Origin of the sequence: Pseudomonas sp. B329, assembly GCF_023127835.1 — a bacterium.
GTDB lineage: Bacteria > Pseudomonadota > Gammaproteobacteria > Pseudomonadales > Pseudomonadaceae > Aquipseudomonas > Aquipseudomonas synxantha_A.
Window position 1 is genome coordinate 1 of record NZ_SPKP01000009.1, and the last position, 57,671, is coordinate 57,671.

The 57,671-nt window shown below is 59.7% G+C and carries 53 protein-coding genes (1 of these 53 running past the window's edge); 19 read left to right on the plus strand and 34 right to left on the minus strand.

Going from position 1 to position 57,671, the window contains the following annotated elements; genetic code table 11:
- Positions 1–94 precede the first annotated feature (94 nt).
- Positions 95–853, minus strand: coding sequence for a collagen-like protein (locus E4P00_RS05750; protein ID WP_078820485.1), 759 nt, complete (start codon positions 851–853; stop codon positions 95–97).
- A gap of 188 nt (positions 854–1,041) precedes the next feature.
- Between E4P00_RS05750 and E4P00_RS05755 the strand changes: the two genes are divergently transcribed.
- The 14 genes from E4P00_RS05755 (at position 1,042) to pdeM (ending at position 15,767) form a co-directional block, all read left to right on the plus strand.
- Entirely contained in the window at positions 1,042–1,539 is a 498-nt protein-coding gene (locus tag E4P00_RS05755; protein ID WP_248130893.1) for a DUF6231 family protein, read from the plus strand.
- A gap of 4 nt (positions 1,540–1,543) precedes the next feature.
- Entirely contained in the window at positions 1,544–2,014 is a 471-nt protein-coding gene (locus tag E4P00_RS05760; protein ID WP_248130895.1) for a YchJ family protein, read from the plus strand.
- Positions 2,015–2,035: 21 nt separating this feature from the next.
- Positions 2,036–2,518, plus strand: coding sequence for an LEA type 2 family protein (locus E4P00_RS05765; RefSeq protein WP_005785795.1), 483 nt, complete (start codon positions 2,036–2,038; stop codon positions 2,516–2,518).
- Positions 2,515–2,715 (plus strand): SEC-C metal-binding domain-containing protein, encoded by a 201-nt coding sequence (locus tag E4P00_RS05770; RefSeq protein WP_003189235.1) that lies wholly within the window; start codon positions 2,515–2,517, stop codon positions 2,713–2,715. Before E4P00_RS05765 ends, E4P00_RS05770 begins: the two co-directional genes overlap by 4 nt.
- A 162-nt stretch (positions 2,716–2,877) precedes the next feature.
- Entirely contained in the window at positions 2,878–5,319 is a 2,442-nt protein-coding gene (locus tag E4P00_RS05775) for a penicillin acylase family protein (RefSeq protein WP_248130897.1), read from the plus strand.
- Between the two features lie 200 nt (positions 5,320–5,519).
- A complete protein-coding gene (locus E4P00_RS05780) occupies positions 5,520–6,524 on the plus strand; it encodes a ligase-associated DNA damage response exonuclease (protein WP_248130899.1) in 1,005 nt (334 codons plus the stop codon).
- Positions 6,521–8,155, plus strand: coding sequence for an ATP-dependent DNA ligase (locus E4P00_RS05785; RefSeq protein WP_032877353.1), 1,635 nt, complete (start codon positions 6,521–6,523; stop codon positions 8,153–8,155). The genes E4P00_RS05780 and E4P00_RS05785 overlap by 4 nt, the downstream gene beginning before the upstream one ends.
- Positions 8,156–8,401: 246 nt before the next feature.
- Complete coding sequence (locus E4P00_RS05790) at positions 8,402–9,181, plus strand: transporter substrate-binding domain-containing protein (protein ID WP_005785784.1); 780 nt, start codon at positions 8,402–8,404, stop codon at positions 9,179–9,181.
- Between the two features lie 56 nt (positions 9,182–9,237).
- Positions 9,238–9,966 (plus strand): ABC transporter permease, encoded by a 729-nt coding sequence (locus E4P00_RS05795; RefSeq protein WP_005785781.1) that lies wholly within the window; start codon positions 9,238–9,240, stop codon positions 9,964–9,966.
- Entirely contained in the window at positions 9,963–10,673 is a 711-nt protein-coding gene (locus E4P00_RS05800; protein ID WP_005785779.1) for an ABC transporter permease, read from the plus strand. The genes E4P00_RS05795 and E4P00_RS05800 overlap by 4 nt, the downstream gene beginning before the upstream one ends.
- 9 nt (positions 10,674–10,682) lie before the next feature.
- Entirely contained in the window at positions 10,683–11,801 is a 1,119-nt protein-coding gene (locus E4P00_RS05805) for a succinylglutamate desuccinylase/aspartoacylase family protein (protein ID WP_248130901.1), read from the plus strand.
- Between the two features lie 13 nt (positions 11,802–11,814).
- Positions 11,815–12,579 carry an ATP-binding cassette domain-containing protein gene (locus E4P00_RS05810; RefSeq protein WP_005785775.1) on the plus strand — a complete coding sequence of 255 codons (765 nt, stop codon included), beginning with the start codon at positions 11,815–11,817 and terminating at the stop codon, positions 12,577–12,579.
- A 57-nt stretch (positions 12,580–12,636) separates the two neighbouring features.
- Positions 12,637–15,117 carry a ligase-associated DNA damage response DEXH box helicase gene (locus E4P00_RS05815; RefSeq protein ID WP_248130903.1) on the plus strand — a complete coding sequence of 827 codons (2,481 nt, stop codon included), beginning with the start codon at positions 12,637–12,639 and terminating at the stop codon, positions 15,115–15,117.
- On the plus strand, positions 15,117–15,767 hold the full coding sequence (gene pdeM, locus E4P00_RS05820; RefSeq protein WP_078820477.1) for a ligase-associated DNA damage response endonuclease PdeM: 651 nt from the start codon (positions 15,117–15,119) through the stop codon (positions 15,765–15,767). The genes E4P00_RS05815 and pdeM overlap by 1 nt, the downstream gene beginning before the upstream one ends.
- A 23-nt stretch (positions 15,768–15,790) precedes the next feature.
- On the opposite strand, the gene E4P00_RS05825 is transcribed toward pdeM, so the two are convergent.
- The gene (locus E4P00_RS05825) at positions 15,791–15,991 is read right to left on the minus strand and encodes a hypothetical protein (protein WP_032877358.1); all 201 of its coding nucleotides are present in this window, start codon (positions 15,989–15,991) and stop codon (positions 15,791–15,793) included.
- Positions 15,992–16,099: 108 nt separating this feature from the next.
- Positions 16,100–16,666: a dCTP deaminase gene (gene dcd / locus E4P00_RS05830; protein WP_003189215.1), complete on the minus strand. Its 567-nt coding sequence runs from the start codon at positions 16,664–16,666 to the stop codon at positions 16,100–16,102.
- A gap of 387 nt (positions 16,667–17,053) precedes the next feature.
- On the opposite strand from dcd, the gene E4P00_RS05835 reads away from it, so the two are divergent.
- Positions 17,054–17,263 carry a cold-shock protein gene (locus E4P00_RS05835; RefSeq protein WP_002554837.1) on the plus strand — a complete coding sequence of 70 codons (210 nt, stop codon included), beginning with the start codon at positions 17,054–17,056 and terminating at the stop codon, positions 17,261–17,263.
- A gap of 148 nt (positions 17,264–17,411) precedes the next feature.
- Here E4P00_RS05835 and rpoS read toward each other — a convergent pair whose 3' ends face one another.
- The 8 genes from rpoS to E4P00_RS05875 form a co-directional block, all read right to left on the minus strand.
- Positions 17,412–18,419, minus strand: a complete 1,008-nt coding sequence (gene rpoS / locus E4P00_RS05840; protein ID WP_078820476.1) for an RNA polymerase sigma factor RpoS — start codon at positions 18,417–18,419, stop codon at positions 17,412–17,414.
- 106 nt (positions 18,420–18,525) lie between these two features.
- Positions 18,526–19,362, minus strand: a complete 837-nt coding sequence (locus tag E4P00_RS05845) for a peptidoglycan DD-metalloendopeptidase family protein (protein WP_032877360.1) — start codon at positions 19,360–19,362, stop codon at positions 18,526–18,528.
- A gap of 209 nt (positions 19,363–19,571) precedes the next feature.
- Positions 19,572–20,207: a protein-L-isoaspartate(D-aspartate) O-methyltransferase gene (locus E4P00_RS05850; RefSeq protein ID WP_010176736.1), complete on the minus strand. Its 636-nt coding sequence runs from the start codon at positions 20,205–20,207 to the stop codon at positions 19,572–19,574.
- Positions 20,208–20,248: 41 nt separating this feature from the next.
- Positions 20,249–20,998 carry a 5'/3'-nucleotidase SurE gene (surE, locus tag E4P00_RS05855; RefSeq protein ID WP_005785760.1) on the minus strand — a complete coding sequence of 250 codons (750 nt, stop codon included), beginning with the start codon at positions 20,996–20,998 and terminating at the stop codon, positions 20,249–20,251.
- Entirely contained in the window at positions 20,986–22,044 is a 1,059-nt protein-coding gene (truD, locus tag E4P00_RS05860) for a tRNA pseudouridine(13) synthase TruD (protein ID WP_032877362.1), read from the minus strand. The genes surE and truD overlap by 13 nt, the downstream gene beginning before the upstream one ends.
- Positions 22,041–22,514, minus strand: coding sequence for a 2-C-methyl-D-erythritol 2,4-cyclodiphosphate synthase (gene ispF / locus E4P00_RS05865; RefSeq protein ID WP_032877363.1), 474 nt, complete (start codon positions 22,512–22,514; stop codon positions 22,041–22,043). The genes truD and ispF overlap by 4 nt, the downstream gene beginning before the upstream one ends.
- A 54-nt stretch (positions 22,515–22,568) precedes the next feature.
- A complete protein-coding gene (gene fghA / locus E4P00_RS05870; RefSeq protein ID WP_032877364.1) occupies positions 22,569–23,414 on the minus strand; it encodes an S-formylglutathione hydrolase in 846 nt (281 codons plus the stop codon).
- A gap of 8 nt (positions 23,415–23,422) precedes the next feature.
- Positions 23,423–24,535, minus strand: coding sequence for an S-(hydroxymethyl)glutathione dehydrogenase/class III alcohol dehydrogenase (locus E4P00_RS05875; protein ID WP_005785751.1), 1,113 nt, complete (start codon positions 24,533–24,535; stop codon positions 23,423–23,425).
- A gap of 109 nt (positions 24,536–24,644) precedes the next feature.
- Here E4P00_RS05875 and E4P00_RS05880 point away from each other — a divergent pair, with 109 nt between their 5' ends.
- On the plus strand, positions 24,645–25,541 hold the full coding sequence (locus tag E4P00_RS05880) for a LysR substrate-binding domain-containing protein (protein ID WP_005785749.1): 897 nt from the start codon (positions 24,645–24,647) through the stop codon (positions 25,539–25,541).
- Positions 25,542–25,610: 69 nt separating this feature from the next.
- Positions 25,611–28,631: a membrane-targeted effector domain-containing toxin gene (locus E4P00_RS05885; RefSeq protein WP_248130906.1), complete on the plus strand. Its 3,021-nt coding sequence runs from the start codon at positions 25,611–25,613 to the stop codon at positions 28,629–28,631.
- Positions 28,632–28,634: 3 nt separating this feature from the next.
- Here the strand turns inward: E4P00_RS05885 and ispD are convergent, their stop codons facing one another.
- From ispD to rpsB, 23 genes are all read right to left on the minus strand, one after another.
- Complete coding sequence (gene ispD, locus E4P00_RS05890; RefSeq protein ID WP_248130908.1) at positions 28,635–29,345, minus strand: 2-C-methyl-D-erythritol 4-phosphate cytidylyltransferase; 711 nt, start codon at positions 29,343–29,345, stop codon at positions 28,635–28,637.
- Positions 29,342–29,620, minus strand: a complete 279-nt coding sequence (gene ftsB / locus E4P00_RS05895; protein WP_003189195.1) for a cell division protein FtsB — start codon at positions 29,618–29,620, stop codon at positions 29,342–29,344. The genes ispD and ftsB overlap by 4 nt, the downstream gene beginning before the upstream one ends.
- Positions 29,621–29,791: 171 nt before the next feature.
- Positions 29,792–31,081, minus strand: a complete 1,290-nt coding sequence (gene eno / locus E4P00_RS05900; RefSeq protein WP_032877366.1) for a phosphopyruvate hydratase — start codon at positions 31,079–31,081, stop codon at positions 29,792–29,794.
- A gap of 157 nt (positions 31,082–31,238) precedes the next feature.
- Positions 31,239–32,084 (minus strand): 3-deoxy-8-phosphooctulonate synthase, encoded by an 846-nt coding sequence (gene kdsA / locus E4P00_RS05905; RefSeq protein WP_003189190.1) that lies wholly within the window; start codon positions 32,082–32,084, stop codon positions 31,239–31,241.
- Positions 32,085–32,089: 5 nt separating this feature from the next.
- Positions 32,090–33,721, minus strand: a complete 1,632-nt coding sequence (locus tag E4P00_RS05910) for a CTP synthase (RefSeq protein WP_005785740.1) — start codon at positions 33,719–33,721, stop codon at positions 32,090–32,092.
- A 273-nt stretch (positions 33,722–33,994) separates the two neighbouring features.
- On the minus strand, positions 33,995–35,314 hold the full coding sequence (tilS, locus tag E4P00_RS05915; RefSeq protein ID WP_248130910.1) for a tRNA lysidine(34) synthetase TilS: 1,320 nt from the start codon (positions 35,312–35,314) through the stop codon (positions 33,995–33,997).
- Between the two features lie 163 nt (positions 35,315–35,477).
- On the minus strand, positions 35,478–36,425 hold the full coding sequence (locus E4P00_RS05920; protein WP_003189182.1) for an acetyl-CoA carboxylase carboxyltransferase subunit alpha: 948 nt from the start codon (positions 36,423–36,425) through the stop codon (positions 35,478–35,480).
- A 128-nt stretch (positions 36,426–36,553) separates the two neighbouring features.
- Positions 36,554–40,075, minus strand: coding sequence for a DNA polymerase III subunit alpha (dnaE, locus tag E4P00_RS05925; RefSeq protein ID WP_032877369.1), 3,522 nt, complete (start codon positions 40,073–40,075; stop codon positions 36,554–36,556).
- Positions 40,076–40,151: 76 nt separating this feature from the next.
- The gene (rnhB, locus tag E4P00_RS05930) at positions 40,152–40,784 is read right to left on the minus strand and encodes a ribonuclease HII (protein ID WP_248130913.1); all 633 of its coding nucleotides are present in this window, start codon (positions 40,782–40,784) and stop codon (positions 40,152–40,154) included.
- Complete coding sequence (gene lpxB, locus E4P00_RS05935) at positions 40,781–41,920, minus strand: lipid-A-disaccharide synthase (RefSeq protein WP_032877371.1); 1,140 nt, start codon at positions 41,918–41,920, stop codon at positions 40,781–40,783. Before lpxB ends, rnhB begins: the two co-directional genes overlap by 4 nt.
- Before the next feature lie 2 nt (positions 41,921–41,922).
- On the minus strand, positions 41,923–42,699 hold the full coding sequence (lpxA, locus tag E4P00_RS05940; protein WP_005785728.1) for an acyl-ACP--UDP-N-acetylglucosamine O-acyltransferase: 777 nt from the start codon (positions 42,697–42,699) through the stop codon (positions 41,923–41,925).
- Entirely contained in the window at positions 42,696–43,136 is a 441-nt protein-coding gene (gene fabZ, locus E4P00_RS05945) for a 3-hydroxyacyl-ACP dehydratase FabZ (protein WP_005785726.1), read from the minus strand. The genes lpxA and fabZ overlap by 4 nt, the downstream gene beginning before the upstream one ends.
- Before the next feature lie 111 nt (positions 43,137–43,247).
- Positions 43,248–44,303 (minus strand): UDP-3-O-(3-hydroxymyristoyl)glucosamine N-acyltransferase, encoded by a 1,056-nt coding sequence (gene lpxD / locus E4P00_RS05950; RefSeq protein WP_005785724.1) that lies wholly within the window; start codon positions 44,301–44,303, stop codon positions 43,248–43,250.
- A gap of 3 nt (positions 44,304–44,306) precedes the next feature.
- Complete coding sequence (locus E4P00_RS05955; RefSeq protein ID WP_003172279.1) at positions 44,307–44,810, minus strand: OmpH family outer membrane protein; 504 nt, start codon at positions 44,808–44,810, stop codon at positions 44,307–44,309.
- A 45-nt stretch (positions 44,811–44,855) separates the two neighbouring features.
- Entirely contained in the window at positions 44,856–47,243 is a 2,388-nt protein-coding gene (gene bamA, locus E4P00_RS05960; protein ID WP_032877372.1) for an outer membrane protein assembly factor BamA, read from the minus strand.
- A 74-nt stretch (positions 47,244–47,317) separates the two neighbouring features.
- Entirely contained in the window at positions 47,318–48,670 is a 1,353-nt protein-coding gene (gene rseP, locus E4P00_RS05965) for a sigma E protease regulator RseP (RefSeq protein WP_248130915.1), read from the minus strand.
- A 51-nt stretch (positions 48,671–48,721) separates the two neighbouring features.
- Positions 48,722–49,912 (minus strand): 1-deoxy-D-xylulose-5-phosphate reductoisomerase, encoded by a 1,191-nt coding sequence (gene ispC / locus E4P00_RS05970; RefSeq protein ID WP_216092227.1) that lies wholly within the window; start codon positions 49,910–49,912, stop codon positions 48,722–48,724.
- Positions 49,909–50,715: a phosphatidate cytidylyltransferase gene (locus tag E4P00_RS05975; protein WP_032877374.1), complete on the minus strand. Its 807-nt coding sequence runs from the start codon at positions 50,713–50,715 to the stop codon at positions 49,909–49,911. The genes ispC and E4P00_RS05975 overlap by 4 nt, the downstream gene beginning before the upstream one ends.
- Complete coding sequence (uppS, locus tag E4P00_RS05980; protein WP_032877375.1) at positions 50,716–51,471, minus strand: polyprenyl diphosphate synthase; 756 nt, start codon at positions 51,469–51,471, stop codon at positions 50,716–50,718.
- 17 nt (positions 51,472–51,488) lie between these two features.
- The gene (frr, locus tag E4P00_RS05985) at positions 51,489–52,046 is read right to left on the minus strand and encodes a ribosome recycling factor (protein ID WP_032877376.1); all 558 of its coding nucleotides are present in this window, start codon (positions 52,044–52,046) and stop codon (positions 51,489–51,491) included.
- Positions 52,043–52,786, minus strand: a complete 744-nt coding sequence (gene pyrH / locus E4P00_RS05990; RefSeq protein ID WP_003189161.1) for a UMP kinase — start codon at positions 52,784–52,786, stop codon at positions 52,043–52,045. The genes frr and pyrH overlap by 4 nt, the downstream gene beginning before the upstream one ends.
- A 210-nt stretch (positions 52,787–52,996) precedes the next feature.
- Complete coding sequence (tsf, locus tag E4P00_RS05995; RefSeq protein ID WP_005785711.1) at positions 52,997–53,860, minus strand: translation elongation factor Ts; 864 nt, start codon at positions 53,858–53,860, stop codon at positions 52,997–52,999.
- A gap of 191 nt (positions 53,861–54,051) precedes the next feature.
- Positions 54,052–54,789 (minus strand): 30S ribosomal protein S2, encoded by a 738-nt coding sequence (gene rpsB, locus E4P00_RS06000; protein ID WP_003189158.1) that lies wholly within the window; start codon positions 54,787–54,789, stop codon positions 54,052–54,054.
- Between the two features lie 387 nt (positions 54,790–55,176).
- Here rpsB and map point away from each other — a divergent pair, with 387 nt between their 5' ends.
- Complete coding sequence (gene map, locus E4P00_RS06005; RefSeq protein ID WP_032877377.1) at positions 55,177–55,959, plus strand: type I methionyl aminopeptidase; 783 nt, start codon at positions 55,177–55,179, stop codon at positions 55,957–55,959.
- Between the two features lie 66 nt (positions 55,960–56,025).
- Positions 56,026–57,671, plus strand: the 5' portion of a protein-coding gene (locus E4P00_RS06010) for a [protein-PII] uridylyltransferase (RefSeq protein WP_032877378.1). It continues 1,057 nt past the right edge of the window; 1,646 of the gene's 2,703 nt are visible here — the first part of the coding sequence; the start codon lies at positions 56,026–56,028; its stop codon lies beyond the right edge, outside the window.

The following is a 57,671-nucleotide window of genomic DNA, read 5'->3' on the forward strand; positions in this document are numbered from 1 at the left end:
CAGCCGTTACCCAAATAACGGATATGTACTCGGTCTGATCCAGCATCCTGGTCGGCCCTAAGGCCGCCATCGGGGGCAAGTCGGAACAGTCGACTCAGAGCCGCTGAATAGTCACCGCCCCCGCAGGCCCAGCCGGCCCCGGCTGCCCTTCAAGCCCCGGCCGACCCTTGTCGCCACCATCGGCGCGGTACACCAGGCAGCCCTTGGACTGCCCACCCTTGCCAGGTTTACCCGCCACGCCAGGCAACCCACCGGCACCGCCGTCCACCCAGACCTTGATTTGCTCAATCGGGAAGTCCTGCGGCAATTCCAGGCGTACCTGTGCGCCCGCCGCACCCGGCAGGCCGTCACCGCCGTTGTCACCGTTAAACCCGCGCCCGGCCGAACCCCAGGTGCAGCCTGGGTCCACGCCGTTGGCGCCATCCAGGCCCGCGTACCCTTGGGCACCGGCACCGCCGCGGGCGTCTACCGACAACGCTTCAGCAGTGAGGGAATTGATCCGCAAGGTCAGGTCACGCCCAGCCTTGGCAGGTTTTTCATGGGTGCCGGGGGCGCCGCGGGACGTGATCTGGCTACCCTGCTCCAGTTGCGCCTGGCGCACTTGCATTTGCAGCGCGCTAGCGCCGGGAACAATGGTGATGCGTGCGTCACGCCCCAGGTGCAACTCATCCACAGTGACCTGACTGATAGTGGCCGGAATCAGCAAAGTGCCATAGTCCGCCACGTCCAGGCGCTCAAGCTGCAACACGCTGGTACTGCTGGGCAAGCGCATCAACGAGTTGGTTTCGACACTGACGCTCTGGGCCAGGGCAATGGGGCTGACCAACAGGGCCAACAGAAAAACCTTACGCATCATGGGGCTCCTGAGTACTTTCAAATTTTTCTTTGAGCGCACAGTAACGACTTCTACCGGCGATTTGCCAGTGAAGGATCAAAAAACTTCCGCAGGTACGGTACAAGCCGCCGTGGCCCTGACCGCAATGTCCTAGGCTCGCACGCCCAGCCGCGCTAGTCTCTACCGTCCTGATGTGAGGATCTGCAATGACCGCTGGAATTTCTTCCCGTACACCCCAGCAAGCCCTGGCTGCCCTGCTTGAATTGCACCAGCCCAAACGCCTGCTGTTATTGGGCGCCAGCCAGTTTCCGGCGCTGGAGGCGTTTAAAACCGCGCACCCGGATGTGAACGTCTGTGTCGCCGCACCTGGGGCACTGCCTGCCGAACTGGCAGCGCAGCGTTTTGATTTGGCGCTGGTAGTCGATTGCCTTGAACACTTGCCCAAGCCTCAAGGTCTGACGCTTCTGGGCGGCATTCGAAACCTCAATGCCAGCCGGATCGCGGTGCTGGTCGACCTGCGCGCCTGCGAATGGAAGGACACCGACTTCTTTTCCCTGGCCCTGCAAGCCGGCGAGCGATTCCAGCGCGATGAGCAAGTTCTGACGCTGTTTACCTATGATCTGCTTGACTATAAACAAGTGCCCGACTGGCTCAACGCACGCTTCTGGGCCAACCCGGAGAATTTTGGAAAGTATTGGTGGTAACCCGATGAGTACATCCATTTGCCCGTGCGGCAGCGGCAATCTGCTGGATGCCTGCTGCGGCCATTATCACGCCGGCCACCCGGCGCCCTGTGCCAGTGCGTTGATGCGCTCGCGCTACAGCGCCTATGTGCTGGGCCTGGTCGATTACCTGGTGACCACCACCCTGCCCGCGCAACAGGCCGGTCTGGACCGCGACGCCATCGCCGCCTGGAGTGCGCAGAGCACCTGGCTGGGCCTCGAGGTGGAAAGCTCCGAGGTCTTCGGCGGCCAGCCGGAACACGCATTCGTCACCTTTACTGCGCGCTGGCATGACAGCACCGGCGAACATAGCCACCGCGAGCAGTCTTCTTTCGTACAGAATGAGGGGCGCTGGTACTTCATAGACCCGACGGTGGAACTGAAGGCCGGGCGTAATGACCCGTGCCTGTGCGGCAGTGGGCAGAAGTTCAAGAAGTGCTGTTCCAGCTACCTTTAATTCACTCACAGGGATAACGCCATGCTTCGGATTTATAGCTTGATGCTGGCGTTAACCCTGGGCCTGACCGGCTGCGCCTCGTGGTTCGAAGATGACTCGCCGCCGCCTCACGTATCGCTGGTGAAGGTCGAAGTCGTGCGCGCCAAGCTGCTGGAGCAGAAATTCAAACTCTACTTTCGCGTGGACAACCGCGACGATGCCGACCTGACCGTGCGCGGCCTGATCTACAAGGTCACCCTTGGCGATCTGGTGTTGACCGAAGGCGAATCCAATGAATGGCTGACCGTGCCGCCGCGCGGTCATAAAGTCTTCCGGGTCTCGGTACGTACCAACCTCTGGCCACGCGTACGCGATGTGGTGCAGATGCTGAAAAATCCCGAGCGCCCCGTGCCCTATCGCCTGGAGGGCGAGCTGAAAACCGGATTATTCATCGGTAATGACGTGCAGGTGGCTCACAATGGCGAGATAATCCCCGGCGATTTTATTCCGGAGCAACATCGATGACTCAGCAACCCCATGTCCATGGTCCTGACTGCAACCACGATCACGATCACCATGATCACGACCACGGCCATGTCCACGGGCCGAACTGCGGCCACGCTCACCAGGAACCGGTGCGCAACGCCTTGAAGGATGTTGGCCGCAACGATCCGTGCCCGTGCGGCAGCGAGAAGAAATTCAAGAAGTGCCATGGCGCATAAGCCGCACTGATGATCAAAATGTGGGAGGGGGCTTTCTCCCTCCTACATTGATTTGCACATAGCTTGAGCACTCACGCAATTACACAACTCCCGCTTGCGTCGTTTCGCCGCGCTCACTAACGTAGCGCCTTTACTGACGCTACCCCCCGCAGGAGCTTTGCCATGGCCTCGCCAGCCCTCTTACACTTTCTTCCCCGGTTCGGCGTTGCCGCGGCAGTGGCCAGTGCCTTGGGCCTGGCGGGTTGCCAGCTCCAGAACACCCAGGACACCCTGCCACCCGTGGCTGGCGTACAGCCAATCAAGGGCCTGGCACAGAATGTATCGATACGCCGTAATGCCCAAGGCATGCCGCTGATCGAAAGCAACACCTTCCACGACGCGCTGTTCAGCCTTGGTTATGTGCACGCCAGCGACCGCATTACCCAGATGGTCACTTTGCGCCTGCTGGCACAGGGCCGCCTGGCGGAAATGTCCGGGCCGCAAGTGCTGGATGTCGACCGTTTCATGCGTGCGGTCAACCTCAAGAAAAGCGCGGGCGAGCTGTACAACGCCTCGTCGCCGCGCCTCAAGCGCTTCTTTGAAGTGTATGCCCGGGGCGTCAATGCCTACCTGTTCCGCTATCGCGACAAGCTGCCGGCGGACCTGGCCCAAAGCGGTTACACACCCGAATACTGGAAGCCGGAAGACTCGGCGCTGCTGTTCTGCCTGCTCAATTTCAGCGAGTCGAGCAACCTGCAGGAAGAGATTTCGTCCTTGGTGCTGGCGCAAAAGGTCGGCGTCGACAAACTCGCCTGGCTCATCCCAAGCGCGCCGGACGAAGCCGTGCCGCTGGCCGAGGCCGACAAGCTCAAGGGCGTGAACCTGGGGCAGATCAGCGGCCTCGCCGCCCTGGACACGGTAAGCCAGCAGTTGAGCGGCCTCAACACGCTCGGGGTCACCACCTCAAGCAACTGGGCCATCGCCCCGCAACGCAGCCGCAGCGGCAAAAGCCTGCTGGCCAACGATATCGCCGCCACGCCACAAGCCCCGTCGCCATGGAGCTACGTGCAGATTCGCGCGCCTAAATATCAGGCCGTGGGTGCTTCGATCGCTGGCCTGCCGACCCTGCTATCCGGTTTCAACGGCAAGGTGGCGTGGAGCATGAGCGCGGTCAAGGGCGACACCCAGGACCTGTTCCTGGAGAAGGTCAAGCGCCAGGGCAACGCGTTGTACTACGAGAACAACGGCAAATGGCTGCCGGCTGGCGTGCGCAACGAAACCTTCTTTATCAAGGGCCAGCGCTCGATTCGCGAAACGGTGTACGAAACCCGTCACGGCGCGCTGCTCAATAGCAGCCAGGCCCTCACCAGCAGTCTTGGCCTGGCCCTGCAGACTGCCGACTTCAAGGAAGACAAGAGCCTGGACGCGTTCTTCGACCTGTCCCGTGCGCAAAACGCCGGCAAGGCCTCGGACGCCACTCGCGAGATTCGCGCCATCGCGTTGAACATGATCTTTGCCGACGCCAGCAATATCGGCTGGCAAGTCACCGGTCGCTTCCCCAACCGCCGCGAGGGCGAGGGCCTGTTGCCATCGCCGGGTTGGGACACGCGCTTTGACTGGGACGGTTATGCCGATGCGATGCTGCACCCCTACGACCAGGACCCGGCCCAGGGCTGGATCGGCACGGCCAACCAGCGCACCGCACCGCGTGGCTACGGGATGCAGTTGTCCAACTCCTGGGACGCACCGGAGCGCAGCGAACGTCTGGCGCAATTGGCCGGTGCCGGCAAGCATGACAGCCGCAGCCTGATTGCCATGCAATACGACCAGACCACGACCTTCGCCGCCAAGCTCAAGAGCATGTTCCAGGCCCCGGGCATGGCCCAGCCGCTCAAACAGGCAATCGACGCCCTGCCGCCAGCGGAGCGCGCCAAGGCTCGCGAAGCACTGGAGCGCCTGATGGCATTCGATGGTCGCCTTGCGCCAACCTCGGCTGACGCGGCGATCTACGAGCTGTTCCTGCAGGAAAGCGCCAGGCAGATTTTCCTCGACAAACTCGGCCCGCAAGGCAGCGCCAGCTGGAAAGCCTTTGTCAGCAACGCCAGCCTGTCCTACTCAGCCATCGCCGACCACCTGCTGGGCCGCGAAGACAGCCCGTTCTGGGATGACACGCGGACCGCGCAAAAAGAAGACAAACCGGCGATCCTGGCCCGCACGCTTGCCGCCGCTATCACTGCCGGTGACAGCCAACTGGGTGCCGATCACAAAGCCTGGCAGTGGGGCAAGCTGCACAGCACCACCTGGAAAAACACCAGTGGCCAGGTGATTCGCGGCCCCTTCGCCAGTGGTGGCGACCACAACACCTTGAACCCGGCGCCGTATAACTGGGGCGAGGATTTCAACACCACCCAGGTGTCGGCGCTGCGCATGATCATCGACTTCGGCCTGGCCGAACCCATGCTGGGCCAGGGCGGTATCGGCCAGTCCGGCAACCCGGCCAGCCCGAACTATGCCAACGGCATTGACCCGTCGCTCAAGGCGCAATACCTGAGTTTCCCGATGCAGCCGCAGAACTTTGAAAAGGTGTACGGCAAGGCCAGGTTGACCCTCACGCCCGGCAAGTAACCCGGTTTCCCAGCAGAAACCGAATCCAAATGTGGGAGGGGGCTTGCTCCCGATAGCGGTGTGACAGTCAACACATTCATTGACTGAACTACTGCTATCGGGAGCACGCCCCCTCCCACATTTGGATCCCATGCATTCAGATAGAACTTCTACACCCAGCCCCGCCTCATAACTAACAAGCCCATCTCCCCGGTCACCCCATGGACCTCGTCATCGCCCGCCCCGAAGGCCTCTATTGCCCTGCGGGTGATTTTTATATCGACCCCTGGCACCCGGTGGAGCGCGCCGTGATCACCCACGCCCACGGCGATCATGCGCGCACCGGCAACCAACATTACCTGGCCGCGGCCCCCGGCGAAGGTATCCTGCGCTGGCGCCTGGGCCAGGACATCAACCTGCAAACCCTGGCCTATGGCGAGCAGTTGCTGCATCACGGCGTGACCTTGAGTTTCCATCCGGCCGGGCACGTGCTCGGTTCGGCTCAGGTGCGCCTGGAATATCAGGGTGAAGTCTGGGTCGCGTCCGGCGACTATAAAGTCGAACCCGATGGCACCTGTGCGCCTTTCGAACCGGTGCGTTGCCACACCTTTATCACCGAATCCACTTTTGGCCTGCCGATCTACCGATGGCAGCCCCAAGCGCAGATCTTTGCCGGGATCAATGACTGGTGGCAGGCCAATATCGCCACTGGCAAGGCCAGCGTGCTGTTCTGCTATTCCTTCGGCAAGACCCAGCGCATTCTGCATGGCCTCGACGCCAGCATCGGTCCGATCCTCAGCCATGGCGCCGTCGAGCCGTTGAACCGGGTCTACCGCGAGGCCGGCATCTACATTCCCGAAACCCTGTATGCCGGGGATTTCAAGAAGACCGACCCGTTGCTGCGCCAAGCCTTGATCATCGCCCCGCCCTCCGCCGGCGGCAGCACCTGGATGCGCCGTTTTGGCGACTACAGCGACGCCTTCGCCAGCGGCTGGATGCGCCTGCGCGGTACACGGCGCCGGCGTGGGGTGGATCGCGGCTTTGTACTGTCAGACCATGCCGATTGGCCCGGGCTGCTGTGGGCCATCGAACAAACCGGCGCCGAACGGGTGATGGTTACCCACGGTTCGGTCGGCGTGCTGGTACGCCACCTGCGAGAAAAGGGCCTGGACGCCCAGGGCTTCAGCACCGAATACGGTGATGACGAAGAAGAGGCCACGGCATGAAAGCCTTCGCCGAGCTGTACGCCAACCTTGACGCCACCACCTCCAGCAATGCCAAGCTCGCAGCCCTGCAAGCCTACTTTCTGCAAGCGCCGCCGGAAGATGCGGCATGGGCGGTGTACTTCCTCTCCGGAGGGCGACCACGGCAACTGGTGCCCACACGCTTGCTCAGGGATATGGCGACTGAGGCGGCGAGCATCGAGCCGTGGTTGTTCGAAGAGAGCTACCAGTCCGTAGGCGACCTGGCCGAAACCATCTCCCTGCTGCTCCCCGAATCGACCTACAGCTCTGAAGACGGGCTTGCCGTGTGGCTGGAAGAAAAACTGCTGCCGCTGCGCGGTCTATCGCCCATGGACCTTGCCGCGCGCCTGCCGGCGCTATGGGCGCAACTGGATCAACCGAGCCTGATGGTGTGCATCAAGTTGATCACCGGCAGCTTTCGCGTCGGCGTCTCCAAGCTGCTGGTTACCCGCGCCCTTGCCGCCATGGCCAATCTGGATAGCAAGCGCGTGGCGCAGCGGTTGGTGGGCTATACCGACCTGTCCAACCGTCCTACAGCCGAGGGTTATCTCAAGCTGATCGCTGCCGAATCATCCGACGAACATGCACAACGTGGCGGGCAGCCGTATCCGTTTTTTCTCGCCCACGGGCTGGCGCAACCCGTCGAGCAATTCGACAGCCTGCTCGGCCCCCCCGCCGACTGGCAGGTGGAATGGAAGTTCGATGGCATCCGTGCGCAGTTGGTCAAGCGCGAGGGGCGCCTGTGGATCTGGTCACGAGGCGAAGAGTTGGTGACCGAGCGTTTCCCCGAGCTTCACAGCCTGGTCAGTGGCCTGCCCGACGGCACGGTGATCGATGGCGAAATCGTGGTGTGGAAAGACGCGGTGCAACCCTTTGCGCTGCTGCAACAGCGGATCGGTCGCAAAACCCTGAGTAAAAAGGTGCTTGAGGATGCGCCCGTCGCCGTGCTCGCTTACGACCTGCTGGAGTATCAGGGCGACGACTGGCGCAACCACATCCAGGCCGAGCGCCGCACGCAATTGGAACAGGTGATCGCTGTGTGCAACCAACCGGTGCTGTTGCCTTCGCCGCTGATCGAGGGGCCAACCTGGGCAGCGCTGGCGACCCAACGCGAAGCCTCTCGCAGCCTTGGTGTTGAAGGCATGATGCTCAAGGATCGCAAGGGCCTGTACGGTGTGGGCCGCACCAAGGACATGGGCCTGTGGTTCAAATGGAAGGTCGACCCCTTCAGCGTCGACGCCGTGTTGATCTACGCCCAGCGCGGCCATGGCCGGCGCGCCAGCCTGTACAGCGACTACACCTTCGCGGTATGGGACGGCCCGCCGGGCAGCGAGCGCACGTTGGTGCCGTTCGCCAAGGCCTATTCCGGGCTGACCGACGAGGAAATGCGCAAGGTCGATGCGATTGTGCGCAAAACCACCGTGGAGAAGTTCGGCCCGGTCAGCAGCGTGACGCCAAGCATGGTGTTTGAATTGGGGTTTGAGGGTATCGCCCTGTCCAAGCGGCATAAGAGCGGGATTGCGGTGCGGTTTCCGCGCATGTTGCGCTGGCGTCAGGACAAGACGGTGGAAGAGGCTGACAACCTCGCCACACTGCAAGACCTACTGACTTGACATAAATCCCTGTGGGAGGGGCTTGCTCCCTCCCACATTGGGATCCCCACAGACCTGCAATGGTGCACTAACTTTCAGATGCCCATTTTCGGGCATCTCCTACACTCAGCCTTGCCTTATCCCACCTTTTAAAAAGCCCGTCCGGAACTATGGTGCAGAAATTGCTACTTGTGCTGCGTCTGACACCGTTCAGTAACAGTCCTAAACGCGCCACAAGCGCTTATCTTGGTTTCCAGGGAATACATAATGAAAAAAGCATTGCTGACCCTTTCTGCACTGGCTCTGTGCATGGCCGCTGGTGTCGCTACCGCCAAGGAATACAAGGAATTGCGTTTTGGTGTCGACCCGTCCTACGCACCGTTCGAATCCAAAGCCGCCGACGGCAGCCTGGTGGGCTTCGATATCGACCTGGGCAATGCGATCTGCGCGGAGCTGAAGGTCAAGTGCAAGTGGGTTGAAAGTGACTTCGACGGCATGATCCCAGGCCTTAAGGCCAACAAGTTCGATGGCGTGATTTCGTCCATGACCGTAACGCCGGTGCGCGAAAAGGCAATCGACTTCTCCACCGAGCTGTTCTCCGGCCCTACGTCGCTGGTGTTCAAGAAAGGGGCTGGCTACTCGACACCTGAGTCCCTCAAGGGCAAGTCCGTGGGCTACGAGCAAGGCACCATCCAGGAAGCCTACGCCAAGGCCGTGCTGGACAAAGCCGGGGTAACCACCAAGGCCTACGCCAACCAGGATCAGGTGTATGCCGACCTGACCTCCGGCCGCCTCGACGCGTCGGTGCAGGACATGCTGCAAGCCGAACTGGGCTTTCTCAAGTCGCCGGCTGGCGCCGGTTATGAAGTCAGCGCCGCCATCGACGACCCGTTGCTGCCGTCGAAAACTGCTGTCGGTATCAAAAAAGGTAACACTGAACTGAAGGCGCTTTTGGATAAAGGTATCAAAGCGTTACACGATGATGGCACCTACGCCACCATCCAGAAGAAACACTTTGGCGATTTGAACCTGTACAGCGGCAAATAATGCCTGGAGCGCCCCTCCCTGCAGGGGCGCTTTTCTATCGCCATAGGTCCTGATTTATGTTCGAAGAACTGTTGCAAACCCTCGGGTTGAGCGCGCTCAGCTTGAAGGGTTTCGGCCCGCTGTTGCTGCAAGGCACCTGGATGACCATCAAGTTGTCGGTGCTGTCCCTGGCCGTCAGCGTACTGCTGGGCCTGCTCGGCGCCAGCGCCAAACTGTCCAGCCTGCCGTTCCTGCGCATTCCCGCCCAGCTCTACACCACGCTGATTCGCGGGGTGCCCGACTTGGTGCTGATGCTGCTGATTTTCTACAGCCTGCAAACCTGGCTCAGCAGCTTTACCGACTTCATGGAATGGGAATATATCGAGATCGACCCGTTCAGCGCCGGGGTGATCACCCTGGGCTTTATCTACGGCGCCTATTTCACCGAAACGTTTCGCGGCGCTATCCTCGCCGTGCCCCGCGGCCAACTGGAAGCCGCCACTGCTTACGGGCTCAAGCGCGGGCAGCGGTTTCGCTACGTGACCTTCCCGCAGATGATGCGCTTCGCCCTGCCGGGCATAGGCAATAACTGGATGGTGATGCTCAAGGCCACCGCGCTGGTATCGATCATCGGCCTGGCAGACCTGGTGAAAGCCGCCCAGGATGCGGGCAAAAGTACCTATCAACTGTTCTACTTCCTGGTACTCGCCGCGCTGATCTACCTGTTGATCACCAGCGCCTCCAACTTTGTCTTGCGCCGTCTGGAACGTCGCTACTCCGCCGGCGCCCGGGAGGCAGTGCGATGATCGAGCTATTGCAGGAATACTGGCGCCCCTTCCTTTATAGCGACGGCCAGCACGTCACCGGCCTTGCCATGACGATGTGGTTGCTGACGGCTGCACTGGTCATCGGCTTTCTGGTGTCGATCCCGCTGTCCATCGCCCGCGTCTCGCGCAAGCGCCTGGTACGTTGGCCGGTGCAGTTCTACACCTACCTGTTTCGCGGTACGCCGCTCTATATCCAGTTGCTGATCTGCTACACCGGTATCTACAGCATTGCCGCCGTACGCGAACAACCGCTGCTGGATGCGTTTTTTCGCGACGCGATGAACTGCACCATCCTGGCCTTCGCGCTCAACACTTGCGCCTACACCACGGAGATTTTCGCCGGGGCGATCCGCAGCATGGCGCATGGCGAAGTCGAGGCGGCCAAGGCTTACGGCCTCAGCGGCTGGAAGTTGTACGCCTACGTGATCATGCCGTCAGCGCTGCGCCGTGCGTTGCCCTATTACAGCAACGAAGTGATCCTGATGCTGCACTCGACCACGGTGGCGTTTACCGCAACGATCCCGGACATCCTGAAAGTGGCACGGGACGCCAACTCCGCCACCTTCATGACCTTTCAATCATTTGGCATCGCCGCGTTGATCTACCTGGCGGTGACCTTTGCCCTGGTCGGCCTGTTCCGCCTGGCGGAGCGCCGCTGGCTGGCCTTTCTCGGGCCGAGCCACTAAGGAGCCTTCATGCGCCATCAGCGACATGACCTGATCGCGCCGGTGCCCGGCACGGCGCGGCAGATCCACAGTTTTCACTTCGGCCCGCAGCAGGCCGCAGGCAAGGTCTACATCCAGTCGTCGCTGCACGCCGATGAATTGCCGGGCATGTTGGTGGCCTGGCATTTGAAAGTACGCCTGGCCGAGTTGGCCGCGGCCGGGCGCTTGCGTAGCGAAATCGTGCTGGTGCCGGTCGCCAACCCGGTGGGCCTCGAACAAGTGTTGATGGACATCCCCTTGGGCCGCTATGAACTGGAAAGCGGGCAGAACTTCAATCGCCTGTTCGTCGACCTTGGCGAAGAGGTCGGCAACCAGGTCGAAGAGCTGCTAGGCGATGATCCCCAGCACAATGCCCGCTTGATCCGCAGCGCATTGTCCAGCGCCCTCGCCGCGCACACCGCCCAGACCCAACTGCAATCCCAACGCCTGGTACTGCAACGCCTGGCCTGTGATGCCGACATGGTGCTCGACCTGCATTGCGACTTCGAAGCCGTGGCGCACCTGTACACCACACCTGAAGCCTGGCCACAGGTAGAGCCATTGGCGCGGTACCTCGGCTCCGAGGCCAACCTGCTGGCCACCGACTCCGGCGGGCAGTCCTTTGATGAGTGTTTCACCCTGGTGTGGTGGCAGTTGCAGCAACGTTTTGGCGAGCGCTTCCCGATTCCCATGGGCAGTTTTTCGGTGACCGTCGAACTGCGCGGCCAGGGCGATGTAAACCATGGTCTTGCCGCGCTGGACTGCCAGGCCATCATCGATTACCTGATCCACTTCGGCGCCATTACCGGCGATGTGACGCCCCTGCCCGCCCTGGCTTACCCGGCCACGCCATTGGCGGGTGTGGAGCCCGTCACCAGCCCAGTCGGCGGCTTGCTGGTGTTCAGTGCCTTGCCGGGTCAATACCTGGAGGCCGGGCAACTGCTCGCCGAAATCATCGATCCCATTACCGACCGCGTAACGCCGGTGCGCTGCGAGCACACCGGCCTGCTGTACGCCCGTTCGCTGCGACGCATGGCCACTGCCGGGATGGTCATCGGCCATATCGCCGGCACGCAGGCCTACCGCAGCGGCTATCTACTTTCGACTTGAGGATGCACGCCCCATGTACAAACTGACCGTTGAAGGCCTGCATAAAAGCTATGGCGACAATGAAGTGCTCAAAGGTGTTTCGCTCAAGGCCAGGACCGGTGACGTGATCAGCCTGATCGGCGCCAGCGGCTCCGGCAAGAGCACGTTCCTGCGCTGTATCAACTTCCTGGAAACCCCCAACGATGGCGCCATGACCCTGGACGGCCAGGCGATCCGCATGGTCAGCGACCGCCACGGTATGCGCGTGGCCGACGACGCCGAGCTGCAACGCTTGCGCACACGGCTGGCGATGGTGTTCCAGCACTTCAACCTGTGGAGCCATATGAGCGTGCTGGAAAACATCACCATGGCCCCGCGCCGCGTGCTGGGGTGCAGCAAGAAAGACGCCGAAGACCGCGCCCGCCGCTATCTGGACAAGGTCGGGCTGCCGGCACGTGTAGCCGATCAGTACCCGGCGTTCCTGTCTGGCGGCCAGCAACAGCGGGTAGCCATCGCCCGCGCCCTGGCGATGGAGCCTGAGGTGATGCTGTTCGATGAACCCACCTCGGCCCTCGACCCGGAACTGGTGGGTGAAGTGTTGAAGGTGATCCAGGGCCTGGCCGAGGAAGGCCGCACCATGATCATGGTGACTCACGAGATGAGCTTTGCGCGCAAGGTCTCAAGCCAGGTGCTGTTCCTGCACAAGGGCCTGGTGGAAGAGCAAGGCACCCCCGAGGATGTGCTGGGCAATCCGAAAAGCGAGCGCCTGCAGCAGTTTCTAAGTGGCAATTTGAAGTAAACCTTTGTGACGCCTGGAGGGTCTCTGCAATAGAGCCTCCAGAGCGTCCGCTGCCGCATGGCAAAAAACCCCGATTTCGCCAAACAATGGTTTGCCGCCAAAGGTTGGAAACCGTTCGCCTTTCAGAAACATGTATGGGCAGCGGTCAAGGCTGGCCAGTCAGGGCTGCTGCATGCCAGTACCGGTGCAGGTAAAACCTATGCCTTGTGGTTCGCCGCCCTCAACCGTTTCGCCATCACCCGCCCGCCCGCTACCGGCAAGCGCAAGCCACCCGCTGAACCATTGACGGTGCTGTGGATCACGCCGATGCGTGCCTTGGCTGCCGATTCCGCACGTGCACTGCAGGCACCCTTGGACGCCCTGCAAATTCCCTGGAGCGTGGGCCTGCGTACCGGCGACACCAGCAGCAGCGAGCGCGCACGCCAGACCCGCCGCCAACCCACCGCTCTGGTCACCACCCCGGAAAGCCTGACGCTGATGCTCGCACGGGCCGACAGTGAGACGAGCCTGGCGCACCTGCGCATGGTGATCGTGGATGAATGGCACGAGCTGATCGGCAATAAGCGCGGCGTGCAGTTGCAACTGGCGCTGGCGCGCTTGCGGCGCTGGCACCCTGAGTTGATGGTGTGGGGCATTTCCGCGACGCTGGGTAATCAGGCCCACGCTTTGGAGGTTCTGGTCCCACAGGGCGGTGGGATCAATGTACAGGGGCAGACGGCCAAGGCACTGCAGGTCGACACCTTGCTGCCGCCCGTCACCGAGCGCTTTCCCTGGGCCGGGCATATCGGCTTGAAGATGTTGCCGCAAGTGGTCGCAGAGGTAGAGGCCAGCAGCAGTTGCCTGGTCTTTACCAACACCCGGGCGCAATCGGAGATCTGGTATCAGGCGATTCTCGATGCCCGCCCGGACTGGGCCGGATTGATTGCCCTGCACCACGGCTCGTTATCGCGGGAGACCCGGGATTGGGTGGAGCGAGCATTGAAAGATGGGCAGCTCAAGGCGGTGGTGTGCACCTCCAGCCTCGACTTGGGTGTGGACTTCCTGCCGGTGGAGCGAGTGTTGCAGATCGGCTCCGCGAAAGGTGTGGCGCGGCTGATGCAACGCGCCGGGCGCTCCGGCCATGCACCGGGTCGGCCGTCACGGGTGACGCTGGTGCCGACCCATAGCCTGGAGCTGGTGGAGGCGGCTGCCGCCCAGGATGCAATTGCGCAGCGGCGCATCGAAGCGCGGGAATCGCCACACAAGCCGCTGGATGTGCTCGTGCAACACTTGGTCAGCATGGCCCTGGGGGGTGGGTTTACCCCGGATGCGCTGCTGGCGGAAGTGCGCGGCGCCTGGGCCTATCGCGATCTCACCGAAGCGGATTGGGCCTGGGCCCTGGGGTTTGTACGCCATGGTGGCCTGTCACTTACCGCCTATCCGGATTACCGCCGTGTTGAGCCCGATGAGCATGGCATCTGGCGTGTCCCGGATGCCCGCCTGGCACGCCGTCACCGCATGAGCGTCGGTACCATCGTCAGCGATGCCAGTATCCAGTTGAAATTCTGGAGCAAGGGTGGCGGCGGCAAGAACCTGGGCAGTGTCGAAGAGGGCTTTATTGCGCGGCTCAAGCCGGGGGATGGGTTTCTGTTCGCCGGGCGTTTGCTGGAATTGGTGCGCGTGGAAAACATGACCGCCTACGTGCGCCGCAGCAGAGCGAAAAAAGCCGCGGTGCCACGCTGGAATGGCGGGCGTATGCCGCTTTCCAATGAACTGGCCCAGGCGGTGGTCGAACGTTTTGATGCGGCGGCGCATGGGCACTTCGACGGCCCGGAGATGCAGGCGGTACAACCGTTGTTGCACACCCAACTGCGCTGGTCTGGCCTGCCGACGCGCGACAACCTGCTCGCCGAAACCCTGCAATCGCGAGAAGGCTGGCACCTGTTTCTGTACCCCTTCGCCGGCCGTCAGGTACACCTGGGCTTGGCGAGCTTATTGGCGTGGCGGGTCAGTCAGCAGCAGCCGATGACCTTCTCCATAGCCGTGAATGATTATGGCCTGGAACTGTTGAGCGCCACGCCAGTGAACTGGTCGTTGTTGTTGAATACGGCGTTGCTGAGCCCACAGCGCTTGCTGGAGGATGTGGCCGCCAGCCTTAACGCAGGAGAACTGGCCCTGCGCCGCTTTCGCGAAATCGCGCGGATCGCCGGGCTGGTGTTCGCCGGGTATCCCGGTTCGCCGAAAAGCACGCGGCAGGTGCAGGCTTCCAGCGGATTATTCTTTGAAGTGTTCAAGCAATATGACCCGCAGAACCTGCTGCTGGCCCAGGCAGGGGAAGAAGTCTTGCGCGATGAGTTGGATATTCGTCGGCTGGAAGAGACATTAAGTCATCTATCGGCACTGAAACTGGACGTGCATACGATTCAGCGGCCCACGCCCCTGGCCTTCCCGCTGTTGGTGGAACGGATGCGCGAAAGCATGAGTTCGGAGAAGTTGTCGGAGCGCATCGCACGGATGGTCAAGGACCTGGAAAAAGTCGCCGACAAAGGAAAAGCTTGATGCATTGTGCACTGACGCTTGCAGGCGAAGAACTGTGGTTATTGGCGGACAAGGCCGTGTACTGGCCCGCTCGTCAGTGCCTGCTTATTGCCGATGCGCACTTTGGCAAAGCATCGGCCTATCGCAGCCTGGGACAACCTGTGCCCCAGGGCACCACCACGACGAATCTGGAACGCCTGGACAGGCTGTTGTCGGCACTGCCGTGCGCGCAGTTGATCTTTCTCGGTGACTTCCTGCATGGCCCAGGTTCTCACGCCAGCGGCACCCTCAGCGCGATCCGGGCCTGGCGTGCACGCAATGGCGAACTGGCCTTGACCTTGATTCGCGGCAATCACGATAAACGCGCCGGCGATCCCCCGGACGACTTGAGAATTGAGGTGGTCCCGGAGCCGCTATTGATGGGCCCTTTCGCCTTGCAACACGAACCCGACGTTCACCCCAGCCACCACGTATTGGCGGGGCACGTGCATCCGGTGTATCGCTTGCGCGGCAAAGGCCGTCAGCGCTTGCGCCTGCCGTGCTTCCAGATCGGTGAGCGGGTCAGCCTGCTGCCGGCGTTTGGCGCATTTACGGGAGGTTATGCCGTGGAGCAGGGTGATGACCGCCGAATCTTTGTGATCGGCGATCAAACCGTTTGGCCGATTCAGTGAAGTGCTGACCGGCCGTCCGAATATCAGGCGACGGGGGCCGGTGGTGGCTCGTCAGGCAGGGTAGGCTCACCTGGTTCGGTGGGCTGTGGGTAATCGGGCTCTGGTTGGCCGGGGGGAATGCCGCCCGCGTGAGCGGGGTTAGCCATCAGGGACCAGGCCAGAACACCAATCTGGTTGGGTTCAAGCCGGGCGAGTTCTGCGCTGATTCGCGGGTCGATCTTCATAAGGTACTCCTCAAGCGTGGCCCGACGCGTTTTGCACGCGCCGAGGCAGTACACCTGAATAGAGTCACTTTGTGCAGACTAATTCCCTTTAACCGTAGGAGCTTTCGATCAAGCGCGTGGGAGAGTGACGCCACGTTGGCCCTGGTACTTGCCGGCGCGGTCTTTGTAGGACACTTCACAAGCCTCGTCGGACTGCAGGAACAGCATCTGTGCCACGCCCTCATTGGCATAGATCTTTGCTGGCAAGGTGGTGGTGTTGGAGAACTCCAGGGTCACATGACCTTCCCACTCCGGCTCAAGCGGGGTGACGTTGACGATAATGCCGCAACGAGCGTAAGTGCTTTTACCCAGGCAGATGGTCAATACGTCGCGGGGAATGCGGAAGAATTCCACGGTACGCGCCAGGGCGAAGGAGTTGGGCGGGATGATGCACACGTCGCTCTTGACGTCGACGAAGCTTTTTTCATCGAAGTTCTTCGGATCGACAATCGCCGAATTGATGTTGGTGAACACCTTGAATTCATCGGCGCAACGCACGTCATAGCCATAGCTGGAGACCCCGTACGAAATCACCCGCTCATCACCTTCGCCACGAATCTGGCGCTCGACGAACGGCTCGATCATGCCGTGTTCCTGCGCCATGCGGCGAATCCACTTGTCCGATTTGATGCTCATGGCGGTGTCCTGAATAGCGAGGTGGAAAAATCTGTGGGCCATCTTACCGGGGCCAGCCTTGGGGTTCAAAGGCCGCAAGGGTTTTCTTGATCAAAGCCCTGCCCGCTATAAGCCTCAGCCAACGCGGCCGGGGCCGGGATTGCCGTCAGGGATGGCTGTAAATACCACCGCCAGTCACGAAAATAGAGAAACCTTCGGAAATACCATTGGCACGTTCCGGAAAAAGGGTTAAGGTGGCGCCACTGTGCTGCTTGTGTCACTGAGAATCTCTACACGATATGTTGAATTTCGATCCAACCATCTCCAAGAATTTTTCCTGCTCTTTGCACTCAGTCTCGGCCAGGGCTTTTCCTGAGTCGCAGTTAACTTTGTCCAAGGAGTTACACCATGTCTAATCGCCAAACTGGTACCGTTAAGTGGTTCAACGATGAAAAAGGCTTCGGCTTCATCACTCCACAATCCGGTGACGACCTGTTCGTTCACTTCAAAGCTATCCAATCCGACGGCTTCAAAAGCCTGAAAGAAGGCCAACAGGTTTCTTTCATCGCTACCCGCGGTCAGAAAGGCATGCAAGCTGAAGAAGTTCAAGTTATCTAACTTGTACTGACTCAGTCGAAAAAACCCCGCCCTTAAAAGCGGGGTTTTTTTTGCCTGGATTTTGAGAGAGGCCTGAACAAAAGCCGGGCATAAAAAATGTGGGAGGGGGCGTGCCCCCTCCCACATCCAAGCTTTCAAGCTGCGTCGCTTACTGGAACAACGACTCACTCGACAAGCCATTCTTCTCAAGGATCTCACGCAAGCGCTTGAGGCCCTCCACCTGGATCTGCCGCACCCGCTCACGGGTCAGGCCAATCTCCAGGCCTACATCTTCCAGGGTGCTGCTCTCGTGACCACGCAGGCCGAAGCGGCGAATCACCACCTCACGCTGCTTGTCCGTAAGCTCTGACAGCCACTGGTCAATACTTTGGGAAAGATCATCGTCCTGCAACAGCTCGCAGGGATCGGTCGGGCGATCATCCGTCAGGGTGTCCAGCAGGGTTTTATCCGAATCCGGCCCCAGCGAGACATCGACCGACGATACACGCTCGTTAAGGCCCAGCATGCGCTTGACCTCCCCTACCGGTTTTTCCAGCAGGTTGGCGATCTCTTCAGGCGAAGGTTCATGATCGAGTTTTTGCGTCAGCTCACGCGCCGCCCGCAGGTAGACGTTGAGCTCCTTGACCACATGGATCGGCAGCCGGATCGTGCGGGTCTGATTCATGATCGCCCGTTCGATGGTCTGGCGAATCCACCAGGTGGCATACGTCGAGAAGCGGAAGCCCCGCTCGGGGTCGAACTTCTCCACCGCCCGAATCAAGCCCAGGTTGCCCTCTTCGATCAAGTCCAGCAGCGACAGCCCACGATTGACGTAGCGTCGGGCGATTTTCACCACCAGGCGCAGATTGCTTTCAATCATGCGTTTGCGCCCAGCCGGATCGCCCTTCTGCGACAAGCGCGCAAAATGGACTTCTTCTTCGGGAGTGAGCAGAGGGGAAAAGCCGATTTCATTGAGGTACAACTGAGTCGCATCGAGCGCCCGGGTGTAGTCAATGTACTTGTGTTGCTTTAACGCGGAGGCGTTCCTGGATTTGGTACGAACTGAAGGTGGTGCCGCTCCTTCATTATCTGACATCGGATCCGTATCGATGCCGGTCTCCATAAGGAGAACCTCATCGTCGATGTCAAACTCCGGCGCTTCTTTACTGAGAGCCATTGTTATAGTCCTTTGGTGAGTTCGACCTCAAGCTCAAGCGACGCCTTTATCCTTGGCAACGCTGGAGCCTGTTCCTTCTACGTGAGGGAACAGGCTGTGCAACACATCAACGACGGGGCAGGAATTGCAGCGGATCTACAGGCTTCCCTTGGCGGCGAATCTCAAAGTGCAGTTTCACCCGGTCTGTGCCCGTTGAACCCATTTCGGCAATTGTCTGTCCGACTTTGACCTGCTGCCCCTCCCGAACCAACAGCCTGCGGTTATGACCGTAGGCACTGACGTAGGTATCGCTGTGTTTGATGATGACCAGCTCGCCGTAGCCCCGTAGACCACTCCCGGCGTACACCACTGTCCCATCAGACGCAGCTAAAACAGGCTGTCCCAAATCCCCGGCGATATCAATGCCTTTATTCAAACTACCGTTTGAAGAGAATTTTCCAATCAGTACGCCATTTGAAGGCCATCCCCAGCCGGTCGGCGCCGGCCCTGCAGGTGGCAACGGCGCGGGTGCGGGCTTGCTTGCAACGCTAGGCGAAGCACTGCCTGCAGGCCGGGTGATGACGGTGGTTTTGCTCGAAGACGATGGCGAAGATCCCGACTTTGTCACAACTGCCGTAGCCGCCGAACCTGTGCGGCCATCGAAACGAATGGTCTGCCCTGGATGAATGGTGTAGGGCACGGGAATGTTGTTACGAGCGGCCAGCGCCTTGTAGTCCCAGCCATAACGGAAGGCAATGGAGAACAGTGTGTCGCCTTTGCGCACCACATACTGGCCCGTGGTCACCGTGGGCCGCTGCGGTGCTGCGTTGGTGCGGTCAACGACACGCGCACCGCCCGATGGCGTGCTCGAGCAGGCGGCCAATAAGGAACTCAAGACAAGGCCAAGCACCAGTCGCTGAAAGCTTGTTTTACTCATTCGCTGCGCAGGACCTGTGAGACTCACCCGCCGCTCCCTTTGTGGTGGCTGAACGTTAACGCCTGGATCAGGCTTGAAATATGACGCAAGTATAACTGGGCATTGGCTTTTTACTGGCACCCGACTGAAACGAAAAATTCATCTTGTTCAATTGCGGCTGCCAAGCCTGTTGATTCAATAGACCCCGGCGTAAGACACATCCTCGCCAGCAGAATTCACTGCCAGGGAATAAATGCTCAGGCCAAGGGGCCATTCAACAGCGGCACGAAGCGCACCGCGCCCAGCACGTGCCGGGAAAAACCTTCTTCCTCGCGGATAATAAGCATCAACTGTTGCACTTCGCCGGAGCCCACCGGGATGACCAGCCGCCCGCCCGGCGCCAACTGATCCAACAGAGCTTGAGGCACATCGGTGGCCACGGCGGTGACAATAATGCCGTTGTACGGCGCCAGCGCCGGCCAGCCTTCCCAGCCATCGCCCCAGCGAAACACCACGTTGCGCAGGTTCAGTTCTACCAGGCGCTCCTTGGCACGGTCCTGCAGCACCTTGATGCGCTCTACCGAAAACACTCGCTCTACCAACTGTGACAGCACAGCTGTCTGGTAACCGGAGCCGGTGCCGATCTCCAGCACCTTGTCCAGGGGCCCGGCCGCCAGCAACAGCTCGCTCATGCGCGCAACCATGTAGGGCTGGGAGATGGTCTGGTTGTGGCCGATAGGCAACGCCGTGTCTTCATAGGCGCGGTGCGCCAGGGCCTCATCGACAAACAGGTGCCGCGGCGTACGCCGAATCACTTCCAGCACCTGGGCGTTGGACAAGCCTTCTTCGTACAGACGCTGGATCAACCGCTCCCGGGTGCGCTGGGAAGTCATCCCGATGCCACGGCGCAACAAGTCGTCTTGTTCACGAGCCATCAACGCAGTCCCTCCAGCCAGCCATCGAGGCCACTGAAGGCATCACTGAAGGTGCGATCCAATTGCAACGGGGTAATTGACACATAGCCTTGCATCACCGCATGAAAATCCGTGCCTTCCCCGCCATCCTCGGCATCACCGGCCGCGGCGATCCAATAGCCTTCCTTGCCACGCGGGTCGACCACCTTCAGGGGCGCCGCCGCTCGCGCGCGATGGCCCAGGCGCGTCAGCTGGATACCGCGGATACGGTCGAGGGGCAGATTGGGAATATTCACGTTGAGTACCGTACGCGGCGGCAGGTCCAGAGACTCATGGGCCTGCACCAGCTTGCGCGCGAAATACGCCGCGGTCGCCAGGTTATCCAGTTGCCGCGAAGCAAAGGAAAAGGCGAACGCGGTGCGCCCCAGGAAGCGCCCTTCAAGGGCCGCCGCCACGGTGCCGGAATACAGCACGTCATCACCCAGGTTGGCGCCCAGGTTGATTCCCGACACCACCAAGTCCGGCTCATGCTCCAGCAAACTGTTGATTGCCAGGTGCACGCAGTCGGTGGGGGTGCCGTTTACGCTGATAAAGCCATTGGCCAGAACCTGCGGGTGCAGCGGACGGTCGAGCGTCAGCGAACTGCTGGCGCCGCTCTTGTCCTGGTCGGGGGCAACCACCACGCACTCGGCGTAATCCTGCAGCGCAGCATAGAGCGCGGCAAGACCGGGTGCGGTGGCACCGTCATCGTTTGATATCAGAATACGCATGGGCTGTCCGTCTGCCCCACCGGCACCAGATCAACAAGCTCGCGCACCAAGACAGTGGCGAAGCATCCGGCCGGCAGGACGAATTCCAATTGCAGAATGTCAGGCCCGGGATAATGCCACGTCAACCCGCCAATGGGCAGTCGCAGAATGCGACGTTCCTGGCTCATTCCTGCATTCACCAGCCAATCACGTAGGTCGGATTCGCTGGCAGCGACAGATTGTTCCAGATCATGCGTAAGACCTTTCGCCGGCGAGTCGCCTTCGCCCCATTGTGGGCCAGTCGGGTGCAAGTCCAGGATCGCCAGGCGCGGGTCGCTGCATTCAGCCTCCCCGGCAGGGAAAAAGCTGCGACTGTCGGTAAAGGCCAGCAGGTCACCCACCTGGGCGCGCTGCCAGGAACCGTCGGCGACACGCGCTGCCAGCACTTTGTTGAACAAGTAGCTACGAGCGGTGGACAGCAACCGCGAACGCACGTTGCGTTGCTCCGGCAGGGCCTTGCGAGCAGCCCATTCACGGGCATCCACAACGTTGCCACCGTTGTGGCCAAAGCGCTGGGCGCCGAAATAATTGGGAATGCCATGCCGGGCAATCAACTGCAAACGCGCGTCGATGGCGGCGGTATCGCCGGCCAGTTGGGTCAGACGCAAGGTAAAGCCGTTGGCCGAATGCGCACCACGTTGCAACTTGCGCTTGTGGCGGGTGGTTTTCAGGATCTTGAGGGTGTCGTTTTCCGCACCGCTCAGGTCCGGGTCGGCCTTGCCGGGCAACTGTACGCTGAACCATTGGCGGGTCAGGGCCTGACGGTCCTTGAGCCCGGCATAGCTGACGGTGCGCAGCGGCACACCGGCGGCCTTGGCGATACGCCGTGCGGCCTCTTCAGTATTCAAGCCGCGCTTTTCCACCCACAGCCACAGGTGCTCACCGTCACCAGTCAACGGAATGTCCAGCACCTCATCAACCTGGAAGTCTTCTGCCGTCGCCTTCAGCACCGCGCTGCCCAAGGCCTCGCCGTAGGCCCGCGGGCCCAGCAGTTGCAAATCGTTCATGCGCGCAGCAACAAGGCAACGGAGTGCACGGCGATGCCCTCTTCACGACCGGTAAATCCGAGCTTTTCGGTGGTGGTGGCTTTCACGTTGACTTGATCCAGTTCAATTTGCAGGTCTGCGGCAATCAGCGCACGCATCGCTTCGATATGGGGGGCCATCTTGGGCGCCTGGGCCACGATGGTGTTGTCGACGTTGCCGACCTTCCAGCCCTTGGCATGGATCAACCCGACCACATGGCGCAGCAACACACGACTGTCCGCACCTTTGAAGGTCGGATCGGTGTCCGGAAAGTGCTTGCCGATATCGCCCAATGCCGCCGCGCCGAGCAAGGCATCGCTCAAGGCATGCAAGACAACGTCGCCGTCGGAATGAGCCAGCAACCCATGGTGGTGTGCGATGCGCACGCCGCCCAAGGTGATGAAATCGCCCTCAGCGAAACGGTGCACATCGTAGCCGTGGCCAATACGCATAAAAAAACGCCCCGATTTTATTCAGGGCGTGATTCTACCTACTTTTGCCTCACATTAACCGAGCAAAGCACGACCATGATGGCGCAAATGGTCTTCGATGAAGCTGGCGATGAAAAAGTAGCTGTGGTCGTAGCCAGGTTGCAGGCGCAGTTCCAACGGATGGTTGGCCGCCTTGGCCGCTTGCTGCAGGGCCTCGGGCTTGAGCTGAACCGCAAGGAAATCGTCACGATCGCCCTGGTCCACCAGTAGCGGCAGTTTTTCCGAGGCTTCGCTGATCAGCACGCAGGCATCCCATTCACGCCACTTGGAACGCTCTTCGCCCAGGTAACGGGAAAAAGCTTTCTGGCCCCAGGGGCAGTCCATCGGATTGTTGATTGGCGAAAACGCCGACACCGATTGGTAGCGTCCCGGGTTACGCAGCGCGCATACCAATGCGCCATGTCCGCCCATGGAGTGACCGCTGATGCCGCGTTTAGCCGACGCAGGGAAATGCGCCTCCACCAAGGCCGGCAACTCCTGCACTACGTAGTCATGCATCCGATAGTGCTGGGCCCAGGGCTCCTGCGTGGCGTTCAGATAGAAACCAGCGCCGAGGCCGAAGTCCCAGGCGTTGTCCGGATCGTCCGGCACACCGGGGCCGCGCGGGCTGGTGTCCGGTGCGACGATAATCAAACCCAGCTCGGCGGCCATGCGCTGGGCGCCAGCCTTCTGCATGAAGTTCTCATCGGTGCAGGTCAAGCCGGACAGCCAGTACAGTACCGGCAACTTACCGCCCTGCTCTGCTTGCGGCGGCAGATAGACGGCGAAGGTCATGTCGCAACCGAGCACATCGGAATGATGCTTGTAGCGTTTATGCCAGCCGCCGAAGCTCTTCTGGCATGACAGGTTTTCCAGACTCATGGCCGACCTCAGAAGTGAATGACGGTACGAATGCTCTTGCCTTCATGCATCAGGTCAAACGCTTTGTTGATATCTTCAAGGCCCATGGTGTGGGTGATGAAGGTGTCCAGCGGGATCTCACCGGTCTGGGCCATTTCCACGTAGCTTGGCAGCTCTGTGCGCCCACGCACGCCACCGAATGCCGAACCGCGCCAGACGCGCCCGGTGACCAGTTGGAACGGACGCGTAGCGATTTCCTGGCCGGCACCGGCCACGCCGATGATCACCGACTCGCCCCAGCCTTTATGGCAGCACTCAAGCGCCGCACGCATCAGTTGCACATTGCCGATGCACTCGAAGGAAAAGTCCACGCCGCCGTCGGTCAAATCGACAATCACGTCCTGGATTGGGCGGTCGTAATCTTTCGGGTTAATGCAGTCGGTAGCCCCCAGTTGCTTGGCGATTTCGAACTTGGCCGGGTTGATGTCGATGGCAATGATGCGACCGGCCTTGGCCTTGACCGCGCCGATCACGGCCGACAGGCCAATACCGCCCAGCCCGAAGATAGCCACGGTGTCCCCCGGTTTGACCTTGGCGGTGTTGAGCACCGCGCCGATGCCTGTGGTGACGCCGCAACCAAGCAGGCAGACTTTTTCCAGCGGAGCTTCCTTAGGAATCTTGGCCACGGAGATTTCCGGCAACACGGTGTACTCGGAGAACGTCGACGTGCCCATGTAGTGGAAGATCGGCTGGCCCTTGTAGGAAAAGCGCGTAGTGCCATCCGGCATCAGGCCTTTGCCTTGGGTAGAACGGATGGCCTGGCACAGGTTGGTCTTGCCCGACAGGCAGAATTTGCACTTGCCACATTCCGGGGTGTACAGCGGGATCACATGATCGCCGACAGCGACTGAAGTTACGCCCTCGCCGATGGCTTCGACCACTGCGCCGCCTTCGTGACCCAGGATCGACGGAAAAATGCCTTCCGGGTCCGCACCCGACAACGTATAGGCATCGGTGTGGCACACGCCGGAGGCAACCACCCGCAACAGCACCTCGCCAGCCTTGGGCATGGCGACGTCCACTTCCACGATCTCAAGGGGCTTCTTGGCTTCGAAGGCTACGGCGGCGCGGGACTTGATCATCCGGGTTTCTCCAGGGGGTTAAAAATTGATTGCAGCAGTGTAAAACATGGCTGCCTGATTAATAATCCAGGCGAAAGCAAAACTTTATTGCTGTACAGGGATAATGACCATGCTGGAAAACCGCTGGGAAGGCATCGACGAATTCGTCGCTGTGGCCGAGTGCAGCCAATTCACGGCGGCGGCAGAGCGCCTGGGAGTATCGTCGTCCCATATAAGCCGCCAGGTGGCACGCCTGGAGGAGCGGTTGCAAACGCGCCTGTTGTATCGCAGTACACGCAAGGTGACGCTGACCGAAGCAGGTCAGACGTTTCTGCAACATTGCCAGCGTTTGCAGGATGGTCGCGAAGAAGCCCTGCGGGCAGTAGGCGACCTCACCAGCGAACCCAAGGGCATGTTGCGCATGACCTGCGCAGTCGCCTATGGCGAGCGCTTTATCGTGCCACTGGTGACCCGGTTCATGGCGCTCTATCCGCAACTGCGGGTGGATATCGAACTGAGCAACCGTCAATTGGATCTGGTGCACGAGGGCCTGGATTTGGCCATCCGCCTGGGTCGCCTGCAAGACTCGCGCATGGTCGCCAGCCGCCTGGCACCGCGACGCATGTACCTGTGCGCCTCCCCTTCCTACCTGGAACGGTATGGTCGGCCCCATAGCTTGTCGGAATTGAGTCGGCATAACTGCCTGATCGGCAGCTCGGATATCTGGCAACTGGCCCAGGACGGGCGGGAATTTTCCCAAAGGGTTCAGGGAAACTGGCGCTGTAACAGTGGGCAGGCGGTGCTGGATGCGGCGCTGCAAGGTGTAGGGCTGTGTCAGTTGCCGGATTATTACGTGCTGGAGCATTTGCACAGTGGTGCGCTGGTGTCATTGCTGGAGGCGCATCAGCCACCGAATACGGCGGTGTGGGCGCTGTACCCGCAGCAGCGGCATTTGTCGCCGAAGGTCAGGAAGCTGGTGGACTTTCTCAAAGAAGGCTTGGGTGACAATTCGGTCTATCGAACATAAACAGCTACCGTTCGTGCATTGCCTGGACACCGGTTAATAACCGCTTTCATTAGAAAACCAGGCAAGCCCATGACGTCCAACACTCGGCAACTCCAGCATATCAATCATTTTGTCCGAAAGGTTCTGGCCGACTTTCCGGTGCCCAGCGCAATCGCAGCCCAATTGCTTTGCGAGCATCTACAACCATTCACTCAGGAACAACTGGACCCGGATACTACGTTCCTGACCACTCTGGAATACAACCTCGACAATCCCAATGCACCCTACACTGCAGTGATCGTCCAATCCATGAGCCTGACCGAGGCCATGATCTGCAATGCGCCCCATGCCCCTGGCGGCATGATCAACAACACGGGCTTTTCCACTATCGCGCCGTACTTCAATATCGTCGATGAACTGCCGCGCCTGATGGATAACCGCATACCGCAAATGTTCAACGAAGAGTTCATCACTTCCGGCTGGATCCCGCCCAGACGGTATGAGGCGCTTTACCGGCAAAGCGAACCTCAGGCCTACGACCCGACCACCCAACTGGAGATCGCGCCAGCCGTTCTCAGAAAGGTGATTGACTCAAGCAACTTTGAACAAACCTATGACAAGGCCATCACCCAATTCTGGGGGGAGCATCGGGACAATTACACCACCCTGATGCGCATTGCCTTCGCCAAGGCTTACCTCAATCAGTACGAAGAATTCACGCTCACCGAAGCAGAACGGCAACTGGCCGCACGAGCGGCAGGTATCGGCGTCGACAGGGACGCCAGCAACCTGACCCTTGAAGATTTTCAGGCGCCCTACTCACCGGATAAAAACTTATCCGTGCGCGTGCTGCGCATTCATCAGTTCGACGCCACCGACATTCTTACGATTACCGACACCCAGAGCCAGATCACCCTGCTGTACGTCCCCGGCAACTCCTCCCCCATCCATGGTTTCAACAGCCCAACGGACATGCGCAATGCGCTGGTAAAAGTGGCCAAGGACCCGACCCAGCGCAAAGCGCTGACCAACCACTTTGAACCCGACTCGATTGACTCCGGCCTGATCTACTGTGGTGTCGAGGAAGCATTGATCGGTATGGCGATGTACCCGGAATCTTCCAGCCCCGCCGGTTTTTTCAATAGCTTGTTGCGCAACGGTTATTGGGACCCCGAGCAATACATTAATAACCCAATGTATCCGGCGCTCAGAAGCAACCCATTTGCGTTTATCGCACGACAGATCCGCAGTCGGATTGCAAAATTGGCAGCCAAAACCGTTGTCTCGCCCTTGGACACATTTAAAGCCGACACCCTCGACGCCTTGGATAAAGCCTGCCTGCTGGCGATCCCCGTGGCGCTGACCATGGGCACCGCGTTGCTGGCGGAGTTTTGTTTCATTACCTCAGGTTTGACTGGCATGGCGATCGGCGCCGATGACGTGCTCAAGGACAAACCCCACGCCGTTGAGCGCATGGTGTTCGGCGCCCTGAACGCGCTCCCGGTGGTTATCCACGGCATCAGCAAAGGCGCGAGCAGTCTCGAGGCGTTACGCCCCGTGCTTGGCCCGGCTACGCGGGCAGAGGAGGGCCAGATCAACGTCAAGGTGATCACTCAGGCCTCCGCCCAAACCGAGACTCGCCCCCTGGTCGCTGCAACATCTCCCAGCGGCTTGCAGACCGTCAAGATTCAGGGCGAGACCTTCCTGACCTACAAAAGCCCGAATGACTGGGGTTCTTTTGAGCTGTTCGTGAATAATCCAGAAGCCCCCGAGAAGACTCAAGCCACGGGTCTCTACGCTATTCAGAGCTCCGACCTGCAATGGCGACGTGCCGGATTGACCGGAGGGGGGGCATTTCGCAATGCCTGGCAACGGGTTTACAAACTGTTCGATAGCACCCAGCAGTTGAGTTTCTTCAGCGCCTACCAGATGCCAGCGCCCGTGCGCGAGACCGTCGTGCAGATGCTCACCGACACCAGCTCATTTTCGGAAGATTTCGAACCCTTCGGAATGGATGCACAGTCGATCAGCAACGCCCGGAGACTGTTCTTTGAGAAAAGGAGCCAATTAAACCAGGATTCGGCGATCTTCTTTCACCACCTGCCCTACTCGCCCCTGCAGCCGGTCCTCCCCCGCTTGAGCTTGAACGAATCACAGCAAAGCATTATCGAGAAACTGCTACGTGCCAGTGACGGCCTCGTGATCGGCGAAAGCCACAGCGCCGAATCGAGCAAAGCCTTTCTGATCGACAACATGCAGATACTCGCCAGCCAAGGTGTCAAACGCATCTACTTCGAACATCTGCTGACGGATGTGCATATTCCGATGCTGAAGGCTTTTTACCGGTCGAAGAACGCCCCTATGGCCGAGGCGCTGACAAACTTCCTGAACGGGATCTACCCATTGCCCCGAAACCACTATTACTCATTCACAAACGTCGTGACCAAAGCCCGAGAGGCCGGAATCAAGATCCAGCCGATCGACTGCACCGTGAGCTACATACTTCGCGATATGCGCGACAGTGCGGGAACCCTGCGCCAGCGGATGATGAACTATTACGCTACCGAGGTGATTCAGTGGATCCAGACCTCCAAGCGCCAACCCGGTAAATGGGTCGCACTGGTGGGCGATACCCATACCAATACGTTCAAGGACATCCCTGGGCTGGCCGAACTCACCGGCAGCATCGGCCTGCGGATAGAAGATAGGATGGGCACCCACCCGTTGGGCATCGAAGTCGATCCGGGGCGCACCGCCAGCCTGGGCCTGAACAAAGGGGAAGGCACGGTCAAAGCCAACCTGGTCTTGCGCGTTGATCCTGCCGCGTTGCAGCACTCAATGGAATCACAGCCCGTCCCTTCGCACAGTCGAGTGGTGAAGTCGGCCCAGGCACTGCTGACACGGCCAGGCCAATTCATGCTCACCGAGGCCACCCACATTGACTATCGGTCCCGACGCGGGGACCTGCGCAGTTTCAGGATCAACAGCCAGGAAGGCCGGAACTCCATCAACGTGGTCGGCTGGCCTATTGATGAGAAACCATTCGACAGCATTGAGGCATTGGTGAGCGAGCTGAAAACCCTGCCCGGGTTGGAGCAAGTCTACGGCTGAGGGTCAGGACGCCTGATAAGCCCGGCGCTGACGCAGCCATTCAAGGTCTTCGGGGCGGGTGACCTTGATATTGTCCGCACGCCCTTCGACCAGCCGCGGCGCCTGGCCAGACCATTCCATGGCCGACGCTTCGTCGGTGATCACGGCGTCCGCCACCAGGCTGTCGGCCAAGGCGCGGTGCAAGGCCCCCAGGCGGAACATCTGCGGCGTATAAGCCTGCCAGATCAGGCTGCGGTCAACGGTTTCCACCACGCGGCCATGCTTGTCGACGCGCTTGAGCGTGTCGCGAGCCGGCACCGCCAGCAGACCGCCCACCGGGTCATCCGCCAGTTCAGTCAAGAGTTTGTCGAGGTCATCACGGCTCAAGTTAGGCCGCGCCGCGTCATGCACCAGCACCCAGTCATCATCACTGGCACCCAGGGCATTAAGGTGCAGCAGTGCATTAAGCACCGAGCCCGAGCGTTCCGAGCCACCGTCCGCACGCTGGATGCGCGGGTCTGTGGCGCACGCCAGGGTGGGCCAATAAGGATCATCAACAGCAAGACTGACCACCAGGCCCTTGAGCGAGGGGTGGTCGAGAAAACAGCCGAGGCTGTGTTCGAGAATAGTGCGCCCGCCCAATTGCAGGTATTGCTTGGGACGGTCCGCGGCCATACGGGCACCGACGCCCGCGGCAGGAATCACGGCCCAGAAGGCCGGTAGATCGTTATTCATTGGGCCAACTGGTAGAGGGTCTCGCCCTCCTTGACCATGCCCAACTCATGACGAGCCCGCTCTTCAACGGTCTCCGTACCTTTTTTCAGCTCAAGCACTTCGGCGTCCAGGACACGGTTGCGCTCCAGCAGGCGTTCGTTTTCGGCACGCTGGTCGGCAATTTGCTGGGTCAGCTCTTCCACCTGCGCAAAGCTGCCATTACCGACCCATAGGCGGTACTGCAGGCCAGCCAGCAACAAGAGCAAGACGAGGAACAACCAATTGGGACTGCGCATCGAAATCCGGATATCCAGTGAAAAAAGACAGTCATGCAAACCTTTTGCAGCAACTGATAGCACAAAGCCTGGAAAAACCAGGCTTGCGCTTGTCAGTCAGCAGATTAGCGCCGAAATTCACACTTTCGTGAAATTTCTGACGCAACCCGCCGACTTTTTACCATTTACTGCTTAGCCGCGAAACTCGCCGCGACCGTTGTACTTGGCTTTACCTGCCAATTGCTCTTCGATGCGCAGCAATTGGTTGTACTTGGAAACGCGATCGGAACGGCACAGGGAGCCGGTCTTGATCTGGCCCGCCGAAGTGCCCACGGCCAGGTCGGCAATGGTGGAATCTTCGGTTTCGCCGGAGCGGTGGGAGATCACGGCGGTGTAGCCCGCAGCCTTGGCCATCTGGATGGCTTCCAGGGTTTCGGTCAAGGTGCCGATCTGGTTGAACTTGATCAGGATCGAGTTGGCGATCTTCTTGTCGATGCCTTCTTTCAGGATCTTGGTGTTGGTCACGAACAAGTCGTCGCCCACCAGCTGGATTTTCTCGCCGATCTTGTCGGTGAGGATTTTCCAGCCATCCCAATCGGACTCGTCCAGGCCGTCTTCGATCGAGATGATCGGGTAGCGCTGGGTCAGGCCCTTCAGGTATTCAGCGAAACCTTCAGAGTTGAACACCTGGCCTTCGCCGGACAGGTTGTACTTGCCATCCTCAAAGAATTCGCTGGCCGCACAGTCCAGGGCCAGGGTCACGTCGGTGCCCAGTTTGTAGCCGGCGTTGGCCACGGCTTCGGAGATCACTTTCAACGCATCTTCGTTGGAGGCCAGGTTCGGTGCGAAACCACCTTCGTCACCCACAGCGGTGCTCAGGCCACGGGCCTTCAGTACAGCCTTGAGGTGATGGAAAATCTCGGTGCCCATGCGCAGGCCTTCGGAGAAGGACTTGGCGCCCACCGGCTGCACCATGAATTCCTGGATGTCGACGTTGTTATCCGCGTGCTCGCCACCGTTGATGATGTTCATCATCGGTACCGGCATCGAGTAGACGCCCGGGGTGCCGTTCAGGTTGGCGATGTGCGCGTACAACGGCAGGTCCTGGTCCTGAGCTGCTGCCTTGGCGGCAGCCAGGGACACGGCGAGGATTGCATTGGCGCCGAGGCTGCCTTTGTTTTCAGTGCCGTCGAGCTTGATCATCGCGTGGTCCAGGGCTTTCTGGTCCAGCGGGTCCTTGCCCAGCAACAGGTCACGAATCGGACCGTTGATGTTGGCTACAGCCTTGAGTACACCCTTGCCCAGGTAACGGCTCTTGTCGCCATCACGCAGTTCCAGCGCTTCGCGCGAACCGGTGGAAGCACCGGACGGCGCGCAGGCGCTGCCGATGATGCCGTTATCGAGAAGCACGTCGGCTTCGACGGTGGGGTTGCCACGGGAGTCGAGAACTTCACGACCTTTGATGTCGACGATTTTTGCCATTGTTGTAAACACTCCAAAGTTGACGAAAACGACGCAGCTGAAGGAAATCTTTTGACCGACCGCAAGGGTGGAACAACGGGGCAGGCTTGCAGACGACAAGGCTCAGGCCCAAGGGCCTGAGCATTTAGCGTGGGAAATTCTACCGGAGAAATGGCAGTTACGCGGTCTCTACCGTCGGAAAACTCTTGACCAGCTCGTCCAACTGCTTGAGTTGGGCCAGGAATGGCTCCAGCTTGTCCAGGCGCAGGGCGCATGGGCCATCACATTTGGCGTTGTCCGGGTCTGGGTGGGCTTCAAGGAACAGGCCTGCCAGGGACTGGCTCATGCCCGCCTTGGCAAGGTCGGTGACCTGGGCACGGCGACCGCCGGCGGAGTCCGAGCGACCACCGGGCATTTGCAGCGCGTGGGTCACGTCGAAGAACACCGGGTATTCGAACTGTTTCATGATGCCGAAACCGAGCATGTCCACCACGAGGTTGTTGTAGCCGAAGCTCGAACCACGCTCGCAGAGGATCAACTGGTCGTTACCCGCTTCCACGCACTTGCTCAGGATGTGTTTCATCTCCTGAGGGGCGAGGAACTGGGCTTTCTTGATGTTGATCACAGCGCCGGTCTTGGCCATGGCGACCACGAGGTCGGTCTGGCGCGACAGGAAGGCCGGCAACTGGATGATGTCGCACACCTCGGCGACCACGGCAGCCTGCTCAGGCTCGTGGACGTCGGTGATGATCGGCACGCCGAAGGCTTGCTTGATGTCCTGGAAGATCCGCATGCCTTCTTCAAGGCCCGGGCCGCGATAGGAGGTCACGGAAGAACGGTTGGCCTTGTCGAAACTGGCCTTGAACACGTATGGGATGCCCAGCTTCTGGGTAACCCGCACGTATTCTTCACAGACCTGCATCGCCATGTCGCGGCTTTCCAGCACGTTCATGCCGCCGAACAGCACCATGGGCTTGTCGTTGGCAATCTCGATATCGCCTACGCGAATGATCTTCTGGGCCATCAGGGTTACGCCTTCTTCTGATGTTGCGTCAGTGCTGCTTTGACGAAACCGCTGAACAACGGGTGACCGTCGCGCGGCGTCGAGGTGAACTCCGGGTGGAACTGGCAGGCCACGAACCACGGATGATCCGGCGCTTCGACCACTTCAACCAGCTTGCCGTCACCGGAGCGACCGGAAATCTTCAGGCCAGCCTCTTTGATCTGCGGCAGCAGATTGTTGTTCACTTCATAGCGGTGACGGTGACGCTCGACGATTACGTCCTTGCCGTAGCAGTCGTGTACCAGCGAGCCGGCTTCCAGCAAGCAGTCCTGCGCACCAAGGCGCATGGTGCCGCCCAGGTCGGACGTTTCGGTACGGGTTTCAACGGCGCCGGTGGCGTCTTCCCACTCGGTGATCAGGCCGACGACCGGGTGGCCGCTGCTGTGATCGAACTCGGTGGAGTTGGCGTCTTTCCAGCCCAGCACGTTACGGGCGAACTCGATAACGGCCACTTGCATGCCCAGGCAGATACCCAGGTAGGGCACCTTGTTCTCGCGAGCGTATTGCACCGCGGTGATCTTGCCTTCCACGCCACGCAGGCCGAAACCGCCCGGCACGAGAATCGCGTCAACGCCTTCGAGCAGCGCAGTGCCCTGGTTCTCGATATCTTCGGAATCGATGTAGCGCAGGTTGACCTTGGTACGGTTGCTGATGCCGGCGTGGCTCATCGCTTCAATCAGCGACTTGTACGCGTCCAGCAGCTCCATGTACTTGCCGACCATGGCGATGGTGACTTCATGCTCAGGGTTGAGCTTGGCGTCGACCACGGCTTCCCACTCGGACAGGTCCGCGCCATTGCACTGCAGGCCGAAACGCTCGACCACAAAATCATCCAGCCCCTGCGAATGCAGGATGCCCGGGATCTTGTAGATGGTGTCGGCGTCTTCCAGCGCGATCACCGCACGCTCTTCAACGTTGGTGAATTGCGCGATCTTGCGGCGCGAGGAAATGTCGATCGGGTGATCGGAACGGCAAACCAGTACGTCCGGTTGCAGGCCGATGGAACGCAGCTCCTTGACCGAGTGCTGGGTAGGCTTGGTTTTGGTTTCGCCGGCGGTGGCGATGTACGGCACCAGTGTCAGGTGCATCAGCATCGCGCGCTTGGCGCCGACTTCGAAACGCAGCTGGCGGATGGCTTCAAGGAACGGTTGGGATTCGATGTCGCCCACGGTGCCACCGATCTCGACCATCGCCACGTCGGCATCGCCTGCACCCTTGATGATGCGGCGCTTGATTTCGTCGGTGATGTGCGGGATCACCTGGATGGTTGCACCCAGGTAGTCACCACGGCGCTCTTTGCGCAGCACGTGCTCGTAGACACGGCCAGTGGTGAAGTTGTTGTTCTGGGTCATGGTCGTGCGGATGAACCGCTCGTAGTGGCCCAGGTCCAGGTCGGTCTCGGCGCCGTCGTGAGTGACGAACACTTCACCGTGCTGGAACGGGCTCATGGTGCCCGGGTCGACGTTGATGTACGGGTCCAGCTTGAGCATGGTGACTTTAAGCCCCCGCGCCTCCAGGATGGCCGCCAATGAAGCGGAGGCAATGCCTTTCCCCAATGAAGAAACAACACCGCCCGTGACGAATATGTAGCGCGTCATGAAAAACCCTAGAAGTCTGCGTTAAAGCGGTCCGAGCCGCCGGGGAAAGCGAAGGAAGGCCGAAGCCCCCGATCACCTGCATTAATCACAGTGCACCTTTCAAAAAAACCGCCGCGTTGTGACAGACCAGCAAGGAAACACCGGTACGTTGATCGCTACACATTTTTTGGAATCGCCCAGCAAAGACTGCTTGGTAATCGGCAACTGCTGCGATTCAGTCGAATCCACAGAAGTTGTATCAAGAAGGGAGCGTAGTCTACCGGAAAGGCGCTATCAGCTCAAACCTTGATCGCAGGTCTGTGGCAACCAATGTAATTGCCAGTCATCCAGCGGACTGGCCCTCAGCCCCGCAAGCGTTGGTACAGCCAGCAATTGCTCGCCCCGATAGACCAGCGGCAATCTGCCACGGACGAAGCCCGGCATACCACTTTCATTCAACAGGCGCTTGAGATCACGCCGGCCTCGACCTGGCACTTCGACGATTTCGCCACCCTGGCGATAACGAATCGACAAGGGTCCCTCGGGAGCCTTGCCGGCAAACATCAGTTGGCCGTTCCCGGGTAACTCTAGTGGATTTCGCGGATCGGGCCAGCTCACCGACACGTCGGAAAATTCCGACCACGTGGAAGGCAGCCACCAAATGCGTTCGCCGCAACGATGAAGCTGACCGTCGGCCAGGCGCCATAACGGCTGTGCGTCCCCCTTGGCATCGCGCAGGGCGTACCAACTGGCCCAGTGGTCACTGTCGGGCAGACGAGTCAGGGGATTCAGCCAATGACGCAAGGCATTGCGCTGGCGCGCATCGGAAAGATCGCGCAACGGAGCAAGGACCAAGGAAGGCAAAGGCAACCAGGGAAACGCTGAAGGCTGATCGGCGGCGGTCAGATCCATGTGCGCCAGTTCGTCGAGCAGGCCCTGGGCTTCACTCAGGTGCTCGGCAGTGCGCGCCAGGCTTGATACTGCCTGAGGCCAGCGCTGCGTCAGCGTTGGAAAGACCTGGTGACGCAGGTAATTGCGCGAGAACCGTGGATCGGCGTTCGAAGGGTCTTCAATCCACTTCAATTGGTGTTCGTGGGCGTAGGCTTGCAGTGCTCCGCGGGAAACCGCCAGCAATGGCCGCACCAAGTGCCCCGTCGCCAACGGGCGACGCTCGGGCATTGCCGCCAACCCACGCACTCCGGCTCCGCGTAACAGGCGGAACAGCAGGGTCTCGGCTTGATCGTCGCGATGCTGGGCGGTGAGCAGCACCTCCCCTGCCCCGATCACCTCGGTAAACGCCTGGTAACGTGCGTTACGCGCGGCACGCTCCAGGCTGGCACCGGGTTGCACCTGCACACGCAAGACCTGCAAAGGTATGCCCAGGCTGTCACATAACGCTTGGCAATGACTGGGCCAGGCGTCAGCGGCCGCTTGCAGCCCATGATGGACATGCACAGCGCTGATGGGCGGCAGGGTTTCGGTGTTTGCCAGGGAAGCCAGAAGGTGCAGCAGGACGGTGGAGTCGAGGCCACCGGAGAATGCAATGCGCCAGGCCGGAGCATTGCGCCAGGGGGCCAGGGTTTTCAGGAGTCTGGCGGGTAGAGCCGGTTTCATCAGATGTCCCCGCCGCAAATCTGGAATACATAAGCCGAGCATACACAAAGCAAATGTGGGAGGGGGCTTGCTCCCGATTGCTGAGTGTCAGTCACTGCATCTGGTGACTGATCCACCGCTATCGGGAGCAAGCCCCCTCCCACATTGAGTTACGGCGTAGACTTTAGAGACCGTAGCTCATAAGGCGTTCGTAACGACGGGCCAGCAGCGCTTCGTTATCCAGCTTCTTGAGCATCGCCAGTTGCGAGCCCAGTTCAGCACGGATGGTCGCGGCAGCCGCGGCCGGGTCACGGTGGGCGCCGCCCAGTGGCTCGGCGATCACTTTGTCCACGATACCCAGGCCCTTGAGGCGATCGGCGGTGATGCCCATGGCTTCAGCCGCATCCGGCGCCTTCTCTGCGGTTTTCCACAGGATCGAGGCGCAACCTTCCGGCGAAATCACCGCGTAGGTCGAATATTGCAGCATGTTCAACTGGTCGCACACGCCAATGGCCAGCGCACCGCCGGAACCACCTTCACCGATCACGGTGGCGATGATCGGGGTTTTCAGGCGAGCCATGACGCGCAGGTTCCAGGCAATCGCTTCACTCTGGTTGCGCTCTTCGGCGTCGATACCCGGGTATGCGCCCGGAGTGTCGATGAAGGTCAGGATCGGCATCTTGAAGCGCTCGGCCATTTCCATCAGGCGGCAAGCCTTGCGGTAGCCTTCCGGACGCGGCATACCGAAGTTGCGACGGACTTTCTCGCGCACTTCACGGCCTTTCTGATGGCCGATCACCATTACCGGCTGGTCGTCCAGGCGAGCGATACCGCCCACAATGGCCGCGTCGTCGGAGAAGTGGCGGTCGCCGTGCAGCTCATCGAACTCGGTGAAGATGTGTTCGATGTAGTCCAGGGTGTACGGACGGCGCGGGTGGCGAGCCAGGCGCGCGATCTGCCAACTGGTCAGCTTGCCGAAGATGTCTTCGGTGAGCGTGCTGCTTTTGTCTTGCAGGCGAGCGATTTCGTCGCCGATATTCAGCGAATTGTCATTGCCGACCAGGCGCAGCTCTTCGATCTTGGCTTGCAGGTCAGCGATCGGCTGTTCGAAATCAAGAAAATTCGGGTTCATAAGCGTCCGTCTTGGGTCGACGGCCAAGGAGTGCCTGGCCAGCCGGTTGTCTATTCGCGCCCTACCTTAAGGGAGAGGCGCGTTTAGGTCGAGATTAAATGTTCAGCCGAGGTCAGGGGTACTGACCGTCAACGGTATTGGAGGAAGACGTTGTCTCGCCCGAACTGGTCACGCAAAGCTTGAATCAAGCCATCAGCCGGATCAATCCGCCACGTCTCACCAAACTGCAACATGGCCTTGGCGTCGCTGCCGGTGTACTCCATGGTTACCGGGCACGCGCCGCGGTGGCGCTTGAGCAGGTCACCCAACCAGCGTAGCTGATCGCCCTTGAGCGCTTCGGTCTTGACCTTCAAGCGCAGGCTTTCGGCCAGGTTGGTGCGCGCATCTTCCATGCTCATCACCCGTTTGATACGCAGGCGCAGGCCACCGGAGAAGTCATCATTGCTGACCTCCCCTTCCACCACCACCATGGCGTCGGTCTGCAAAAGTGACTGGGCGGAGTGGAACGCGTCGGCAAACAGTGACGCTTCGATCCGGCCCGAGCGGTCATCCAGGGTGATGAAACCCATTTTGTCGCCCTTTTTATTTTTCATCACCCGCAGGGCGATGATCATGCCGGCGACGGTCTGGGTATCCCGCGCGGGCTTGAGGTCGATAATGCGCTGGCGGGCGAAACGGCGGATTTCGCCTTCGTACTCGTCAATCGGGTGGCCGGTGAGGTACAGGCCCAAGGTGTCTTTCTCACCTTTGAGGCGTTCCTTGAGGGTCAGCTCCTTGGCCTTGCGATGATTGGCGTAGACATCCGCATCCTCTTCGACGAACAGCCCGCCAAACAGGTCGGCGTGGCCGCTGTCATGGGTGCGGGCAGTCTGTTCGGCAGCCTTGATCGCCTCTTCCATGGCGGTGAGCAGCACCGCACGGTTACGGTCGATATTGGCCTGGTAAGCCTTCGGCTCATCATGGAAATACGGGCCGAGACGGTCGAGCGCGCCGCTGCGGATCAAGCCATCAAGGGTACGCTTGTTGATGCGTTTGAGGTCAACACGCGCGCAGAAGTCGAACAGGTCCTTGAATGGCCCATCCTGACGCGCTTCGGTGATGGCCTCGACCGGTCCTTCGCCCACGCCCTTGATCGCGCCGAGGCCATAGATGATGCGACCTTCGTCATTCACCGTGAACTTGAACTCAGAGGCGTTCACGTCCGGCGCATCCAGGCGCAGCTTCATGGTGCGCACTTCCTCGATCAAGGTCACGACCTTGTCGGTGTTGTGCATATCGGCCGACAGTACCGCAGCCATGAACGGCGCCGGGTAGTGGGCTTTCAGCCAGGCGGTCTGGTACGACACCAGGCCATAGGCGGCGGAGTGGGATTTGTTGAAACCATAACCGGCGAATTTTTCTACCAGGTCGAAGATGTTACCGGCCAGGTCGGCGTCGATGTTGTTGGTGGCGCAACCTTCAATGAAACCGCCGCGCTGCTTGGCCATTTCCTCGGGTTTCTTTTTACCCATTGCGCGACGCAGCATGTCCGCACCACCGAGGGTGTAGCCGGCCATTACCTGGGCGATCTGCATCACCTGTTCCTGATACAGGATGATGCCGTACGTCGGCGCCAATACAGGCTTGAGGCCCTCGTATTGATAGTCGGAGTGCGGGTAAGCCAGCTCGGCGCGACCGTGCTTGCGGTTGATGAAGTCATCCACCATGCCCGATTGCAGCGGGCCCGGACGGAACAGCGCCACCAGTGCGATCAAGTCTTCCAGGCAGTCGGGCTTGAGCTTTTTGATCAGCTCTTTCATGCCCCGGGATTCAAGCTGGAACACCGCCGTGGTTTCGGCCTTTTGCAGCAGGCTGTAGGTCGGTTTGTCGTCCAGCGGGATAAACGCGATATCCAGCGGTTCTTCGCCGACCTTGGCGCGGTCGCGGTTGATGGTCTTGAGTGCCCAGTCGATGATCGTCAGGGTACGCAGGCCGAGGAAGTCGAACTTCACCAGGCCGGCCGCCTCCACGTCATCCTTGTCGAACTGGGTGACCAGGCCGTCGCCTTCTTCATCGCAGTAGATCGGTGAAAAGTCGGTGAGCTTGGTCGGCGCGATGACCACACCACCGGCGTGTTTACCGACGTTACGCACCACGCCTTCGAGCTTGCGCGCCATGTCCCAGATTTCGGCGGCTTCTTCATCGACCTTGATAAAGTCGCGCAGGATTTCTTCCTGCTCGTAGGCTTTTTCCAGGGTCATGCCGACTTCGAACGGGATCATCTTCGACAGGCGGTCGGCCAGGCCGTAGGACTTGCCCTGCACCCGCGCCACGTCGCGAATTACCGCTTTCGCCGCCATGGAACCGAAGGTGATGATCTGACTTACCGCGTTGCGGCCGTATTTCTCGGCCACGTATTCAATCACGCGGTCACGACCATCCATGCAGAAGTCGACGTCGAAGTCGGGCATCGACACCCGTTCCGGGTTCAGGAACCGTTCGAACAGCAGGTCATATTCCAGCGGGTCAAGGTCGGTAATCTTCTGAACATAGGCCACCAGCGAGCCAGCACCTGACCCCCGGCCGGGACCTACCGGTACGCCGTTGTTTTTGGCCCACTGGATAAAGTCCATTACGATCAGGAAGTAGCCGGGGAATCCCATCTGGATGATGATATCCAGCTCGAAATTCAGCCGATCAACGTAGACCTGGCGCTTGGCTTCGTAGTCTTCAGTGGTGTCCTTGGGCAGCAGAACGCTAAGGCGTTCTTCCAGGCCATCGAACGACACTTTGCGAAAGTATTCGTCGATGGTCATGCCATCGGGTATCGGGAAGTTGGGCAAAAAGTGCTTGCCCAGTTTCACTTCGATGTTGCAGCGCTTGGCGATCTCGACGGAGTTTTCCAGGGCCTCGGGCAAATCGCTGAACAGCTGCGCCATTTCATCGGCGCTTTTGAGGTATTGCTCTTCGCTGTAATTCTTCGAGCGGCGCGGGTCATCCAGGGCCCGGCCTTCGCCGATGCACACGCGGGTTTCATGGGCCTCGAAATCTTCTTTCTTGATAAACCGCACATCGTTGGTCGCCACCAGCGGAGCACCCAGCTTATCGGCCAGGGCTACGGCAGCATGCAGATGTTCTTCATCGTTGGGGCGGTTGGTACGCTGGACTTCCAGGTAGAAACGGTCCGGGAATACCTGCATCCACTCACGTGCCAGCACCTCGGCTTCCTGGGGATTACCGCCCAGCAACGCGATACCGATCTCGCCCTCTTTAGCCGCCGAGAGCATGATCAGGCCTTCGCTGGCTTCGGCCACCCACTCGCGCTCGATGATGATCGAGCCGTTGCGCTGGCCGTCGATAAAGCCGCGGGAAATCAGTTCAGTGAGGTTGCGATAACCCACGCCGTTCATCGCCAGCAGGCTGATGCGGCTCAGTGGGTTATCCGGGTCCTTGTTGGACAGCCACAGGTCGGCGCCACAGATCGGCTTGATGCCGGCGCCCATGGCGTTCTTGTAGAACTTGACCAGGGAACACATGTTGTTCTGATCGGTTACCGCCACCGCAGGCATATTCATGCCCACCAGGGTTTTGACCAGTGGTTTGATCCGTACCAGGCCGTCGACCAGGGAGTACTCAGTGTGCAGGCGCAGGTGAACGAATGAAGCCGGCATAGTGATCCTGTCTTGATACATGAAAACAACAAGGCCCGGATTGTACCGGGCCTTGGTAAAAACATCAGCCTTGCTGCTAAACCTCGATCAGACTTTCGCGGGCCTCATAAGCCAGGCGTACCGGGGCAAACGAGCGGCGATGGATCGGGGTCGGGCCCAGCCGAGCCAGGGCTTCCAGATGAACGGGCGTCGGGTAGCCTTTATGGCCGCCAATCCCGTAGCCGGGGTAGATCAATTCGAACGCAGCCATTTCACGGTCACGGCTGACCTTGGCGAGGATCGAGGCGGCGGCAATGGCTGGAACCTTGCTATCGCCCTTGACCACCGCTTCCGACGGCATCGCAAGCTTCGGGCAACGGTTGCCATCGATCATCGCCATTTTCGGGGTGATATGCAGCCCTTCAACAGCACGCTGCATGGCTAACATGGTTGCATGGAGGATATTAAGTTCGTCGATTTCCTCGACTTCAGCGCGAGCGATATGCCAACTCAGGGCCTTTTCACAGATCTCGTCATAGAGCTTTTCGCGACGGGCTTCGGTAAGCTTTTTCGAATCATTGAGGCCCAGGATCGGGCGGTTCGGATCTAGGATTACCGCCGCCGTGACCACTGCGCCACACAGCGGGCCGCGTCCTACTTCGTCAACACCGGCCACCAGTTCGTGAGCTTGGGCAACCAGGCTGAAATCCAGCCCCATTTGCGTGGTCATAAGGCTTCCTGTTTATGGCCGATCAAGGTCAACACGGCGTCGGCCGCCTGGTTCGAGGCATCACGACGCAACGTGCGATGAATGTCGTCGAAACCACGGGTCTGCTCTTCGCCGCCGTCAATCAAGGGCAGTAGGGTCTGCGCAAGCGCTTCAGGCGTTGCATCGTCCTGCAACAACTCTGGCACCAGCAGGCGCTGGGCCAGCAGGTTGGGCAGGGAGATATAAGGGCTCTTGACCATGCGCTTGAGAATCCAGAAGGTCAGCGGCGCCAGGCGATAGGCTACAACCATTGGCCGCTTGTACAGCAAGGCTTCAAGGGTGGCAGTGCCCGACGCAATCAACACCGCATCGCAGGCTGCCAGAGCCAGATGGGACTGGCCGTCAAGCAGGGTCAGCGGCAGGTTGCGACCTTCCAGCAGGGTCTCGATCTGTGCGCGGCGTTGCGGGCTGGCACACGGCAGCACGAAGCGAACCCCCGGCTTTTGTGCCTGCAGACGTTCGGCGGCATCAAAAAACAGCGCACCCAGACGCCCTACCTCTCCGCCACGACTGCCCGGCATCAACGCCACCAACGGGCCGTCGGGCAAACCCAGCTCGGCACGCGCGGCAGCACGATCGGCTTGCAACGGAATGGCATCGGCCAGGGTATGGCCGACAAACCGCACCGGTACGCCCTTCTCTTCGTAGAACCTGGCTTCGAACGGCAACAGGGTCAACATCAGGTCGCAGCCTTCGCGGATCTTCAACACGCGCTTCTGCCGCCACGCCCATACGGATGGGCTGACGTAGTGCACGGTCTTGATCCCGGCCTGACGCAATTTTAGTTCGATATTGAGCGTGAAATCCGGTGCATCGATGCCGATAAAGACGTCAGGCTTTTCATCGATCAGCGTCTTGATCAACAGCTTGCGGCGAGCGAGCAGCTCACGCAGGCGTCCCAACACCTCCACCAACCCCATGACCGACAGCCGCTCCATGGGGAAGTAGGAGGCAAGCCCTTCGGCCTGCATCAGCGGCCCACCCACACCGATAAACTCCACCGCAGGATGCTGGGCCTTGAGGGCTCGCATCAGGCCAGCACCCAGAATATCGCCGGACGCTTCACCGGCCACGAGTGCAATACGCAGATTGGCCATGATCAGCGAGTGATGCCGCGAGTCGACGCCTGGATCGAGTCACGGAACACCGCGACTTCCGGAAACAGGGTTGCCGGCTCGGTCAGTTCGGTCAGCGCCTGCTCAACCGTCAGCCCCTGACGGTAAACCGTCTTGTAGGCACGGCGCAGAGCGTGGATCGCCTCTTCGCTGAAACCGCGGCGGCGCATGCCTTCGAAGTTCATGCTGCGAGCCTCGGCAGGGTTGCCGAACACCGTCACGAATGCAGGGACATCCTTGCCAATGGCGGTACCCATGCCGGAAAAGCTGTGGGCGCCGATATGGCAGTACTGATGCACCAGGGTGAAACCGGACAGGATCGCCCAGTCGTCAACGTGCACATGGCCTGCCAACGCAGTGTTGTTGACCAGGATGCAATGGTTGCCGATCACGCTGTCATGGCCGATGTGCGCATAGGCCATGACCAGGTTGTGATCACCCAAAGTGGTTTCAGCGCGATCCTGTACGGTGCCGCGGTGAATGGTGACGCCTTCACGGATGATGTTGTGGTCACCGATTACCAGGCGTGTTTCTTCACCCTTGTACTTCATGTCCGGGGTGTCTTCGCCTACCGAGGAAAACTGGTAGATACGATTGTGTTTGCCAATACGGGTCGGACCTTTAAGGATCACGTGTGGCCCGATGACAGTCCCCTCGCCGATTTCCACACCTGCGCCGACGATCGACCAAGGGCCGACCTCAACGTCGGCGGCCAGTACGGCCGACGGATCGATGATTGCGCGAGGGTCAATCAAACTCATAGTTTGCGTTCCGCACAGATGATCTCGGCAGAGCACACCGGCTTGCCATCTACCGAGGCCTGGCATTCGAACTTCCAGATCTGGCGCTTGCAGCTGATAAACCTGGCTTCCAGGATCAACTGGTCACCCGGGGTGACCGGGTTGCGAAAACGCAGCTTGTCGGAGCCCACGAAATAGTAAAGCGTGCCGTCGGCAGGCTTGAGGTCGAGCATTTTGAAACCAAGGATACCGGCAGCCTGGGCCATCGCTTCGATGATCAACACGCCCGGCATGATGGGATGCGCTGGGAAGTGACCGTTGAAGAATGGTTCGTTGATGCTGACATTCTTGTAGGCACGAATGCGCTTTTCCTCGACATTGAGGTCCACTACGCGGTCCACCAGCAGGAACGGGTAACGGTGAGGCAGGTATTCGCGAATCTCGTTGATGTCCATCATTTCGGGGGGAAGCCTGTAATAAAGATTGGGGGCGGGCGAACTAAGCGCACGCCCCGCTAGCAAATCAAGGAGGCAGTCTAGCGGCTGTGCACACTTGATATGGAAATGGTATCAGCCTTCAGATGAAGCATTACCGCCAGGGGTCACGTCCCCAACACGCTTTTCCAGCTGTTTGATACGTCGTGCCATGTCGTCGATCTTCCTCAAACGCGCCGCGCTCTTGCGCCATTCAGCCGCAGGTTGCATGGCGGTACCGGAAGAATAGGCCCCCGGCTCGGTAATCGAGTGAGTCACCATGGTCATGCCGGTGATGAAGACGTTGTCGCAAATATCGATATGCCCCACCAGCCCGACGCCGCCGGCGAGCATGCAATGCTTGCCGATTTTGGTGCTGCCGGAAATACCCACGCACGCAGCCATGGCGGTGTGATCGCCAATCTGTACGTTGTGGGCGATCTGGATCTGGTTGTCGAGCTTCACGCCGTTACCGATCACCGTATCGGCCAAAGCCCCACGATCCACCGCAGTGTTTACACCGATCTCCACATCGTCGCCGATCAATACGCCGCCGACCTGGGCAATCTTGTGCCAGACACCTTTGGCGTTGGCAAAGCCAAAGCCTTCGCCGCCGATAACAGCGCCGGACTGAATGACCACACGCTGACCAATACGCACATCGTGGTAGAGGGTTACACGTGGGGCCAGCCAACCATTGGCACCGATTTCACAGCGTGCGCCGATAAAGCAGTGGGCGCCCACGGTGACACCTGCACCAATACGCGCCCCGCTCTCGATCACTGCAAACGCACCGATGCTGGCCGCAGGGTCAACCTGCGCATCATCGGCAATTACCGCCGATGGGTGAATGCCACCGGCCGCTTTCGGCTTGGGATCGAACAGGTGTGACGCCTTGGCGTACGACAGGTACGGGTCGGCCACCACCAGCGCATCCCCGATAAACCCTTCAGCGTCAGCGGCCTTCAGCAACACGGCTGCGGCCTGGCAATCAACCAGGTATTTACGGTATTGGGGATTTGCGAGGAAGCTCAACTGAGCTGGGCCAGCCTCCTGCAAGGTGGCTAGCCCAGTGATTTCTTTCTCCGGGGAGCCACGCAAGGTGGCTCCCAGGAACTCGGCCAACTCGCCGAGTTTGATAGTCGCAGTCATGGCTTACTTCAGCTGGTTCATGCGCTCGATCACCTGACGGGTGATGTCGTATTGAGGCTTGACGTCAATCACGGCGCCGCGCTCGAACACCAGGTCGAAGGCACCCTTCTTGATGACTTCTTCCACGGCGCTGTCGAGCTTGGGCTTGAGCTGCTTGAGCATTTCACGGTCGGCAACAGCCTTGGCTTCGTTCAGCTCCTTGGACTGGAACTGGTAGTCACGAGCCTTTTGCTTGAATTCAAGCTCCAGACGCTCGCGCTCGCCTTGCTGCATCTTGTCGCCACCGGCTACCAGACGATCCTGGATGCCCTTGGCGCTGCTTTCCAAGGTTTTGAGCTTGGTCAGTTGCGGACCGAATTTCTTCTCGGCATCCACGGCGTACTTCTTGGCCGCGTCGGATTCCAGCAGGGCCATCTGATAGTTCAGGACGGCGATTTTCATTTCGGCGAAGGCCGGGGTGGTTACCAGCACAGTGGCCAGCAAGACCAATTGAGTCAACTTACGCACGATGTACTCCTACAGAATCCGTTGTCGTTATCTTGGGTCAGACGCTTAGAACGTCTGGCCGAGGGAGAATTGGAAAATCTGGGTTTCAGCGTTATCCGGTTTCTTGATCGGCATGGCCAGCGCAAAGCTCAACGGGCCCAGCGCAGTCACCCAGGTCACACCCACGCCCACGGAGCTCGCCAGGTTGCTGAGGCTCACGTCGTTGCATTGGGTGTTGGACCGCGAACCGTTCGGGTTGGTGACTTGTTCACACTTGGAGTCGAACACGTTACCCACGTCCCAGAAGACTGAGGTGCGCAGCGAACGCTGGTCCTTGACGAATGGCAGCGGGAACAGGATCTCTGCACCACCCTGGATCAGCACGTTACCACCGAATGGCAGCGGGTCGTTGTCGTCGTCACGTCGAGTTCCGACGTTACCGGTGTCAGCAAAACCACGGCTTGGCGTACCACGCGGGCCCAAAGTACTGTCCTTGAAGCCACGTACCGAGTTGAAACCACCGGCGTAGTAGTTCTCATAGAACGGCAAGCCATCAGTGGAACCATAACCGTCGCCATAACCCAGCTCTGTGTGCAGGCGCATGGTGTAGTTATCGCTCAACGGCTGGAACAACTGGCCGCGGTAGTCGAGCTTGAAGAACGACAGGTCGCTGCCCGGTGTGGTGACTTCCGCAGTCAGGCTCTGGGAATGACCACGGGTTGCCAGTACACCTTTGTTCAAGGTCGACTCGGACCAGCCGGCAGATGCCTTGAAGTTCAGGAACTTGTCACCTTCACGACGAGTGAAGTCGAAGATCTCGTCCACGGTATATACACCGGTCTTGATCTCGTCCTGTTGCGCGGTGATGCCGAAGGTCAGGCGCGAGGTTTCGCTGATCGGGTAACCGATGTTTGCGCCCACACCCAGGCTGTCGATCGCATAGCTTGCAACGTCGACGTCGAGGTCTTTGTAGTCGGTGGTGCGGTAGAAGGCGTTGTAGCCCAGGCTCACACCGTCAGCTGTCCAGTAGGGGTCGACATAACCGAAGTTATAGCGGCTCTGGTATTCGCTTCGGGTCAGGCCGATGGAAACCTTGTTACCGGTACCGAGGAAGTTGTTCTGGGTGATCGAGCCACCCAGGATCAGGCCGGCGCTCTGTGCGAAACCGACGCTGGCGGTGATCGAGCCCGAAGCTTGCTCTTCAACGGCGTAGTTCACGTCAACCTGGTCATCCACACCCGGTACGGCCGGGGTTTCGACGTTGACTTCCTTGAAGAAGCCCAGACGCTCAAGACGGGTCTTGGACTGGTCGATCAGGTAGGTCGAAGCCCAGCCACCTTCCATCTGACGCATTTCACGACGCAGCACTTCGTCCGCAGACTTGGTGTTGCCACGGAAGTTGATGCGGTTTACGTAGGCACGCTTGCCAGGATCGACGACGAAGGTGATGTCTACCGTGTGATCTTCATCGTTCGGGGTCGGCACGCCGTTGACGTTGGCGAAGGTATAGCCTTCGTTACCCAGGCGGCGAGTGATCAGTTCGGAGGTAGTGGTCATCAGCTTGCGCGAGAACACCTGATCCTTCTGCACCAGCAGCAGGGACTTGACCTGGTCCTCAGGGACTTTCAGGTCGCCGCTGAGCTTGACGTCACGAACCTTGTACTTCTCGCCTTCGTTGACGTTCACGGTGATATAGACGTGCTTCTTGTCCGGGGTGATGGACACCTGGGTCGAAGCGATGTCCATGTTGATGTAGCCACGGTCCAGGTAGTAGGAGCGCAGGCGTTCAAGGTCACCGGAAAGTTTTTCACGGGCGTATTTGTCATCGTTCTTGAAGAACGACAGCCAGTTGGTGGTCTTGAGCTCGAACAGGTCGATCAGGTCGTCATCAGCGAATTTGGTGTTGCCCACCACGTTGATGTGCTGAATGGCCGCGACGGTACCTTCGTTGATGTTGACCTTGAGGCCCACACGGTTACGAGGCTGCGGGATCACTTCGGTTTCCACGGTCGCGGAGTAGCGGCCCTGGGCAACGTACTGGCGTTGCAGTTCGTTACGCACACCCTCAAGGGTCGCGCGCTGGAAGATCTCGCCTTCGGCCAGGCCGGATTGCTTCAGGCCCTTCATCAGGTCTTCAGTGGAGATGGCCTTGTTACCTTCGATCGCGATACTCGCAACGGAAGGTCGTTCGACGACCGTGATGACCAGGACGTTGCCTTCGCGACCCAGTTGGATATCTTGAAAGAACCCGGTTTTGAACAGCGCACGAGTGGATTCCACCAGGCGACGATCATCCGCCTGTTCCCCGACGTTCAACGGCAAGGCACCAAAGACGCTACCCGCGGAAACCCGCTGGAGGCCGTTGACGCGAATATCGGAGATGGTGAAGGACTCGGCGTGAACTTCGGCGATCATCAATACGGTGAGAACCGCAGTTAGCAGCAGACGTTTCATGAAGTCCTTTCTTATTCCAACTGGCAATAAACAAACTGCCGCAAAATGCGGCAGATTCGCAATTCAGCGAAGCGTTACAGTCGTCCCAGATCGTTGACCAGAGCTAACAACATCACCCCGACCACCAAACTGATACCGATCTGTATCCCCCAACCCTGCACCCGATCCGACAAGGGGCGACCACGCACCCACTCGACCAGATAAAACAGCAGATGCCCCCCATCCAATACTGGAATGGGCAGCAAATTCAGAACCCCAAGGCTAATACTCAGATAAGCCAGGAAATTCAGGAAATCCGCGACACCCGACTGGGCAGAAGCGCCCGCCACTTTAGCAATGGTTATCGGTCCACTCAAGTTTTTTACCGAGAGCTCACCGAACAACATTTTCTTGAGGGATTCGAGGGTCAGTACGCTCATGGTCCAGGTGCGTTTCGCACCCTCGCCAATCGCGGCCAAAGGCCCGAAGCTGACCTCTCGAACCATCGATGGCGGCCATTCGACACCTTTGACCCCGGCACCCAGGTACCCCCCGGCCGCCTTGGCCTCCCCGCGAACCGACAAGGTCACGGGAACATCGATTTGAGCACCCTCGCGCTCAAATTTCAGCACAATTCTGGTATCAGGACGCACACGTACCAGGTCGACCACTTGCTGCCAGTCACCCAGCGCCTGGCCATCGAGGGCCAGCAGGCGATCACCGGTTTTCAGGCCTGCGGCCTGGGCCGGACCTTTCGGATCCAGCTCAGCCAGTACCGGCGGCAAGGCCGGACGCCAAGGACGAATCCCCAGGGATTTGATCGGATCAGGCTCATCGGCGCCCTTGAGCCAGTGGTCCAGAGCCAACGCCCGCGGGGTTTCGGCACTGGAATCCTGGTCACGCACCACCACATTGACGGTGCCGCTTTCACCCAGGCGGCGCACCAACTGCAAATTGACCGCGCCCCAACCGGTGGTCGGCTCGCCATCAATGGAAACAATTTCCTGCCCTGCCACCAAGCCGGCCCTGGACGCGATGCTGTCCGCCTCGACTGCACCGATGACCGGGCGCACCTGCTGGCTGCCCATCATGGCCAGAACCCAGAAGAACACCATTGCCAACAGGAAGTTGGCGATCGGGCCCGCTGCAACAATTGCGATACGCTGACGAACGGTCTTGCGATTGAAAGACTGATCCAATTGATCAGCCGGCACTTCACCTTCGCGCTCATCGAGCATCTTGACGTAGCCACCCAACGGGATAGCGGCAATCACAAACTCGGTGCCACGACGATCATGCCAGCGCAACAATGGCATGCCGAAACCAACGGAAAAGCGCAATACCTTGACGCCGCAACGACGCGCCACCCAGAAGTGGCCGAATTCGTGGAAGGTAACCAGCACACCCAGAGCAACCAGGGTGCCGACAATCATGTAGAGCGCACTCATCTAATTTCTCCGCATTTCAATCCGATGCCTGAAGGCTCAAACGCGCCCACCCTAACGTGTGTCGCGATCCAGCCATTGCTGGGCCAAGGCTCGGGCCTTGGTATCAGCCTCAAATACCGCTCCCAGGTCATTTACAGCCACGACTGGCTCAAGATTCAGGACGTCCTCGATGATACTCGCGATCTGCGGAAAGCGGATGCGCCGTTCGAGAAACGCCGCCACGGCCACTTCATTGGCCGCATTGAGCATGGCCGGCGCGCTGTTACCCGCCTCGGCCGCTTGCCGCGCCAGGCGCAGGCACGGAAAACGCTGCTCGTCCGGGGCTTCGAAGTCCAGGCGCGCAATCGCAAACAGGTCCAGGGGCGCTACGCCGGAATCGATCCGCTCCGGCCAGGCCAAGGCATTGGCGATCGGCGTGCGCATATCCGGGTTGCCCAGCTGCGCCAACACCGAACCGTCCACGTAATCGACCAAAGAGTGGATCACACTTTGCGGATGGATCACCACCTCGACCTGATCAGGCCGTGCATCGAACAACCAGCACGCCTCGATCAGCTCCAGGCCTTTGTTCATCATGCTCGCCGAATCCACGGAAATCTTGCGCCCCATGGACCAGTTTGGATGAGCGCAGGCCTGATCGGGAGACACATGCTCAAGCTCAGCCAGCGGAGTCTGCCGGAAGGGGCCACCGGACGCCGTCAGCAGAATCCGGCGCACACCGACCTGGCTCAAGCCGCGGGCGAAATCCCCGGGCATGCACTGGAAGATTGCGTTGTGCTCGCTGTCCAGCGGCAGCAGGACCGCCCCACTCTTGCGCACGGCTTGCATGAAGAGTGCGCCAGACATGACCAGGGCTTCTTTATTGGCCAACAGAATTTTCTTGCCGGCATCGACTGCCGCCAGGGTAGGACGCAACCCCGCCGCGCCGACAATCGCCGCCACCACGGTATCCACATCGGCGTCGGCCGCCACCTGGCACAACCCCGCTTCCCCGACCAGCACCTGGGTGGTCAACCCCGCAGCCCGCAGATCATCCTGCAGCCCACGGGCCGCCGCGGCCTCAGGCACTACAGCAAAGCGCGGTGAGTGGCGCACGCACAAGGCCAGCAATTCGCGCAAACGCGTGAAGCCGGTCAGGGCGAAAACCTGGTAACGATCCGGGTGACGAGCGATGACATCCAGCGTACTCAGCCCGACGGAGCCGGTCGCGCCCAGTACGGTAACCTGCTGCAGGCCGTTCACGAAGCGATCATCCACAGCAACACCGCGAAGATCGGCAGCGCGGCAGTGAGGCTGTCGATGCGATCCAGCACGCCACCATGACCCGGCAGCAGGTTACTGCTGTCCTTGATCCCGGCCTGGCGCTTGAACATGCTCTCGGTGAGGTCACCCACCACCGAGATAAACACGACGATAGCGGTGCCCAGCAAGGCCAGTAGAACCTCTTTCACCGACCAGTCACGCACCAAACCGACCACCAGCGTGATCAGCAGCGTCAAGGCCAGGCCACCGTATACGCCTTCCCAGCTCTTGCCTGGGCTGACGGCCGGAGCCAGCTTGCGCTTGCCAAATGCGCGACCAGAGAAGTAGGCGCCGATATCGGCCCCCCACACCAGCACCATCACGGCCAGGATCAATTCATTACCGATGGGGTAGCGCTTGATTTCCACCAGCCCTTGCCAGGCCGGCAGCAGGATCAGCAAGCCGATCACCAGCTTGCAGGCCACGCTGGACCATTGACCGCTGGTGCGTGGGTAAGTCAGCACCAGGAATGTTGCCAACGCCCACCACAGCACCGCCGCCCCCAATACCCAGGGTGCGATGTCCGGCAGGATGTACATCAGGAACAACAACACCGCGACCACTGCGGCGTACGCCACACGCGGCAACTGGTTGCCGAAGCCTGCCAGGCGCGCCCATTCCCAGGCACCCAGGCTCACGACCAGACCGATAAACAGCGCAAAGCCGGACCCTTCAAGCAGGAAGAAACCGCACAAGGCAATCGGCAGCAGGATCAGCGCCGTGATGATTCGTTGTTTAAGCATTTAAACCCGGGCTCCAGCTTCGATCTGCTCGCTCGTTTTACCGAAACGACGCTGACGGGAAGCGAAATCGGCCAGCGCATTGCGCATGGCATCGTGTTTGAAGTCCGGCCAGAACAGGTCGGAGAAGTACAACTCGGTATAGGCTAGCTGCCACAACAGGAAATTGCTGATGCGATGCTCACCACCGGTACGGATACACAAGTCCGGCAACGGCAGGTCGCCGGTCACCAGGCAGGTTTGCAACAGTTCGGGCGTGATGTCGTCGGGGCGCAGATGGCCGGCCTGCACTTCGCGGGCAAGCCGTTGCGCAGCCTGGGCGATATCCCACTGGCCGCCGTAATTGGCTGCGATCTGCAGCACAAAACGATTACTGCCTGCGGTGATAGCCTCGGCTTCGCGCATGGCCACTTGCAGTTCCGGGTGGAACCGCGAGCGATCACCAATGATGCGCAGACTGATGTTGTTGTCATTGAGGCGCTTGGCCTCACGACGCAGCGCCTTGAAAAACAGGTCCATCAAGGCACTGACTTCGTCGGCGGGCCGCTGCCAGTTCTCACTGGAAAAGGCGAACAAGGTCAACACTTCGACCTTGGCCTCGGCGCACACCTCAATCACCGCCCTTACCGCGTCAACACCCGCTTTATGCCCGGCAACACCCGGCATAAAGCGTTTTTTCGCCCAGCGATTATTCCCATCCATGATGATCGCGACATGGCGCGGCACCACGGAGGGCACAGTCTGCTTGGTCTTTTCCATAAAGGCGTCCTGACCCCTTATACGGCCATCAGGTCCTTTTCTTTTTCTTCGGTAGCCTGGGTGATCTTGGCTTCGGCGTCCTTGGTCAACTTGTCGATATCAGCAACGGCACGACGCTCTTCGTCTTCGCTGATTTCCTTGTCCTTGACCAGCTTCTTCAGGTCACCCAACGCATCGCGACGGATGTTACGCACGGCAACGCGCGCATCTTCAGCGGCACTGCGCGCCTGCTTGGTGAAGCCCTTGCGGGTTTCTTCGGTCAGGGCTGGCATGGAGATCAACAACAACTCGCCGAGGTTGGTCGGGTTGAGGTTCAGACCGGCGCTCTGGATCGCCTTGTCGACTGCCGCGAGCATGTTGCGCTCGAAGGCCACGACTTGCAGGGTGCGCGAGTCCTTCACGGTCACGTTGGCCACGCCGCTGAGCGGGGTGTCGGAACCGTAGTAAGGCACCATCACGCTGCCCAGGATGCTCGGGTGCGCCTTGCCGGTACGGATCTGACCAAATGCATGGCTCAGGGATTCCAGGGATTTCTGCATACGCGCCTGGGCGTCTTTCTTGATTTCATTGATCATTGTTGGCCTTCCTCGATCAGAGTCCCTTCCGCGCCGCCGTGTACGATATTCAGCAGGGCGCCGGGCTTGTTCATGTTAAATACGCGCAGCGGCATCTTGTGGTCGCGGCACAGGCAGATAGCAGTCAGGTCCATCACACCCAGCTTGCGATCCAGCACTTCATCGTAGGTCAGATGATCGAACTTCTCGGCATGCGGGTCTTTGAATGGGTCTGCAGTGTATACGCCATCTACCTTGGTGGCTTTGAGCACCACGTCGGCATCGATTTCGATAGCGCGCAGGCACGCCGCCGAATCCGTGGTGAAGAACGGGTTGCCTGTGCCAGCGGCAAAGATCACCACTTCCTTGGAGTTCAGGTGGCGCATGGCTTTGCGGCGATCGTAGTGATCGGTCACGCCAACCATGGAGATAGCCGACATCACGATGGCCGAGATATTGGCACGCTCCAGGGCGTCGCGCATGGCCAGGGCGTTCATCACAGTGGCCAGCATGCCCATGTGGTCGCCAGTGACCCGATCCATACCGGCCGCACTCAGTGCCGCGCCGCGGAACAGATTGCCGCCGCCGATCACCAGGCCGACCTGCACACCGATACCGACCAATTGGCCGACTTCCAGCGCCATGCGGTCAAGCACCTTGGGGTCGATCCCGAACTCTTCCGAGCCCATGAGGGCCTCGCCGCTGAGCTTGAGTAGAATGCGTTTATAGCGAGCCTGATAACCACTGCCCTGCTGAGCCATTGCGAATCTCTCCTGCGGCGTATTTTTTAAAAATTCTTGGCGAGCCGTTTACGGCTTGCGTTCACTCTAGCTGGACGCTGTCACAGCGCCATCGGAACACGGCTTTGTAAGCCAGTTCCGAGAGGAAACCAAATAAAATTGGCCTTCCCATTTGAAAAGAGGCTGCGCGCGTGAGCGGGCAGCCTCTTTCGGCGACAGTTTGGGACTGTCTTATTGCTTGGCGGCAGCCAGCTGGGCAGCAACTTCTTCAGCGAAGTTGTCGACCGGCTTCTCGATGCCTTCGCCTACTTTGAAGTAAGTGAAGGAAACGATTTCAGCACCGGCTTTCTTGGCCAGTTCGCCAACCTTGATTTCAGGGTTCTTGACGAACGCCTGCTCAACCAGGCTTGCTTCGGCCAGGAACTTGCTGATACGGCCTTTGACCATGTTCTCAACAATGTTTTCTGGCTTGCCTTTGATTTTTTCTTCGTTCAGCTGCAGGAACACAGCTTTTTCGCGCTCGATCGCTTCGGCAGACACTTCCGAAGGCAGCAGGAACTCAGGGTTGCTTGCAGCAACGTGCATAGCGATGTCTTTGGCCAGCTCAACGTCGCCGCCTTTCAGAACAACTGCTACACCGATTTTGTTGCCGTGCAGGTAACCACCAACAACATCACCTTCAACGCGAACCAGGCGACGGATGTTGACGTTTTCGCCAACCTTGCCGACCAGTACCAGACGAGCTGCTTCTTGAGCTTCGATCAGAGGCTCAACAGTGGTCAGCTTGTCAGCGAAGGCTTTTTCGACGCTGGCAGCAACGAATGCCTTGAAGTCATCCTGCAGAGCCAGGAAGTCGGTCTGCGAGTTGACTTCCAGCAGAACGGCGGATTTGCCGTCTTCTTTCAGGGCGATAGCGCCTTCAGCAGCGACGTTGCCTGCTTTCTTGGCAGCCTTGATGGCGCCGGAAGCACGCATGTCATCAATGGCTTTTTCGATGTCGCCGCCGGCCTTGGTCAAGGCCTTTTTGCAATCCATCATGCCTTCGCCGGTACGCTCACGCAGTTCTTTAACCAACGCTGCAGTAATCTCTGCCATTTCAAAATCCTCTTGGATAGGTTTTCAACCATTCCACCCGATCAAACGGGCGATCAATTCTTCCCGAATTTCCGTTGTAGGCCGCTGCACGTTACAAATGATGTAGCTGCGCTGCCGACAAATGGTTTTCGAGGTGGCAAAAAGGGGGCCAAGCCCCCTTTTTGCTTACTGAGTCAACGCCAGGGCGTCAGTTACTCAGCGGCAGCTACCGGAGCTTCTTCAACGAACTGCTCGGTACCGCCAGCAACGTGGTTGCGACCACGGATTACAGCGTCAGCCATCGAACCCATGTACAGCTGGATAGCGCGGATTGCGTCATCGTTGCCTGGGATGATGTAGTCAACGCCTTCCGGGCTGCTGTTGGTATCGACTACGCCGATAACCGGGATGCCCAGCTTGTTGGCTTCGGTGATCGCGATGCGCTCGTGATCAACGTCGATAACGAACAGTGCGTCAGGCAGACCGCCCATGTCCTTGATACCACCCAGGGAACGATCGAGCTTTTCCAGGTCACGGGAGCGCATCAGCGCTTCTTTCTTGGTCAGCTTGGCGAAAGTACCGTCTTCGGCTTGCACTTCAAGGTCACGCAGACGCTTGATGGAAGCACGGATGGTTTTGAAGTTGGTCAGCATGCCGCCCAACCAGCGGTGATCGACGTACGGCGAACCGCAACGTGCTGCTTCTTCAGCAACGATCTTGCCAGCGGAACGCTTGGTGCCGACGAACAGGATCTTGTTTTTGCCCTGGGCCAGACGCTCTACGAAAGTCAGAGCTTCGTTGAACATTGGCAGGGTTTTTTCAAGGTTGATAATGTGAATCTTGTTACGCGCGCCGAAAATGTATTTACCCATTTTCGGGTTCCAGTAACGGGTCTGGTGACCGAAGTGCACACCGGCCTTCAGCATATCGCGCATGTTGACTTGGGACATGATAGTTCCTTAATAAGTCGGGTTTGGCCTCCACGTATCCCAATGACCAACCAGCGGCATCAAGGCCTCCGGCACCCAGGTCATCGTGTCGACACGTGTGTGGATTTAAGCTTTTCGGGGTATCCCCGGAAAGCGGCGCATTTTATACCACAGCAAGGGCGAAAACGAAACCCGCAATCACACCTGACCGCAGCGATCTGTGCGCAAGCCGTTGAATAGAGCGGATTTACCCCCACCCTATAGATAGAAGCGATCGTCAGGGGCTCATGGTTTACCGCCCGCGTCTGTTAGAATCGCGTTTTTTGTGGCTTGTGCGAATTCAGCAACCTTTTTTCGCACGCCCGTAAACCGTATTGATTTCAGCGCGTCGCGCTAGAGAGAGCCTGTATGACCGTTAGTTTGAAAACCGCCGAAGACATCGCCGGCATGCGCATCGCCGGCAAACTGGCCGCCGACGTGCTGGAAATGATTGCAGAGCATGTAAAGCCGGGCGTCACCACCGAAACCCTGAACCAGATCTGCCACGACTATATCGTCAATGTGCAAAAGGCCATCCCTGCGCCGCTGAACTACAAAGGCTTCCCCAAGTCGATCTGCACCTCGGTCAACCACGTGGTGTGCCACGGCATTCCCGGTGACAAGCCGTTGAAGGACGGCGACACCCTGAACATCGACGTCACCGTGATCAAGGACCGCTACTTCGGCGACACCAGTCGCATGTTCCACGTCGGCAACGTGCCGGTCTGGGCCGAGCGCCTGTCCCAGGTGACCCAGGAATGCATGTACAAGGCCATCGAAATCGTCAAGCCAGGCTGCCGCCTGGGTGACATCGGTGAAGTGATCCAGAAGCACGCCGAAAAGAACGGCTTCTCGGTGGTGCGCGAATTCTGCGGCCACGGCATCGGCACCGTGTTCCACGAAGAACCACAGATCCTGCACTACGGCCGCGCCGGCACCGGCATGGAACTCAAGGCAGGCATGACCTTTACCATCGAACCGATGATCAACCAGGGCAAGGCCGATACCAAGGTGCTGGGCGACGGCTGGACCGCTATCACCAAGGACCGCAAGCTCTCGGCCCAGTGGGAACACACGCTGCTGGTCACCGAAACCGGCTACGAGATCTTCACGTTGCGCGCAGACGACACCATTCCTCGCGTTTCGGCGTGAGGGTTGCTTCGGTTTTCCAGCTTCAACCGTGTGACTGACTCAATAGATAGATAGGAAAGCCGACCGATGCCCCAGGTGGATCCCGAACTCTTCGACCGTGGCCAGTTCCAGGCCGAGCTGGCATTGAAGGCGAGCCCCATCGCCGCCTTCAAGAAAGCCATCCGCCAGGCGCGCGAGGTGCTCGACGCGCGTTTTCGCAGTGGTCGGGACATCAGACGACTGATCGAGGACCGCGCCTGGTTCGTCGATAACATCCTGCAGAAAGCCTGGGAACAGTTCAGCTGGAGTGCAGACGCCGATATCGCCCTGGTGGCGGTCGGCGGCTACGGTCGCGGCGAACTGCACCCCTACTCCGACATCGACCTGTTGATTCTGCTGGACAGCGCCGACCACGAAACCTTCCGCGATTCCATCGAGCGTTTTCTGACATTGCTGTGGGACATCGGCCTGGAAGTCGGCCAGAGCGTGCGCTCGGTGGATGAATGCGCCGAAGAGGCCCGTGCCGACTTGACGGTGGTCACCAACCTTATGGAAAGCCGCACCATCTGCGGCCCCGAGCGCCTGCGCCAGCGCATGCTCGAAGTCACCAGCACCGCACACATGTGGCCGAGCAAGGATTTCTTCCTGGCCAAGCGCGCCGAACAGAAGGCGCGGCACCACAAGTACAACGACACCGAATACAACCTGGAACCCAACGTCAAGGGCTCTCCGGGTGGGCTGCGGGATATCCAGACGATTTTGTGGGTGGCGCGCCGCCAATACGGCACGCTGAACCTGCGCGCCCTGGCTGGCGAAGGCTTCCTGGTGGAGAGCGAAAACACCCTGCTGGCCTCGTCCCAGGAGTTCCTGTGGAAGGTGCGCTACGCCCTGCACATGCTCGCCGGGCGTTCCGAGGACCGCCTGCTGTTCGATCACCAACGCTCCATCGCCACCCTGCTGGGCTTTGAGGGCGAAGACGCGAAGACCAGCATCGAAAGCTTCATGCAACAGTACTACCGGGTGGTCATGAGCATCGCCCAGCTCAGCGACTTGATCATCCAGCACTTCGAGGAGGTGATCCTGGCCCCCGAAGACGAAGCGCCGCCGCAGCCGATCAATGCGCGCTTCCAACTGCATGACGGTTATATCGAAGCACGCAACGACAACGTGTTCCGCCGCACCCCATTCGCCATGCTGGAAATCTTCGTACTGATGGCCCAGCAGCCGGACATCAAAGGCGTGCGCGCCGACACCATCCGCCTGCTGCGGGAAAACCGCCACCTGATCGACGACGAATTTCGCAACGACATCCGCAATACCAGCCTGTTTATCGAACTGTTCAAGTGCCGCATCGGCATCCACCGCAACCTGCGGCGCATGAACCGCTACGGCATTCTCGGGCGCTACCTGCCGGAGTTCGGCTTTATCGTCGGGCAAATGCAGCACGACCTGTTCCACATCTACACCGTCGATGCCCACACCCTGAACCTGATCAAGCACCTGCGTAAGTTGCAGTACACCCAGGTGTCAGAGAAATTCCCACTTGCCAGTAAACTGATGGCCAAGCTGCCAAAGCCTGAGCTGATCTACCTGGCGGGCCTGTATCACGACATCGGCAAGGGTCGCCATGGCGATCACTCGGAAATCGGTGCAGTGGACGCCGAAGCCTTCTGCCAGCGCCACCAACTGCCCCTCTGGGACAGCCGCCTGATCGTCTGGCTGGTGCAAAACCA

Bases quoted from the DNA above. Each gene is read 5' to 3' on its own strand.
- E4P00_RS05750 (WP_078820485.1), bottom strand. From the start codon at position 853: ATGCGTAAGGTTTTTCTGTTGGCCCTGTTGGTCAGCCCCATTGCCCTG.
- E4P00_RS05755 (WP_248130893.1), top strand. From the start codon at position 1,042: ATGACCGCTGGAATTTCTTCCCGTACACCCCAGCAAGCCCTGGCTGCC.
- E4P00_RS05760 (WP_248130895.1), top strand. From the start codon at position 1,544: ATGAGTACATCCATTTGCCCGTGCGGCAGCGGCAATCTGCTGGATGCC.
- E4P00_RS05765 (WP_005785795.1), top strand. From the start codon at position 2,036: ATGCTTCGGATTTATAGCTTGATGCTGGCGTTAACCCTGGGCCTGACC.
- E4P00_RS05770 (WP_003189235.1), top strand. From the start codon at position 2,515: ATGACTCAGCAACCCCATGTCCATGGTCCTGACTGCAACCACGATCAC.
- E4P00_RS05775 (WP_248130897.1), top strand. From the start codon at position 2,878: ATGGCCTCGCCAGCCCTCTTACACTTTCTTCCCCGGTTCGGCGTTGCC.
- E4P00_RS05780 (WP_248130899.1), top strand. From the start codon at position 5,520: ATGGACCTCGTCATCGCCCGCCCCGAAGGCCTCTATTGCCCTGCGGGT.
- E4P00_RS05785 (WP_032877353.1), top strand. From the start codon at position 6,521: ATGAAAGCCTTCGCCGAGCTGTACGCCAACCTTGACGCCACCACCTCC.
- E4P00_RS05790 (WP_005785784.1), top strand. From the start codon at position 8,402: ATGAAAAAAGCATTGCTGACCCTTTCTGCACTGGCTCTGTGCATGGCC.
- E4P00_RS05795 (WP_005785781.1), top strand. From the start codon at position 9,238: ATGTTCGAAGAACTGTTGCAAACCCTCGGGTTGAGCGCGCTCAGCTTG.
- E4P00_RS05800 (WP_005785779.1), top strand. From the start codon at position 9,963: ATGATCGAGCTATTGCAGGAATACTGGCGCCCCTTCCTTTATAGCGAC.
- E4P00_RS05805 (WP_248130901.1), top strand. From the start codon at position 10,683: ATGCGCCATCAGCGACATGACCTGATCGCGCCGGTGCCCGGCACGGCG.
- E4P00_RS05810 (WP_005785775.1), top strand. From the start codon at position 11,815: ATGTACAAACTGACCGTTGAAGGCCTGCATAAAAGCTATGGCGACAAT.
- E4P00_RS05815 (WP_248130903.1), top strand. From the start codon at position 12,637: ATGGCAAAAAACCCCGATTTCGCCAAACAATGGTTTGCCGCCAAAGGT.
- pdeM (WP_078820477.1), top strand. From the start codon at position 15,117: ATGCATTGTGCACTGACGCTTGCAGGCGAAGAACTGTGGTTATTGGCG.
- E4P00_RS05825 (WP_032877358.1), bottom strand. From the start codon at position 15,991: ATGAAGATCGACCCGCGAATCAGCGCAGAACTCGCCCGGCTTGAACCC.
- dcd (WP_003189215.1), bottom strand. From the start codon at position 16,666: ATGAGCATCAAATCGGACAAGTGGATTCGCCGCATGGCGCAGGAACAC.
- E4P00_RS05835 (WP_002554837.1), top strand. From the start codon at position 17,054: ATGTCTAATCGCCAAACTGGTACCGTTAAGTGGTTCAACGATGAAAAA.
- rpoS (WP_078820476.1), bottom strand. From the start codon at position 18,419: ATGGCTCTCAGTAAAGAAGCGCCGGAGTTTGACATCGACGATGAGGTT.
- E4P00_RS05850 (WP_010176736.1), bottom strand. From the start codon at position 20,207: ATGACTTCCCAGCGCACCCGGGAGCGGTTGATCCAGCGTCTGTACGAA.
- surE (WP_005785760.1), bottom strand. From the start codon at position 20,998: ATGCGTATTCTGATATCAAACGATGACGGTGCCACCGCACCCGGTCTT.
- truD (WP_032877362.1), bottom strand. From the start codon at position 22,044: ATGAACGATTTGCAACTGCTGGGCCCGCGGGCCTACGGCGAGGCCTTG.
- ispF (WP_032877363.1), bottom strand. From the start codon at position 22,514: ATGCGTATTGGCCACGGCTACGATGTGCACCGTTTCGCTGAGGGCGAT.
- fghA (WP_032877364.1), bottom strand. From the start codon at position 23,414: ATGAGTCTGGAAAACCTGTCATGCCAGAAGAGCTTCGGCGGCTGGCAT.
- E4P00_RS05875 (WP_005785751.1), bottom strand. From the start codon at position 24,535: ATGATCAAGTCCCGCGCCGCCGTAGCCTTCGAAGCCAAGAAGCCCCTT.
- E4P00_RS05880 (WP_005785749.1), top strand. From the start codon at position 24,645: ATGCTGGAAAACCGCTGGGAAGGCATCGACGAATTCGTCGCTGTGGCC.
- E4P00_RS05885 (WP_248130906.1), top strand. From the start codon at position 25,611: ATGACGTCCAACACTCGGCAACTCCAGCATATCAATCATTTTGTCCGA.
- ispD (WP_248130908.1), bottom strand. From the start codon at position 29,345: ATGAATAACGATCTACCGGCCTTCTGGGCCGTGATTCCTGCCGCGGGC.
- ftsB (WP_003189195.1), bottom strand. From the start codon at position 29,620: ATGCGCAGTCCCAATTGGTTGTTCCTCGTCTTGCTCTTGTTGCTGGCT.
- eno (WP_032877366.1), bottom strand. From the start codon at position 31,081: ATGGCAAAAATCGTCGACATCAAAGGTCGTGAAGTTCTCGACTCCCGT.
- kdsA (WP_003189190.1), bottom strand. From the start codon at position 32,084: ATGGCCCAGAAGATCATTCGCGTAGGCGATATCGAGATTGCCAACGAC.
- E4P00_RS05910 (WP_005785740.1), bottom strand. From the start codon at position 33,721: ATGACGCGCTACATATTCGTCACGGGCGGTGTTGTTTCTTCATTGGGG.
- tilS (WP_248130910.1), bottom strand. From the start codon at position 35,314: ATGAAACCGGCTCTACCCGCCAGACTCCTGAAAACCCTGGCCCCCTGG.
- E4P00_RS05920 (WP_003189182.1), bottom strand. From the start codon at position 36,425: ATGAACCCGAATTTTCTTGATTTCGAACAGCCGATCGCTGACCTGCAA.
- dnaE (WP_032877369.1), bottom strand. From the start codon at position 40,075: ATGCCGGCTTCATTCGTTCACCTGCGCCTGCACACTGAGTACTCCCTG.
- rnhB (WP_248130913.1), bottom strand. From the start codon at position 40,784: ATGACCACGCAAATGGGGCTGGATTTCAGCCTGGTTGCCCAAGCTCAC.
- lpxB (WP_032877371.1), bottom strand. From the start codon at position 41,920: ATGGCCAATCTGCGTATTGCACTCGTGGCCGGTGAAGCGTCCGGCGAT.
- lpxA (WP_005785728.1), bottom strand. From the start codon at position 42,699: ATGAGTTTGATTGACCCTCGCGCAATCATCGATCCGTCGGCCGTACTG.
- fabZ (WP_005785726.1), bottom strand. From the start codon at position 43,136: ATGATGGACATCAACGAGATTCGCGAATACCTGCCTCACCGTTACCCG.
- lpxD (WP_005785724.1), bottom strand. From the start codon at position 44,303: ATGACTGCGACTATCAAACTCGGCGAGTTGGCCGAGTTCCTGGGAGCC.
- bamA (WP_032877372.1), bottom strand. From the start codon at position 47,243: ATGAAACGTCTGCTGCTAACTGCGGTTCTCACCGTATTGATGATCGCC.
- rseP (WP_248130915.1), bottom strand. From the start codon at position 48,670: ATGAGTGCGCTCTACATGATTGTCGGCACCCTGGTTGCTCTGGGTGTG.
- E4P00_RS05975 (WP_032877374.1), bottom strand. From the start codon at position 50,715: ATGCTTAAACAACGAATCATCACGGCGCTGATCCTGCTGCCGATTGCC.
- uppS (WP_032877375.1), bottom strand. From the start codon at position 51,471: ATGGAAAAGACCAAGCAGACTGTGCCCTCCGTGGTGCCGCGCCATGTC.
- frr (WP_032877376.1), bottom strand. From the start codon at position 52,046: ATGATCAATGAAATCAAGAAAGACGCCCAGGCGCGTATGCAGAAATCC.
- pyrH (WP_003189161.1), bottom strand. From the start codon at position 52,786: ATGGCTCAGCAGGGCAGTGGTTATCAGGCTCGCTATAAACGCATTCTA.
- tsf (WP_005785711.1), bottom strand. From the start codon at position 53,860: ATGGCAGAGATTACTGCAGCGTTGGTTAAAGAACTGCGTGAGCGTACC.
- rpsB (WP_003189158.1), bottom strand. From the start codon at position 54,789: ATGTCCCAAGTCAACATGCGCGATATGCTGAAGGCCGGTGTGCACTTC.
- map (WP_032877377.1), top strand. From the start codon at position 55,177: ATGACCGTTAGTTTGAAAACCGCCGAAGACATCGCCGGCATGCGCATC.